Annotated in this window: 50 protein-coding genes; 29 read left to right on the top strand and 21 right to left on the bottom strand. The window is 67.5% G+C overall.

Translation table 11 applies throughout. From position 1 onward, the window contains the following. Window positions 1-382: 382 nt before the first annotated feature. The 4 genes from AB4089_RS20880 to AB4089_RS20865 all read left to right on the top strand — a co-directional run bounded on the left by AB4089_RS20880 (window position 383) and on the right by AB4089_RS20865 (window position 4130). Window positions 383-1432, top strand: a complete 1050-nt coding sequence (locus AB4089_RS20880; protein WP_441411187.1) for an FUSC family protein — start codon at window positions 383-385, stop codon at window positions 1430-1432. A 116-nt stretch (window positions 1433-1548) separates the two neighbouring features. Next, window positions 1549-2328: an IclR family transcriptional regulator gene (locus tag AB4089_RS20875; protein ID WP_441411186.1), complete on the top strand. Its 780-nt coding sequence runs from the start codon at window positions 1549-1551 to the stop codon at window positions 2326-2328. A gap of 89 nt (window positions 2329-2417) precedes the next feature. Continuing rightward, a complete protein-coding gene (locus AB4089_RS20870) occupies window positions 2418-3608 on the top strand; it encodes a 4-hydroxybenzoate 3-monooxygenase (RefSeq protein WP_441411185.1) in 1191 nt (396 codons plus the stop codon). Between the two features lie 129 nt (window positions 3609-3737). Next, window positions 3738-4130 carry a nuclear transport factor 2 family protein gene (locus AB4089_RS20865; RefSeq protein WP_441411184.1) on the top strand — a complete coding sequence of 131 codons (393 nt, stop codon included), beginning with the start codon at window positions 3738-3740 and terminating at the stop codon, window positions 4128-4130. 23 nt (window positions 4131-4153) lie between these two features. Here the strand turns inward: AB4089_RS20865 and AB4089_RS20860 are convergent, their stop codons facing one another. From AB4089_RS20860 to purB, 5 genes are all read right to left on the bottom strand, one after another. Continuing rightward, on the bottom strand, window positions 4154-4588 hold the full coding sequence (locus AB4089_RS20860) for an acyl-CoA thioesterase (protein ID WP_441411183.1): 435 nt from the start codon (window positions 4586-4588) through the stop codon (window positions 4154-4156). 97 nt (window positions 4589-4685) lie between these two features. Beyond that, window positions 4686-5189: a GNAT family N-acetyltransferase gene (locus AB4089_RS20855; protein ID WP_441411182.1), complete on the bottom strand. Its 504-nt coding sequence runs from the start codon at window positions 5187-5189 to the stop codon at window positions 4686-4688. A gap of 163 nt (window positions 5190-5352) precedes the next feature. Then, window positions 5353-10209, bottom strand: coding sequence for an NAD-glutamate dehydrogenase (locus AB4089_RS20850; protein WP_441411181.1), 4857 nt, complete (start codon window positions 10207-10209; stop codon window positions 5353-5355). A gap of 169 nt (window positions 10210-10378) precedes the next feature. Beyond that, window positions 10379-11050: a histidine phosphatase family protein gene (locus AB4089_RS20845; protein ID WP_441411180.1), complete on the bottom strand. Its 672-nt coding sequence runs from the start codon at window positions 11048-11050 to the stop codon at window positions 10379-10381. Next, a complete protein-coding gene (purB, locus tag AB4089_RS20840; RefSeq protein WP_441411179.1) occupies window positions 11047-12489 on the bottom strand; it encodes an adenylosuccinate lyase in 1443 nt (480 codons plus the stop codon). The genes AB4089_RS20845 and purB overlap by 4 nt, the downstream gene beginning before the upstream one ends. 248 nt (window positions 12490-12737) lie before the next feature. Here purB and AB4089_RS20835 point away from each other — a divergent pair, with 248 nt between their 5' ends. Together AB4089_RS20835 and AB4089_RS20830 are read left to right on the top strand one after the other, a co-directional pair. Further along, a complete protein-coding gene (locus tag AB4089_RS20835) occupies window positions 12738-13019 on the top strand; it encodes a hypothetical protein (protein ID WP_441411178.1) in 282 nt (93 codons plus the stop codon). Further along, window positions 13019-14470 (top strand): hypothetical protein, encoded by a 1452-nt coding sequence (locus tag AB4089_RS20830; RefSeq protein WP_441411177.1) that lies wholly within the window; start codon window positions 13019-13021, stop codon window positions 14468-14470. The genes AB4089_RS20835 and AB4089_RS20830 overlap by 1 nt, the downstream gene beginning before the upstream one ends. On the opposite strand, the gene AB4089_RS20825 is transcribed toward AB4089_RS20830, so the two are convergent. Beyond that, window positions 14421-14807, bottom strand: a complete 387-nt coding sequence (locus AB4089_RS20825; protein ID WP_441411176.1) for a phage holin family protein — start codon at window positions 14805-14807, stop codon at window positions 14421-14423. The two genes, AB4089_RS20830 and AB4089_RS20825, sit on opposite strands and share 50 nt — an antisense overlap. Before the next feature lie 84 nt (window positions 14808-14891). Between AB4089_RS20825 and AB4089_RS20820 the strand changes: the two genes are divergently transcribed. The 4 genes from AB4089_RS20820 (at window position 14892) to AB4089_RS20805 (ending at window position 19942) form a co-directional block, all read left to right on the top strand. After that, on the top strand, window positions 14892-16010 hold the full coding sequence (locus AB4089_RS20820; protein WP_441411175.1) for a histidinol-phosphate transaminase: 1119 nt from the start codon (window positions 14892-14894) through the stop codon (window positions 16008-16010). Between the two features lie 147 nt (window positions 16011-16157). Further along, window positions 16158-17411: a thiamine pyrophosphate-dependent dehydrogenase E1 component subunit alpha gene (locus AB4089_RS20815; protein ID WP_441411174.1), complete on the top strand. Its 1254-nt coding sequence runs from the start codon at window positions 16158-16160 to the stop codon at window positions 17409-17411. Between the two features lie 8 nt (window positions 17412-17419). Continuing rightward, window positions 17420-18391, top strand: coding sequence for an alpha-ketoacid dehydrogenase subunit beta (locus tag AB4089_RS20810; RefSeq protein WP_441411188.1), 972 nt, complete (start codon window positions 17420-17422; stop codon window positions 18389-18391). 9 nt (window positions 18392-18400) lie between these two features. Then, entirely contained in the window at window positions 18401-19942 is a 1542-nt protein-coding gene (locus tag AB4089_RS20805; protein WP_441411173.1) for a dihydrolipoamide acetyltransferase family protein, read from the top strand. A gap of 150 nt (window positions 19943-20092) precedes the next feature. Here AB4089_RS20805 and AB4089_RS20800 read toward each other — a convergent pair whose 3' ends face one another. Further along, the gene (locus tag AB4089_RS20800) at window positions 20093-20431 is read right to left on the bottom strand and encodes a hypothetical protein (RefSeq protein WP_441411172.1); all 339 of its coding nucleotides are present in this window, start codon (window positions 20429-20431) and stop codon (window positions 20093-20095) included. 246 nt (window positions 20432-20677) lie between these two features. On the opposite strand from AB4089_RS20800, the gene AB4089_RS20795 reads away from it, so the two are divergent. Continuing rightward, the gene (locus AB4089_RS20795) at window positions 20678-22306 is read left to right on the top strand and encodes an AMP-binding protein (RefSeq protein ID WP_441411171.1); all 1629 of its coding nucleotides are present in this window, start codon (window positions 20678-20680) and stop codon (window positions 22304-22306) included. A gap of 4 nt (window positions 22307-22310) precedes the next feature. Here AB4089_RS20795 and AB4089_RS20790 read toward each other — a convergent pair whose 3' ends face one another. From AB4089_RS20790 to AB4089_RS20780, 3 genes are all read right to left on the bottom strand, one after another. Continuing rightward, on the bottom strand, window positions 22311-22739 hold the full coding sequence (locus AB4089_RS20790; protein WP_441411170.1) for a universal stress protein: 429 nt from the start codon (window positions 22737-22739) through the stop codon (window positions 22311-22313). 142 nt (window positions 22740-22881) lie between these two features. Then, complete coding sequence (locus tag AB4089_RS20785; RefSeq protein WP_441411169.1) at window positions 22882-24174, bottom strand: aminotransferase-like domain-containing protein; 1293 nt, start codon at window positions 24172-24174, stop codon at window positions 22882-22884. 187 nt (window positions 24175-24361) lie between these two features. Beyond that, on the bottom strand, window positions 24362-24925 hold the full coding sequence (locus AB4089_RS20780; protein WP_441411168.1) for an NAD(P)H-dependent oxidoreductase: 564 nt from the start codon (window positions 24923-24925) through the stop codon (window positions 24362-24364). A gap of 127 nt (window positions 24926-25052) precedes the next feature. Here AB4089_RS20780 and AB4089_RS20775 point away from each other — a divergent pair, with 127 nt between their 5' ends. Together AB4089_RS20775 and AB4089_RS20770 are read left to right on the top strand one after the other, a co-directional pair. Then, a complete protein-coding gene (locus tag AB4089_RS20775; protein ID WP_441411167.1) occupies window positions 25053-25685 on the top strand; it encodes a TetR/AcrR family transcriptional regulator in 633 nt (210 codons plus the stop codon). Window positions 25686-25695: 10 nt separating this feature from the next. After that, window positions 25696-26775, top strand: a complete 1080-nt coding sequence (locus AB4089_RS20770) for a Gfo/Idh/MocA family protein (protein ID WP_441411166.1) — start codon at window positions 25696-25698, stop codon at window positions 26773-26775. A gap of 92 nt (window positions 26776-26867) precedes the next feature. Here AB4089_RS20770 and ald read toward each other — a convergent pair whose 3' ends face one another. Continuing rightward, a complete protein-coding gene (gene ald / locus AB4089_RS20765; protein WP_441411165.1) occupies window positions 26868-27986 on the bottom strand; it encodes an alanine dehydrogenase in 1119 nt (372 codons plus the stop codon). Window positions 27987-28232: 246 nt separating this feature from the next. On the opposite strand from ald, the gene AB4089_RS20760 reads away from it, so the two are divergent. Continuing rightward, entirely contained in the window at window positions 28233-29453 is a 1221-nt protein-coding gene (locus AB4089_RS20760) for a PucR family transcriptional regulator (protein ID WP_441411164.1), read from the top strand. A gap of 23 nt (window positions 29454-29476) precedes the next feature. Here the strand turns inward: AB4089_RS20760 and AB4089_RS20755 are convergent, their stop codons facing one another. The 3 genes from AB4089_RS20755 to ptsP form a co-directional block, all read right to left on the bottom strand. Then, window positions 29477-29707, bottom strand: a complete 231-nt coding sequence (locus AB4089_RS20755) for a hypothetical protein (RefSeq protein WP_441411163.1) — start codon at window positions 29705-29707, stop codon at window positions 29477-29479. 151 nt (window positions 29708-29858) lie between these two features. Beyond that, the gene (locus tag AB4089_RS20750) at window positions 29859-30278 is read right to left on the bottom strand and encodes a helix-turn-helix domain-containing protein (protein ID WP_441411162.1); all 420 of its coding nucleotides are present in this window, start codon (window positions 30276-30278) and stop codon (window positions 29859-29861) included. Between the two features lie 19 nt (window positions 30279-30297). Then, on the bottom strand, window positions 30298-31983 hold the full coding sequence (gene ptsP, locus AB4089_RS20745; RefSeq protein ID WP_441411161.1) for a phosphoenolpyruvate--protein phosphotransferase: 1686 nt from the start codon (window positions 31981-31983) through the stop codon (window positions 30298-30300). A 185-nt stretch (window positions 31984-32168) separates the two neighbouring features. Between ptsP and AB4089_RS20740 the strand changes: the two genes are divergently transcribed. The 5 genes from AB4089_RS20740 (at window position 32169) to AB4089_RS20720 (ending at window position 38025) form a co-directional block, all read left to right on the top strand. Further along, a complete protein-coding gene (locus AB4089_RS20740) occupies window positions 32169-32888 on the top strand; it encodes a TetR/AcrR family transcriptional regulator (protein ID WP_441411160.1) in 720 nt (239 codons plus the stop codon). 58 nt (window positions 32889-32946) lie between these two features. After that, on the top strand, window positions 32947-34950 hold the full coding sequence (locus tag AB4089_RS20735) for a PTS mannitol transporter subunit IICBA (RefSeq protein WP_441411159.1): 2004 nt from the start codon (window positions 32947-32949) through the stop codon (window positions 34948-34950). After that, window positions 34950-36098, top strand: a complete 1149-nt coding sequence (locus AB4089_RS20730) for a mannitol-1-phosphate 5-dehydrogenase (protein ID WP_441411158.1) — start codon at window positions 34950-34952, stop codon at window positions 36096-36098. The genes AB4089_RS20735 and AB4089_RS20730 overlap by 1 nt, the downstream gene beginning before the upstream one ends. Before the next feature lie 179 nt (window positions 36099-36277). Then, window positions 36278-36760: a MarR family winged helix-turn-helix transcriptional regulator gene (locus tag AB4089_RS20725; RefSeq protein WP_441411157.1), complete on the top strand. Its 483-nt coding sequence runs from the start codon at window positions 36278-36280 to the stop codon at window positions 36758-36760. Between the two features lie 38 nt (window positions 36761-36798). Continuing rightward, on the top strand, window positions 36799-38025 hold the full coding sequence (locus AB4089_RS20720) for an MFS transporter (RefSeq protein ID WP_441411156.1): 1227 nt from the start codon (window positions 36799-36801) through the stop codon (window positions 38023-38025). Between the two features lie 70 nt (window positions 38026-38095). Here AB4089_RS20720 and AB4089_RS20715 read toward each other — a convergent pair whose 3' ends face one another. The 3 genes from AB4089_RS20715 to rraA all read right to left on the bottom strand — a co-directional run bounded on the left by AB4089_RS20715 (window position 38096) and on the right by rraA (window position 42115). Next, the gene (locus AB4089_RS20715) at window positions 38096-39559 is read right to left on the bottom strand and encodes a sugar porter family MFS transporter (protein WP_441411155.1); all 1464 of its coding nucleotides are present in this window, start codon (window positions 39557-39559) and stop codon (window positions 38096-38098) included. A gap of 317 nt (window positions 39560-39876) precedes the next feature. Then, entirely contained in the window at window positions 39877-41535 is a 1659-nt protein-coding gene (locus AB4089_RS20710) for an MDR family MFS transporter (RefSeq protein ID WP_441411154.1), read from the bottom strand. Window positions 41536-41638: 103 nt separating this feature from the next. Further along, window positions 41639-42115: a ribonuclease E activity regulator RraA gene (gene rraA / locus AB4089_RS20705; RefSeq protein WP_441411153.1), complete on the bottom strand. Its 477-nt coding sequence runs from the start codon at window positions 42113-42115 to the stop codon at window positions 41639-41641. Window positions 42116-42247: 132 nt separating this feature from the next. Between rraA and AB4089_RS20700 the strand changes: the two genes are divergently transcribed. The 6 genes from AB4089_RS20700 (at window position 42248) to AB4089_RS20675 (ending at window position 47922) form a co-directional block, all read left to right on the top strand. Then, complete coding sequence (locus tag AB4089_RS20700) at window positions 42248-43513, top strand: MFS transporter (protein ID WP_441411152.1); 1266 nt, start codon at window positions 42248-42250, stop codon at window positions 43511-43513. Window positions 43514-43695: 182 nt separating this feature from the next. Further along, a complete protein-coding gene (locus AB4089_RS20695; RefSeq protein WP_441411151.1) occupies window positions 43696-44250 on the top strand; it encodes a helix-turn-helix domain-containing protein in 555 nt (184 codons plus the stop codon). Window positions 44251-44532: 282 nt separating this feature from the next. Next, entirely contained in the window at window positions 44533-45744 is a 1212-nt protein-coding gene (locus AB4089_RS20690) for an NAD(P)-dependent malic enzyme (RefSeq protein ID WP_441411150.1), read from the top strand. Window positions 45745-45871: 127 nt separating this feature from the next. Next, window positions 45872-46372, top strand: coding sequence for a DUF456 domain-containing protein (locus AB4089_RS20685; protein WP_441411149.1), 501 nt, complete (start codon window positions 45872-45874; stop codon window positions 46370-46372). A gap of 32 nt (window positions 46373-46404) precedes the next feature. After that, a complete protein-coding gene (locus AB4089_RS20680) occupies window positions 46405-47484 on the top strand; it encodes a hypothetical protein (RefSeq protein WP_441411148.1) in 1080 nt (359 codons plus the stop codon). An 81-nt stretch (window positions 47485-47565) separates the two neighbouring features. Then, window positions 47566-47922 (top strand): nuclear transport factor 2 family protein, encoded by a 357-nt coding sequence (locus AB4089_RS20675; RefSeq protein ID WP_390201276.1) that lies wholly within the window; start codon window positions 47566-47568, stop codon window positions 47920-47922. A 22-nt stretch (window positions 47923-47944) separates the two neighbouring features. Here the strand turns inward: AB4089_RS20675 and AB4089_RS20670 are convergent, their stop codons facing one another. Further along, the gene (locus tag AB4089_RS20670) at window positions 47945-48622 is read right to left on the bottom strand and encodes a LysE family translocator (RefSeq protein ID WP_441411147.1); all 678 of its coding nucleotides are present in this window, start codon (window positions 48620-48622) and stop codon (window positions 47945-47947) included. A 117-nt stretch (window positions 48623-48739) separates the two neighbouring features. Here AB4089_RS20670 and AB4089_RS20665 point away from each other — a divergent pair, with 117 nt between their 5' ends. Next, window positions 48740-49195, top strand: a complete 456-nt coding sequence (locus tag AB4089_RS20665; protein WP_441411146.1) for an Lrp/AsnC family transcriptional regulator — start codon at window positions 48740-48742, stop codon at window positions 49193-49195. A gap of 18 nt (window positions 49196-49213) precedes the next feature. Here the strand turns inward: AB4089_RS20665 and AB4089_RS20660 are convergent, their stop codons facing one another. Further along, window positions 49214-49672, bottom strand: coding sequence for an Lrp/AsnC family transcriptional regulator (locus tag AB4089_RS20660; protein WP_176803545.1), 459 nt, complete (start codon window positions 49670-49672; stop codon window positions 49214-49216). 337 nt (window positions 49673-50009) lie between these two features. Here AB4089_RS20660 and gluQRS point away from each other — a divergent pair, with 337 nt between their 5' ends. Genes gluQRS through AB4089_RS20645 form a run of 3 tightly spaced genes read left to right on the top strand, consistent with a single transcriptional unit; the run spans window position 50010 to window position 52579 of the window. Then, entirely contained in the window at window positions 50010-50945 is a 936-nt protein-coding gene (gene gluQRS / locus AB4089_RS20655; protein WP_441411145.1) for a tRNA glutamyl-Q(34) synthetase GluQRS, read from the top strand. 9 nt (window positions 50946-50954) lie between these two features. Beyond that, window positions 50955-51575 (top strand): HD domain-containing protein, encoded by a 621-nt coding sequence (locus AB4089_RS20650; protein WP_441411144.1) that lies wholly within the window; start codon window positions 50955-50957, stop codon window positions 51573-51575. 2 nt (window positions 51576-51577) lie between these two features. Beyond that, window positions 51578-52579 carry an NADP-dependent oxidoreductase gene (locus tag AB4089_RS20645; protein ID WP_441411143.1) on the top strand — a complete coding sequence of 334 codons (1002 nt, stop codon included), beginning with the start codon at window positions 51578-51580 and terminating at the stop codon, window positions 52577-52579. Here AB4089_RS20645 and AB4089_RS20640 read toward each other — a convergent pair. Both AB4089_RS20640 and acs read right to left on the bottom strand, forming a co-directional pair. After that, window positions 52569-53192, bottom strand: a complete 624-nt coding sequence (locus tag AB4089_RS20640; protein ID WP_441411142.1) for a transmembrane-type terpene cyclase — start codon at window positions 53190-53192, stop codon at window positions 52569-52571. The genes AB4089_RS20645 and AB4089_RS20640 overlap by 11 nt on opposite strands. A 66-nt stretch (window positions 53193-53258) precedes the next feature. Continuing rightward, a partial coding sequence (gene acs / locus AB4089_RS20635) for an acetate--CoA ligase (RefSeq protein WP_441411141.1) occupies window positions 53259-54749 on the bottom strand: 1491 nt, incomplete at its 5' end.

Below are 54749 nucleotides of genomic sequence, written 5' to 3'. Positions count from 1 at the left end.
CAGGCGTCTTCCATGAACTGTCAGTCGGGCATTAACGTGGGACACGAGGACCTCCGAGCGCAAAGTGTGTGAACTAGACAGCTCCACTAAGCCCGGAGGTCCTCCTCGTTTTCAAGCCCAAAGTGTCAACAACGTCCCGGCGCAGTACAGCTAGACGCTACCACCCCGCGGGGCGCGCGGCCGATCCCGATGAACGGGATTCGATGCGTCAGCCGCGGGCTTCCGGAGTAACATCCGTCGTGGATGCCAGTGACGCCGTCGTACCATTCCGACCGCTGCGAAAGGGACCCCCAACCCGTGATGACAAGCCCATGAATGCCTGCCAGGGACTAATCCGGCCGTGGAGCGGGCGCTGCGACACTGGCCCCGTGGGACCGGCACTGTGAAGCTGCTCGCCGGGATGCTCACCATCGCGCCGGCCAACAAGGACCACCAGGTTGCCCTCCGCTGCGCCATCGGGGTGTTCGTTCCGCTGATCACCCTGGTGCTGCTGGACCGCCTCGACCTGGCAATCTTTGCCTCCTTCGGCGCCTTCACCGGGATCTATGGCCGCAATGAGCCGCACGCCCGGCGGCTGAATCTCCAGGTGCGGGCCGGTGGCCTGATGCTCCTGGTGATGTTCCTGGCCGCCCTCACCGCGCGTGTGGACGCTCTTGCAGGGCTGTCGGCGGCGGGCACCACCTGGGTCCTGGTCGGGACCACAACCCTGGTGGCCGGCGCCTGTTCCCTGGTGGTCGCCCTGTGGCGCCTTCGTCCCTCGGGCTCGCTCTTCCATATCTTCGCGTTCGCGGCCATCGCCTCAATCCCGAACCAGCCGCCGCTGTGGCAGGCCATGCTGGTGGCGGTGCTGACGGTCGCGTTCTCCCTGCTCATCGGGCTGTCATCGCGTGTGGCCAGGAGCCGCCGGACCCCATGGGTGTGGCCGGAACCCCTAAGGCTGACGCCGGGCCAGAAGCGCGCCGCGTGGCAGGAAAGCGGGGGCTACCTCGTGGCGGCAGGCCTGGCGGGCACGCTGGGGACCCTGGCCGGCGAATGGCTCGGCGTTGGCCACAACTACTGGGCGATGGTGGCCGCCGTCGTCCCGCTCGTGGGCCACACCACGCGGCACCGGGTCAGCCGGGGCCTGCAGCGCATCGCCGGGACCGCCCTGGGGCTGGTCCTGCTTGCCGGGATCCTGCTCCTGCAGCCGAACCCCTGGCAGACAGTGCTGGTGATCGCCACGTGCCAGTTCGGTGCCGAAATGTTCATCGCGCGGCAGTACATGCTGGCGCAGGTCTTTGTCACGCCCCTGGCCCTGACCTCGACGCTGCTCGTGGCACCCATCCCGCCCGGCATCCTGCTCCGCGACAGAATCGTCGAAACGATCATCGGGGCCGCCGTCGGCATCGCCGTCGTGCTGGCGCCCGGCGCCTGGCGACGCCTGACGAGCTAGTATCTACGGGATTCCGTGTGGCCGGGCCCTGCTGGCCTGCCTCTTCCTGTTGTGAGAGTCCTATCGCCCGAGGGTGTTGGGTGGGACACTTAAACCCATTCAACGGAAGGGGTGTGATGGCCAATTCGAACTCCGGCGACTCGGTGGTGGACCGCGTCCTGCGGCTGATTGCGGCCTTTCCGGAGGGTGTCACCTCGCTGCAGCTCTCGGAGCTGGCCGCGAGGGCGCAACTTCCCGTGACCACCGCGCACCGGTTGGCCCGGCAGCTTGCCGGCCACGGCCTGCTCGACGTCGGCCCCGGCGGTTCGGTCAGCCTGGGCCTGCGGCTCTGGGAGCTCGCCAACCGCAGTTCGCCCACCCTGGAGCTCCGCCAGGCGGCCCTGCCGTTTATGGAGGACATCCAGCAGGTGCTGAACCAAAACGTGAATCTCGCCGTGCTGGACGGCGCCGAGGTGCTCTTTGTGGAGCGGCTGTCCCGCCGGGGCTCCGCAGTCAACCGTGCGCAGGTGGCGGGCCGGATGCCCGTGCACGTGTCCTCCGCCGGTCTGGTGCTGATGGCCAACCAGCCCGCCACCGTCCAGGCCGAGTATCTCGGAGCGTTCAGCGACCCGGCCGGGCGGCTGGCCCCGGCCGAGCTCCGGGCCCTCCTTGGTGAGGCCGTCCGCCAGGGCTATGCGCAGCTGGCCGGCGTCGTCGATGCGGACACATGGGGCATCGCCGTCCCCGTGCTGGACCGCCGCAAGCGGGCCGTGGCGGCCCTCGGCGTCGTGGTTCCCCTCCGTGAGATGCGCCTGCAGGCGCTGATCCCGGCCCTCCAGACCGCGGCCCGCGGAATCGGGCGGCGGCTTGGCGAGCCCCGCGAAGCTGGCGGATTCCATTCAACGGGATCCATGTAACGTGCATTACGCCTGCGGGGGCACACTGTTAGCCGGACCACGAATACGGCTCCGGGACCGCCCGGACCCCGCGACGAAGCGAGACGCACATGGCACAGCGGAAAGTCATCACCACCCAGGTAGCGATCATGGGCGCCGGCCCGGCGGGGCTCATGCTGGCCCACCTGCTGGCCAAAGCCGGCATCGAATCCATCGTCGTCGAGCTCCGCAGCCACCAGGAGATCTCCGAAACGGTCCGCGCCGGCATCCTGGAGCACGGGTCGGTCAACCTGCTTGTAGACAGCGGTGTCTCCGACCGCGTGCTGCGTGAGGGCGACCGCCATGACGGCATCGAACTGCGCTTCAACGGCGAAAGCCACCGGATCGACTTCCAGGACCTCGTCGGCGAATCGGTGTGGCTCTACCCGCAGACGGATGTGTTCCTGGATCTCTCGGCACGGCGGAAGGCCGACGGCGGGGACGTCCGGTACGCCGTCAAGGAGGCCACCATCCATGACATCGAGGACGCGCCCAAGGTCTGGTTCACGGACGAGGAGGGCGTCGACTACGAGCTCCAGGCCGACTTCATCGCCGGCGCGGACGGTTCACGCAGCCACTGCCGCGCGCAGATCCCCGAGGCACGGCGCAAACGGTACTTCCACGAATACCCCTTTGCCTGGTTCGGCATCCTGGCCGAGGCCCCGCGCAGCTCCGCCGAGCTGATCTACGCCAACTCGGCGAACGGTTTCGCCCTGATCAGCCAGCGAACCGAGACGGTGCAACGGATGTACTTCCAGTGCGACCCCAGCGAGGACGCCAATAACTGGGACGAAGAACGCATCTGGGACGCCTTCCGCAGCCGCGTCAACGGCAACGGCTTCGAGGTGAAGGAAGGGCCCGTGATCGAGAAGACCGTCCTGAAGTTCCGCAGTTTTGTCCAGGCCCCCATGCGGCACGGCAAGCTGTTCCTCGCCGGCGACGCCGCGCACACCGTGCCGCCCACCGGGGCCAAAGGGCTGAACCTGGCGCTGAACGACGTCAAAGTCCTCTTCGATGGATTCGACAGCTTCTACTCGACCGGCTCCACCGCGCTCCTGGATGCCTACAGCGACCACGCGCTTGGCAGGGTGTGGAAAGCCCAGCAGTTCTCCTATTGGATGACCTCCATGCTGCACACGGCGGCCGACGCCGACGACTTTTCCCGGGCCCGCCAGCTTGGCGAGCTCCGGTCCGTGGTGTCATCCCGCCATGGCCGGGCCTATCTGGCGGAGGCCTATACGGGCTGGACGGGCGAGCGGTAGGGCCGAGTCCGAAGTCCTCCCGGAGGGTTCTTCCGCGGTGCATATTTTCCATCGACAGCCACCGGGGCCAGGACTACCCTTGAACCGTCCCAGCATGACCCGACAAAGATGACGGAGAGGTGCACGATCATGGGAACCGCAGAGAATGTTGAACTGGTCCGACGCGGGTACACGGCCTTCAACGCAGGGGATATGGCGACCCTCAGCGAGATGTTCGCGGAGGACGCAGTCTGGCACGTTGCCGGAAGCGGCGTGCTGTCCGGAACAAAACAGGGCCGGGACGCGGTCCTGGCGTACTTCGGTGAACTGGGCGCGCGCACCCAGGGTTCCTTCCAGGCAGACCTCGAGGACATCGTCGGCGGGGAAAAGTACACCGTCGCCATCCAGAAGACCCGCGCACAAAACAACGGCAAGACCTTGGACATGGCCACCGTCATCACGTTTGTGGTCCGCGACGGAAAGATCACCGAAGGGCGGGAGTTCTTCGAGGATACGGCCAAGGCAGACGACTTCTGGACCTGACCAAACAATCCGTGCGCTCTGGCCTAGTCCTGATCCAGGGTCTCGGTCAGGTGGTGCGTCGGAATCCGGTCCCGGTCATAGGTGATTTCGGTGTATCCGTGCGGCTCCGGTTTCCCGGACGGGCTCAGGTTCACAAAGACGATCTCCTCAATCGTGAGGATGCTGCGGCGGGTGATCATGTTCCGGACCTCGGCGCGCATGCTCAGCGACGTCCGGCCGAAGCGGGTAGCGGTCAGGCCCATTTCGATCAGGTCGCCCTGGACGGCGGAGCTGACGAAGTTGATTTCCGAAATGTACTTGGTGACGGCCCGGCCGTTGCCCAGCTGCAGGATGGCGTAAATCGCAGCCTCTTCGTCGATCCACTTCAGCAGGCTCCCGCCGAACAGGGTGCCATTGGCGTTGAGGTCCTCTGGCCGCACCCATTTGCGGGTGCGGAAAGTGATGTCGGCCGATTCCATAGTGCGAGGTTAGCCCACTCCGGAACGGCCCGGCGTTCTGTGACGGCGCCGGTCCGCGCCGCCGGTCCGCGCTGCCGGTGTGCGGTGCCGCGCGGCCTCACGCCATGGCGGTGTGCGCGGCGCTGTGCGAATCGATCGGCTTCGCGTAGCAATACGAGTGCTCCACGCCGATATACGGTCCGAAGTTCGGCACCGGGACGAAGCCCGAGTTCTCGTAGAACTGCCGTCCGTCGGTCTGCACCGAGCCCGCCTCCGCAGTCAGGGTGGTGATCCCCAGCGCGTGGGCGTGGGCTTCTAGGGCCGCCAGGATGGAACTCGCCACTCCGGAGCCGCGGGTGTAGGGCAGCACGTAGAGGCGCTTGATTTCGGCGGTCCGGGCGTCCAGCATGCGAAGGCCGCCGCAGCCCACCGGCTGGCCGGAGGCCTTGTCGTGTGCCACCAGGAACACCGCCGTGTCCGCTTCCGACGGCGGCGGGCCGGGTTCGTGGTCCGGCCGGCCGAAGCGGGCCTCGAGTTCCGCCTGCTGGGCGGCCCTCAGGTCCGCACCGACGGGATTCGCCCAGGTGACCTGACGGATGTTGAGCCGCGGATTGGTCTGCATGACTGCCTCGATTCGCCGAAGTGTTATGCAGTCCAAGGCTAGGCACCAGCCGTTTCGGCCGTGTTTCCTGCCGGTAAGAGTCGGGAGAACTGTGTATGGATGGATGGCGGTGCAGTTCCATCTTTCGGCTCGACTTCCGGGTGGGCTTGGGGACGGCCGCTGCCTAGCGGCGCACGAGTGTCCGCAGGAGTTTCAGCGCCACGGAGATCGAGGCGATATCCACTTGCCCCGGTTTGGTCACTTCCGCGAAGGTGTCCTTGATCCGTCCCAGCTGCTCCTGATGCCCGCGTTCCCACACCACGATGCGCTCCACGGAATCGGACGTGCCGTTGTCTGCGGCGCCGGGGCCTCGGGCAGTCTCCATCACAGAGACAGTCATGTCCGCTACGGCGGAATACACATCATCGCGCAAGGCGGCCCGTGCGAGGGCGTCCCAGCGGCTGTGCCGCGGCAGGTCGGTGATGCTGAGCAGCAGGTTCGCGGCTCCGATTCGCTGGAACACCGCGTAGTACACGTCGGCGATGGTGGCGATCGGTTCACGGACCTGTTCAGAGATCAGGGAGATGTCCAGCAGCCCGAAGCTCTCCAGCAGGTCCGAGAAGCGCAGGCCCAGCTCACGGGGCATCCCCACGGCGTCCCAATGCGCGAGCCGCTCTTGCGCGCGGTCCAGGTCGGAGCCCCGGAGGTAGTCCAAGGTGCAGGTCCGCAGCATCTCCAGTGTGGGCATGATCCTGCCCAGGGCCTCGTCCACCGGCTGGTCGCGATGGTCGTGCGTCACGTACCACCGCGTGGCCCGGTCGAGGACCCTGCGCATGTGCAGGGTCGCTTCGGCGACGTAGTCGTTCGGATATCCGGCGGGGAGTGTGGCCAGCCGGTTGACGATCCACGGCAGGTCGTAGGCCTCCCGCGTCACCACGAAGGCCCTGGCAACGCTGGCGGCCGTCGCCGTCGTTTCCTCGACGGCGCGGAAGGCGAACGTGATTCCGCCGAGGTTGATCATGTCGTTTGCCACCACGGTGCACACGATCTGGCGGCGCAGCGGATGATCTTCCAGCTCTGCTTCAAAGCGCTCGGACAGCTGGGGCGGGAAATAGCCGCGGAGGACGCGGCGGAACCACGGGTCCTCGGCAAGGTCGCTGGCGTTGAGTTCCGCCGCCAGTTCGATCTTGGCGTATGCCGCCAGCACCGACAGCTCTGGCGCGGTCAGGCCCTCCCCTGATTTCAGCCGTGCCCGGAGTTGTTCGTTGCTTGGCAGGCCCTCCAGCCTGCGGTCAAGGTCGGTGGCGTTCTCCAGCCAATCCATGGTCCGTTCGAAGCCCGGACTCCACTCCCGCACCAAGTGCCGGTCGTTGATAAGCAGGACATTCTGGTCCGCGTTGTTGGCCAGGACAAGACGGGCCACCTCGTCCGTGAGGGACTGCAGGAAGCCGGTGCGATCCGACGGCGGCATCTTTCCCGCCGCGATCATCCGGTCCACGAAGATCTTGATGTTTACCTCATGATCCGAGCAGTCCACGCCCGCCGAGTTGTCGATCGCATCGGTATTGAGCAGGACGCCGGACAAGGCGGCCTCAATCCGCCCGAGCTGCGTGATTCCCAGGTTCCCGCCCTCGGCGATGATCTTCGCCCGCACCTCATTGCCGTTGACCCTGACAGGGTCGTTGGCCTTGTCGCTAACCTCCGCGCTGGACTCCGACGAGGCCTTGACATAAGTTCCGATGCCTCCGTTGTACAGGAGGTCCACGGGCGCCCGGAGAATGGCCTGAAGCAATCCATGGGGCGGCAGCGACACGGTGCCCGGTTCCAGGCCGAGTGAGCTCCTGACTTGTTCGGTAATGACGATGGACTTGGCACGGCGGGAGTGGACACCACCGCCGTCGCTGATCAGCGCTGGATCGTAGTCCGCCCAGGACGAGCGGGGGAGGGCAAAGAGCCGCCGCCGTTCCTCGAAGGAGGCCTCCGCATCCGGTGCCGGGTCAAGGAAGATGTGGCGGTGATCGAAAGCCGCTACCAGCCGGATGTGGCGGGAGAGAAGCAGCCCGTTCCCAAAGACGTCGCCGCCCATATCGCCGATGCCGGCTACGGTGAAGTCCTCTTCCTGGCAGTCCATCCCGAGCTCGCGGAAATGGTGTTTTACCGATTCCCAGGCCCCGCGGGCCGTGATGCCCATCTGCTTATGGTCATAACCCACGGTCCCGCCGGACGCGAAGGCATCGCCCAGCCAGAACCCATACTCCGCCGCGACACCGTTCGCAGCATCGGAAAATGACGCCGTTCCCTTGTCCGCCGCCACCACAAGGTAATAGTCGTCGACGTCGTGCCGCACCACGCGCGGCGGGGGAACCACCGATTCGCCGTGCGCGGTGGCGACCAGGTTGTCGGTGACATCCAGCAGCCCGCGGACGAATATCCGGTAGCACTCCAGGCCCTCCGTCAGCCACGCGTCGCGGTCCAAGGACGGGTCCGGCAACTGTTTGGGATAAAAACCGCCCTTGGCGCCGGTGGGTACGATCACCGAGTTCTTAACGTTCTGCGCCTTGACCAGGCCCAGAACCTCGGTGCGGAAATCCTCGCTTCGGTCGGACCAGCGCAACCCACCCCTTGCCAGTGCCCCGAAGCGCAGGTGCACGCCTTCCACGCGGGGCGAATACACCCAGACTTCGTACTTGGGACGGGGAAGCGGCGCACCCGCGATCGCGGAAGGGTTCAGCTTGAAACTCAGGTGGGGCCTGGCCTGGAAGTAGTTCGTGCGGAGCGTGGATTCCACCAGGTTCATGAAGGTGCGCAGCAGCCGGTCGGCGTCGAGGACGGGGATGTCCTCGATCGCGGCCAGCAGGTCCCTCCGGGCCGCGTCGGTGTCCCTGAACCGGCGTGGCGCCTCCAGATCGGGATCAAACTTGGCCCTGAACAGTGCCAGGAGAGCATGGGTTGCCCGGGCATTGGCCAGCAGCGTGTCGGCCATGAACCCGTAGGAGGTTGTGGTGCCCAACTGCTGCAGGTACTTGGCGTAGCTGCGCAGGATGGCCGCCTGCCGCCATTCGATGCCCTCCCGGAGGACAAGGCCGTCAAAGCGGTCCGATTCTGAGTCACCGCGCATGGCAGCTCCGAAGGCATCCCCCAGCAGCCCGCTGGTCCGGGCGGGATCCACGCCGGCCGGGTACCGGACGCCAAGGTCATAGAGGAACAGAGCCCGGTCGCCCCCGCGCACCACATCGAAGGGCCGTTGGTTCAGCACCTCCAGTCCGAGATTGTGGAAGAACGGCAGGATCCGCGTCAGGCTGTGGGCGGTGGTCAGGTAAAGCCGGATCCGTGCGTCTTCGGCCAGCGTCGGGGAGGCATCGGTGCGGACATAGACGGCCAGCTGGGGATCGTTCAGCTGCCGCCCGCCCGTGCCGTCGAGATCGAACCGCTCGAACGTCTTGATGTCCTCGACGGCGTCCTCGACTTCAAAATCAGCCCGGTAGCTGGCCGGGAAGGCGGCGGACCACAGCGCCGACAAACGGCTGGCCTCCGCCGACGGCAACCTGTCACGGAGCGCCTCGTCCAGGCCTTGGGCCCACGTCCGCGTTGCGCTAACAATGCTTCGCTCCACTGCGGCGGGGTCGACGTCGGGCATCCCACCGGCGGGCAACAGGATCCGGAAGAAGACCCGGGCCATCGGGGATTCACTTAGCCTGACTTCGAACTCGAGCGAGGAGGACCCGCAGGCCTGTTTAAGCTCGTGCTCAATCCGGAGGCGTACGGCCGTGCTATACCTGTGCCGGGGAAGGAATACCAGCGCGGTCATGAAACGCCGGTAGCTGTCAGCGCGCAGGAACACCCGGGTCTGGTGGTGGGCCTGCAGGCGCAGGATTTCACGGGCGAGCCCGGCAAGTTCATGCAGGTCCCGGTGGAACAGCTCGTCCAGGGGGAATGACTCGAGGACGGTGATGAGCTGCTTGCCAGGGTGGGAGGCCTCGGTGAAGCCAAAGCGCTCCTGGATGGCGCGCACCTTGTCCCGGATGACCGGGATGCGCCGCACGGACCGGCCCGTGGCACCCGGGGCGAAGAGGCCAACAAACCTGACCTCTCCCGTGGCCTTCCCGGCGCTGCTGAACGTCCGGACGAGGATTTCATCCAGGTAAGCCGGGCGGGGGACGGACGATCTCAGATCCGAAATGGAGATGGTGAGGACCTGCGGATGGGGCAGTCCCGTTACAGGCTGTCGGGCCTCCGGCCGCCCGTCCCTGAGCAGGCCGAGTCCCGCGCCGGGCAGCAACGACACAACATCCGGACGGTCCGCCGACGGGTATTCATATTCGCCGTATCCCAGGAACATGAAGTTGCCGCGATCCAGCCAGTCCAGGAGCTCACCGAGCTGCTCAGGAGTCGGCACCGTGCCGGCGGGCAGCCGGTCCAGGGAGTTGATGGTGCGTGCGAGACGGGCGTGGATGGCGGGAGTGTCATCGGCGACCAGCTGGACGTCCGCCAGGACACGCCGCACGTTGGCGGTGAGTTCCGCGATGGCCCGCGAGTCCGGCAGCCGGCCTATCTCTGCCGCCACCCATGTTTCGGATCTCCACCCCGGCGGATCTTGGTCGGTGCCTGTCGCCGCGTTGACGGGCATGCCGGCAATTCGGCCCGCCGGTCCGGGCTGCGGGGACCCATGCCGTACTTCCACCAACTGATCAGTCCGCGGATCACGCCGCACCAGAAAATTGGGATGCACCAGCAAACGAATGGACTCGTTTTGGCGGGCCAGCTCCGCGGTGAGCGAATGAATCAGGTGCGGTGTGGAGTCTGCAACCACCAGCAGGACGCTGGCGTCACTTTCGTTCAGGATGTCGATTGCCGCCGTGCCTGCCGGCCGGCTGTCGGCAAGTTCCGCATGGTGCCTGGAGCGCTGCTCCAGGTTTTCCGGACTGTAGCCTTGGAGGTCCTCCGGCGCAGCGTGCTCGTAGTAGGCCGCTAGGAACTGTTCATCGAAGCCGGGGAAGACGCTGGTGGGAGCGTGCCCGGGGTGTACCGATTTGCGTGACATGGGCCTGCGCCTCCACGGCGCGGGCCCAACCGCTTGCCGCGGCCGACCATCCTGTCCCCACGCCTGTTTTCATCATCGCCGCGTTCCGGTTAGCAGTCCAGTCCAGTCCAGTCCAGTTCAGTCCAGTCCCCGGCGGGCAGGCTTCGCCCGCCGGGGACTGACGGGCCCGCTACGCCAGACGGCCCGTGGGATCCTCCGCCGTCGGATCCGCCAGCGCCAAGCCGCCCACAGGGCTGTCGTCCCAGTGGATGAGCTCCCAGCCGCTGTCCGGGTCGCCGTCCAGTGCCACGATTCCGGTATTGTCCAGCGCGTGCTTGATGGCGAAGTCCGGTCCGATGTTGCCCGCCCGCATGCCGGCCCACACCCGGATGGCCGCGCCGTGGCTGACCACGGCGACGGATCCTGAGTTCCCCGAACCGTTTTCCCGCCCAGCGATCTTAGCCATCGCGGCGTCGTAGCGCTCAAAGAAATCCCGGCCGCTGGGACCGTCAGGCATCCGGCGGTCCAGGTCGCCGTCCGCCCAGGAAAAAATGGTGCCCATGTACCGCTTGTGCGATTCGTGGTCCGTCATCTTCTCCAGCGACCCGGCTTCGATCTCGTGAATGCCCTGGAGCACCTCGATTTCCAGCCCGTGCACCCGGGATAGGGGCGCGGCCGTGATCTGCGTCCGGATCAGGGTGGAGGCGTAAAGGGAGGCGATCCGCTCGTTCGCCAGGACGCGGGACAGCGCCTCGGCCTGGCGTTCGCCGAGTTCTGTCAGCCCGGGCCCCGGGTGCGCGGTGTCCAGCTGGCCAAGGACATTGCCGGGGGTCTGGCCGTGGCGGATGAGCAGGAGCCTCATTTGAGGTGGTCCACCAGCTGGTCGGCGATGCCCGTGTACTTGCCCGGGGTCAGGGCCAGCAGCCGGGCTTCGGCGTCGGCGGACAGGCCGAGGCCCTGGACGAATTCCTGCATCCGGGCAGCGTCCACGCGCTGCCCGCGGGTCAGGTCCTTGAGCCGCTCGTAGGGGTTCTCCATGCCTTCGACGCCGGCGATTGCCTCGGCGCGCATGACCATCTGGATGGCCTCGCCGAGGACTTCCCAGTTGGTGTCCAGGTCCGCGGCCAGCACGTCCTCGGCGACCTTGAGCCGGTCCAGGCCCTTGGCGACGTTCGAGATGGCGAGCAGCGAGTGGCCGAACGCCACGCCGATGTTGCGCTGCGAGGAGGAGTCGGTGAGGTCGCGCTGCCAGCGGGAGGTAACCAGGGTGGAGCCCAGCACGTCCAGCAGGCCGGAGGAGATCTCGAGGTTGGCCTCGGCGTTTTCGAAACGGATCGGGTTCACCTTGTGCGGCATGGTCGAGGAGCCGGTGGCACCCGCCACGGGGATCTGCACGAAGTAGCCGATCGAGATGTAGCTCCAGATGTCGGTGCAGACGTTGTGCAGGATGCGGTTGAAACGCGCGACGTCGGCATAGAGTTCGGCCTGCCAGTCGTGGCTTTCGATCTGGGTAGTCAGCGGGTTCCAGGTCAGGCCGAGGCCTTCGACGAAGCCCTTGGAGACGTTCTCCCAGTCGGCGCCCGGGACGGAGGCCACGTGGGCCGCGTACGTGCCGGTGGCGCCGTTGATCTTGCCGAGGTACTCGGTCCGGGCAATCCGGTCCAGCTGCCGGTTGAGGCGGTGCGCGATGACGGCCAGTTCCTTGCCCAGCGTGGTGGGAGTGGCGGGCTGGCCGTGGGTGCGGGAGAGCATCGGCACGGCGCGGTTGGCCTCGGCCATGGCGCTGATCTGGGCAACGAGGGCGCGGGCCGCAGGCAGCCATACGTCCTCCACGGCGCCCTTGACGCCGAGGGCGTAGGAGAGGTTGTTGATGTCCTCCGAGGTGCAGCCGAAGTGGACCATGGCGGTCAGGTGATCGATGCCGATGCCGGGCAGGCGGCGGCCGATGTAGTACTCCACCGCCTTGACGTCGTGCACCGTGACAGCCTCGATCTCGGCCAGCTCGGAGACGGATGCGGCGTCGAACTCGGTGACGATCGCGCGCAGCTGCTGCTGCTGTTCGGCCGTCAGCGGGCCGGCCCCCGGCAGGACGCTGTTGGCGGTCAGGTGGATCAGCCACTCAACTTCCACAGCCACACGGTCGCGGTTCAGGGCCGCCTCGGAAAGGTAGTCCACCAGCGGCGCGACGGCGGACTGGTAGCGGCCATCCAGCGGGCCGAGCGCGATCTGGTGGTCGGACGCGGCGAGGGCCAGGCGTCCGGATGGCGTGCGGGTATCAGCTGTGGCGGCAGTTTCAGGCATGTGCCGATTCTTTCACGAAGTGCCGCCGGGCCTTAAGCGCACCTTTTCTTATGACAGTGCCGTATGAATATCCCGGGCCGACGCCGGCGGCCTTCCGGGGGTTGTCCACATAGCCGGGCGGCGCCCTTCAGCCGGTCCCGGCCGCCCGTTAGCGTCGCTTCATGAGCAGTGGAATGACGCAGAACAGTTCGATATCACAGTCCAGTTGGATATCACCCGGACCGGCGGGCAGCGTTGCTGTTCTTGGCGTGACGGCCGCCGATGCCCTCGAGTGTGCTTCGCGCAGTTATGAAGTCCAGCAGCTCGCGGCACGCGTTGGGAGGTGCGCAGATGAAGTTGACGCCGTCATCGCCAGCCTCGCGCGCCTGGAACTGCAGACGTGGCAGTCGCCGGCCGGCCGCGCCTACCGGCTGACGCTGGCCCTGCACGCGGCGGCGCTGCGCCGGAGCCGGGACGCCCTGCTCGACGCCGTGGCCGCCGTGCTCCGGCATGCCCGGAACGTGACGCTCGCAGACCGGACCGGCCCCTGATGGCCGAGGTGACGCCGGCAGGCTCCGGCGGCACCCCCGGGGTTTCCGCGCCACCGGCTGACGGCAGCCTGCGCATCCGGGGCGGAATCGGAGGGGTGAGCTTCCAGTTTGAGGAGCTGCTGGCGGGCGCCGCGGCACTGGACGGGCTGGTCCGGCAATTGCAATGGGTTGAAACCGAGACCGATTCCGTCCGGCGGGCGCTGTTCCCCTACCAGTCCGACTCCTATGCCAGCGGCAGCAACGCCATCATTGCCGTGGGGGAGGCCGGCCGGAATGTCGGCCGCGTCCGCTCAGAACTCGGGCGCATCGGGGACGACGTCCGTGCCAGCCACCGCGAGTACGAATATGCCGAGGCCCGGAATGCCCTGCTGCTGCGGATGGGACTGCACGGCCCGGAGTACGGCGCAGCACCCGAGCCCTTCGCCCTGCCCGGGGTGCGCGGCACCGTTGAAGCCTGGATCGCCATGGCGCCCGGGAACCTCTCCGTGCTGCTTGGCCTGCCCCTGCCCTTGGCCGCCGTGGCCGGAGCAGTCAGCGGTCCCACTGACGTCCGCCGGATGGTTCGGGACACCTCGGATGCGCCGGGGCTCGCGTTCCTCAAGCCCCGGCCCGTCGACATCGTGGGTCGAGAGACGTTTTCGGCCAACGTCGATCTCTCTCCGGCCGGGCTGCTGCGGCGGGCCGGAGCGGTGGGGGAGCAGGAGGGGCGGATCGAGGTCATCGAGGCCGGCGGCGGGAGCCGGCCCGCGTGGGTGGTGATCATTCCCGGAACGCAGCAGGGCGGCCTGCCGGAGGGCACCAACCCCTTTGACTCCGCCGGAATCGCCGAGGCCCTGGGCTACGACTCGGCATCGACAGCTGAGGCGATCCGGCAGGCGGTGCGGAAGGCCGGAGCCCAGGCCGGTGACCAGCTCGTGGCCGTCGGCTACAGCCAGGGTGGGATCCACGCCATGAATCTGAGCAAGGACCGCGCTTTCCTGGCCGAGTACGATCTCAAGTTCGTGCTGACTGCGGGTTCTCCGGTTGGCGGAATCAACCCGGAGCCGGGGATCCGCAGCCTGCATCTGGAACACGAACAGGACTGGGTGCCCGGGGCGGACGGGCTGGCCAATCCTGATACCAGGGACCGGGTGACCGTGACCCTCACCAACCCGCTGGCCGTGCCGCCACTAAAGGACTTCGGTTTGGGGCCAGGGCACCGGCTGGAGAATTATGCCGACGGGGCTGCGCTCGTTTCAGCAAGCCGGGACAACACGCTGCGGGACTCGACGGCGGCACTGGCCGCAGTCGTCGGGACGGGAGGGGCGGCGACCGTGACCCGGTTTTCGCTCCGGCGCGAGGGCCGGCCGGCGCTGCGGGAAACGCGCGCAGGCCCGGGACCGCGGGGCGGCCCGGGAGCCCCTAGCGATCGAGGGCGGGAAGGAAGCTGGCCACAAGCGACACCACGCTGATGATGATGGCGGCGAACACCGCGGTCCAGAAGAACGAGTCGATGGTGAAGTGCACAGTGGTGTAGCTGCTGATCCAGGACGTCAGGTAGAGCATGCCGGCGTTGATGACAACCGTGAACAGGCCCAGGGTGAGGATGGTGATCGGAAGCGAGAGGATGCTCACGATGGGCTTGACGAAGGCATTGACCAGGCCGAAGATCAAGCCGATGAACAGGTAGCCCAGCACAACGTTGATGGTGCCGTCACCCTGGGTGGAAATATCCAGGCCGGTGAGGATCCAGCAGGCGATTGCCAAGGCCAGCCCGTTGATGATGACTCGAACGATGAATGAGCGCATGGCCCCATGCTGTCATACGCCCGGCCACAGCGGCAGGGATCATATCCTCCAATGGCGGCAGCGACCCGAAGTAGGCTAGTTGGCATGACTTCATCAGAGAACCCGGCCGGGGGCATCAGGCCCCGTCCGGTGGTAGACCTCCTGCCCCGCTACGCGGCCGGCAAACCGCCCGTCCCCGTGGAGGGCATGGTCAGCTACAAGCTTTCCTCCAACGAAAACCCTCTGCCCCCGATTCCTGCAGTGCAGCAGGCCATCGCGGCGCAGACTGACTTCAACCGCTATCCCGACCCGCTCAGCAGCAAGCTGCGTGAATCGCTCGCCCGCTTCCTGGACGTTCCCGCCGAGGACATCGTCACGGGCGCCGGCAGCCTTGGCGCCCTCAACCAGCTGCTGACCACCTTCGCCGGCCAGAACGACGACGGCAAAGCCGACGAGGTCATTTACGCGTGGCGCTCATTCGAGGCCTACCCGATCTGCGTCGGACTGGCGGGCGCCGAGAGCGTCCGCATCCCGCTGACGGCTGATGGGCGGCATGACCTTGAGGCCATGGCGGCCGCAGTTACCGCGCGGACCAGGATGATCCTGCTGTGCACGCCCAACAACCCGACCGGCCCCATCCTGACGTCCGAGGAAACGGAGCGCTTCATCAAGGCCGTTCCCGCCGACGTCGTGGTGGTCATCGATGAGGCCTACCAGGAATTTGTGCGCGACAACGATGCTGTGGACGGCATCGCAATGTACCGCAAGTACTCCAATGTCGTCGTCCTGCGGACGTTCTCGAAGGCCCACGGCCTCGCCGGGCTCCGGGTGGGCTACAGCGTCTCCCGGCCCGAGCTCACGCAGCACCTGCGGGTCGCCGCCACACCCTTCGCGGTGTCCCAAATCGCCGAAACTGCGGCGGTCACCTCGCTCGAGCACTTCGCTGACGTTGTAGAAAGGGTACAAAGTCTGGTTGACGAACGGGACCGGGTCGCGGCCGGACTGCGGGAACTCGGATGGTTCATTCCGGAGGCCCAGGGCAACTTCGTCTGGCTCAATCTGGGCGCAAACAGTGCGGAATTCGCCGCCCTGGCGGCGGAACGGGCGCTCTCCGTGCGTGCCTTCGGCGACGAGGGCGTGCGGGTCAGCATCGGCGAACCGGAAGCCAACACCCGGTTCCTGGAGCTCTGTGCGATCTATACAAAACCGCCACGGCGTTCCTAGTGCTTAACATGACGGGTCCTGGCCGCCCCGTGCGGATAAAGTAAGGACGAGTAAGCCAAAATATATGCCGGAGCGGGAATGTATTCCCGGTCCGGCATATATCCCAGCGATTGCGGCGCATTCGGATGCGGCAAGCAAGGAGACGGTATGGGCGCCACACATCTGCCCTCTACCGAGTTCGACGGAACCGAGATGGATGACCAGCTCGAGGCGGAAGCCGAGGCCCAAATGGGCGCTCCGGCCGAGCCGATGGTGCAGCTGCTGGGCCCTGACGGCACCCTGGGCTCCGACCCGGTTTTCTCGAAGTACGCCGAAAGGCTCGATCCCGATACGCTGCGCGGTTTCTATGCGGACATGGCCAAGATCCGCCGCTTCGACGTGGAGGCCACTGCCCTGCAGCGGCAGGGCCAGCTGGCGCTGTGGGTTCCGCTCACGGGCCAGGAGGCGGCCCAGATCGGCTCCGGCCGGGCCAGCCAGCCGCAGGACTACATCTTCCCGACCTACCGCGAGCACGGCGTTGCCCTGACACGCAATGTGGACCTGGCCGAGGTGCTGCGCCAGTTCAGGGGCGTCTCCAACGGCGGCTGGAACCCCAAGGACACAAACTTCCACCTCTACACGCTGGTCCTGGCCGCCCAGACCCCGCACGCCGTCGGCTATGCCATGGGCATCCAGCGGGATCAGAAGCTGGCGGCAGCCAACGCCATCGCCAGCGGTGAAACGGGACCGGCCGCGGAGCCGAAGGCCGCCGTCATGGTGTACTTCGGCGACGGCGCCAGTTCTGAAGGGGATGTCCATGAGTCCATGGTGTTCGCCTCGTCCTACCAGGCGCCCGTGGTCTTCTTCTGCCAGAACAACCACTGGGCCATCTCAGTGCCGACTTCGGTGCAGACGCGCATCCCGCTGGCCAACCGCGCCAAGGGCTACGGCTTCCCGGGCATCCGGGTGGACGGCAACGACGTAATCGCAGTGCACGCCGTCACGGAGTGGGCGCTGGAGCAGGCCCGCGAAGGCAACGGCCCGGTGCTGATCGAGGCGTTCACTTACCGCGTCGGGGCGCACACCACGGCCGATGACCCCACGAAGTACCGCGAATTCGCCGAGGAAACCCTGTGGCGGGCCAAGGATCCGCTGGAACGCCTGGAAAAGTACCTCCGTGCCGAGGGCCTCGCGGACGACGCCTTCTTCGAGGAGGTCAGGGCCGACGGCGACGAGCTCGCCGCCTATGTCCGCAAGACCACCCATGACCTGGAAACCCCGGACATCCGGACTGCCTTCGCCAACACGTACGTTGAGGCGCACCCGCTGGTGGCTGAGGAGCTGGCCTGGTTTGAGGAGTACAGCGCAGGGTTCGCCGACCAGGCGGAACCGGCCGAGGCAGAAACAGGGGCGGCCCAGTGACGACCACCATGACCATTGCGAAGGCTATCAACGAGGGCCTGCGGGCGACGCTGAACAACAACCCCCGCTCGCTGCTCATGGGCGAGGACATCGGGGCCCTCGGCGGCGTCTATCGCGTCACTGACGGTCTGATCGCCGAATTCGGTGCCGACCGCGTCGTCGATACCCCGCTGGCCGAATCCGGCATCATCGGCACCGCGATCGGACTCTCCCTGCGCGGCTACCAGCCGGTCTGCGAGATCCAGTTCGACGGCTTCGTGTTCCCCGGGTTCAACCAGATCACCACCCAGCTGGCCAAGATGCACTCGCGCAGCAACGGCAACCTGACCGTTCCGGTTGTCATCCGCATTCCGTACGGCGGCGGCATCGGCTCGATCGAGCACCACTCCGAATCGCCGGAGGCGCTGTTCGCCCACACGGCCGGCCTGCGCATCATCACGCCGTCCAACCCGCACGATGCCTACTGGATGATCCAGCAGGCCGTCGACTGCCAGGATCCGGTGATCGTGTTCGAGCCCAAGCGCCGCTACTGGCTCCGGGGCGAGGTGGACACCGAGACCCCGGGCGCGTCATCAGACCCCTTCAAGGCACACGTGCTCCGCGAGGGAACCGACGCCACTGTCGTCGTCTACGGTCCACTGGTGCCCGTGGCACTCGCTGCGGCCGAGGCCGCCGCCGAGGACGGCCACAGCGTCGAGGTAATCGATCTCCGTTCCATCTCGCCGATCGACTTCGACACCGTCACAGCCTCGGTCCGCAAGACCGGCCGGCTGATCGTGGCCCACGAGGCCCCCACGTTCGGCGGCATCGGCGGCGAAATTGCGGCCCGGATCAGCGAGCGGGCATTCCATTCGCTGGAGGCCCCCGTCATCCGTGTCGGCGGATTCCACATGCCCTATCCCGTGGCCAAGGTCGAAGAGGACTACCTGCCGGACATCGACCGCATCCTTGAGGCGCTGGACCGCGCCCTGGCGTACTGACGAGGACCCATGACGCTCAATAAGTTCAACCTTCCCGACGTCGGCGAAGGGCTGACGGAGGCCGAAATCGTCGCCTGGAAGGTCAAGGCCGGGGACACCGTGGCCATCAACGACGTCCTGTGCGAGATCGAGACGGCCAAGTCCCTGGTGGAACTTCCCTCACCATTCGCGGGAACCGTCACCGAACTGCTGGTTCCCGAGGGAGTCACGGTGGACGTCGGCACGCCGATCATCAGCGTGAGCGACGCCGTCGAAGCCCCGGCAGCCGAAGCTCCGGCACCGGCCGCTGCGGCCTCCGAAGCTCCGGCCACTCCTGCCCCCGTCGTCACGGCACCCATGTACGGCACCCTGCCGGCCGACCCGTCCGACGCCGGCGAGGCAGCCGGTCGCCCGGCCGCCGGTCCGCTGGTGGGATCCGGCCCCAAGGCCGACGCCGTCAAGCGCCGGCGGCGGATCTCCGCCCCGGCGGCACAGGGCCAGGAAGCCCCGTCCGCCCCGGCAAACCCCAGCGCCGGCCCTGCCGCGGCCCCAGCCATAACCGCTGCTGAGACCGTTGCCAAGACTGCGGGCGCGACTGCCGCCCCGGACGCCGGCACCGCCGACTCCTTTGACGCGCGCCCCACGTTGGGCGGTGCCATCAGCGGCCTGGTCGGCAAAGTGCTGGCCAAGCCGCCGGTCCGAAAGATCGCCCGGGATCTCGGGATCAACCTGGCCGACGTCGTACCCACCGGCGCCCGCGGGGAAGTGACCCGCGAGGACCTGGTGAGCTACCAGGCCCAGCGCGACGCCGAGGTGGACCAGGCGGACTCGTTCTGGGGCAAGTCCGGCCGGCCGCAGGACCAGCGGATCGAGCGGATCCCGGTCAAGGGAGTCCGCAAGGCCACTGCGAAAGCCATGGTGGAATCGGCGTTCTCGGCCCCGCACGTCAGCATCTTCGTGGACGTCGACGCCAGCCGCACCATGGAATTCGTCAAGCGCCTGAAGGCCTCCCGCGACTTCGAAGGCATCAGGGTCTCCCCGCTGCTGATCCTGGCCAAGGCAGTCATCTGGGCCGCGGCCCGGAACCCGAGCGTCAACGCGACCTGGGTGGACAACCCGGACGGCAGCGACTCCGCGGAGATCCACGTCAAGCACTTCATGAACCTGGGCATCGCCGCCGCCACGCCCCGCGGCCTGATGGTGCCCAACATCAAGAATGCCCAGGACCTCTCGCTCAAGCAGCTGGCCTTGGCCCTGAACGAGCTCGCCACCACGGCGCGCGCCGGCAAGACCCAGCCCGCCCAGATGCGGGGCGGCACGCTCACCGTGACCAACATCGGCGCCCTCGGGATCGACACCGGCACCCCGATCATCAACCCCGGCGAGGTCGCGATCGTGGCGTTCGGCACCATCAAGCAAAAGCCCTGGGTCCTGGACGGTGAAGTCATCCCGCGCTGGATCACCACCCTCGGCGGCTCCTTCGACCACCGCGTGGTGGACGGAGACCTCTCGGCACGCTTCATGGCCGACGTCGCCGCCATCCTGGAAGAGCCTGCACTTCTGCTGGACTAAACAGCCGGGCCACCCGGCAAGCCAGCCACGAAACGACAGAACCCCGCCGCTGAACGAGTCAGCGGCGGGGTTCTGTCTTTGCCAGGCGGAGTCTTTGTCAGGCGGTGTGTACCAGGCCGGGGCCCGATCAGGCCGAATGGCCGGCGCGGCTCAGGTTCCCGAGTAGGCGGCCAGCACCTGGGCCATCGCGGGATCGCCGCTCATGCTGGCCAGTGCCGCCGAGGCGGCAAACATCAGGCCCCCGAGCCCCAGGCTGCACGCGCTGATCCCGGTGAGGAATCTCCAGTCCTCGCGGAGCACGCTGCGCACGGTGTCGGGCATGCGCAGGCCCGGCGCAATCAGGTTGGGGGCACTGTCGGTTGAACCGTCATCCAGGAACGCCACAACGCGCCCGGCACCGCGGTCCACGCGCATGGCACTGATGTGGTTGCCATGACGGGCCAGCAGGATGTCGTGGCCAACCAGTTGGCGGCGCTGAAGAGTGAGCATTGGGCTCCCTTGATAGGTGGGGTTCTTGGATGTCCGCACCATCGCAGGGCACTTCCCATTTTACCGATCCGCCCCGGCCCGGGAGGCTGATCGGCGGTGAGGCTGCCCACGGGACCGGGTGATCCCCATCAAGTCCGGACACAGTCACGGCAGAACCGCGCCATCCTGTCCCGAAGGGACACACCGCCACTAGAGTGGCACCAGCCGCCGACAGCCCGGGCGGACGCGGATCAAAGGAGATGTTGCGTGTTTTCAAGCCCGTACCCCGACGTCGATGTTCCCAATCTCAGCATTTACGACTACCTCTTCGGCGCTCTTGCGGAGGAGGACCTGAACCGGGTCGCCGTCGTCGACGGCGCCAGCGGTGCGGAAACCACCTACCGTTCGCTCCGCGGGCAGATCGACGCCCTCGCCGGTGCCGTGGCCGCCCAGGGCCTCGGCGTGAACGGAGTGGCGGCCATCCTGTGCCCCAACATCCCCGCCTTTGCCACCGTCTTTCACGGCCTGCTGCGGGCGGGCGCCACGGTCACCACCATCAATTCGCTGTACACGGCGGACGAGATCGCCAACCAGCTGACCGACGCCGGCGCGGACTGGCTCTTCACGATCTCGGCGCTGCTGCCCGCCGCTCGGGAGGCCGTCGAAAGGACGGGGATCCCGGCGTCGCGGCTCGTGGTGCTCGACGGCGCCGCCGGCCACCCTGCGCTGGCCGACCTGCTCGCCGCAGGCGCCCCGGCGCCCAACGTCTCGTTCGATCCCGCCACGCATGTGGCCGTGCTGCCCTACTCCTCCGGCACCACGGGCCGGCCGAAGGGCGTCATGCTCAGCCACCGAAACCTGGTCGCCAACGTGGAACAGGCCAGGGGGCTGCTCGACGTCGGCCCCGAGGACCGGCTGCTGGCGCTGCTCCCGTTTTTCCACATCTACGGGCTGACCGTCCTGCTGAACCTCGCACTGCGCCAGCGGGCCAGGCTCGTCACGATGCCCAGGTTCGATCTGCCCGAGTTCCTGCGGATCATCCAGGACCACCGGTGCAGCTACCTGTTCATCGCACCCCCCGTGGCCGTGGCGCTGTCCAAGCACCCGCTGGTTGCCGAGTACGACCTTGGCTCGGTTCACACCACCCTCTCCGGCGCCGCGCCGCTGGACGGCGAGCTGGGCAGCCGACTGGCCGAACGCCTCGGCTGCCGGGTGCTGCAGGGCTATGGCATGACGGAGATGAGCCCGGTGTCGCACCTCATTCCGCGCGACAGCAGTGACGTGCCCGTCAGCTCCGTCGGGTACACCGTGCCGAACATGCAGTGCCGCCTGGTGGACCCGGCCACCGGTGAGGACATCGACGTGCCCGCGGAAGGATCCAGCGCGCCCGGGCACCTGTTGTGCCGCGGGCCGAACGTAATGCTCGGCTACCTGAACCGGCCGCAGGAAACCGCGGACACCCTGGACGCGGACGGCTTCCTGCACACCGGGGACATCGCCACGGTGCGGGCGGACGGCGTGGTGACGATCGTGGACCGGCTCAAGGAACTGATCAAGTACAACGGCTACCAGATTGCCCCGGCGGAACTTGAGGCGCTGCTCCTGACCCACCCCGGGATTGCCGACTCGGCGGTAGTCGGATTCCTCGACGCCGACGGCCAGGAAGTGCCCAAGGCGTTCGTCGTGCGCCAGCACGGCGCGGAGGGCGACGCCCTGGACCTGGAGAGTGTCATGGCCTTCGTGGCGGCCAAGGTGGCCCCGTTCAAGAAGATCCGCCGCGTGGAGTTCATCGAGGCGGTGCCCAAGTCCGCCTCAGGAAAAATCCTGCGGCGGATGCTTAAGACAGCAGAGCCGGCCGCGGTGCCAGAGAATCGAGCGGTGCCAGAGAAGCAGTAGCGCCCTAGCCGACGTCGGTCTTGGCGATGTAGACGTCGCAGGGGGCGTTGTGGGCCACGCTGTTCGCAACGCTCCCCAGGACGCGGCCGATCCCGGACATACGGCGGTTGCCGACTACGATCATCCGGGCACTGGTCCGTTCGGCTTCGCGGATCAGGGCCTCGGCCGGCTTGCCCCGCGCGGCGGCGTAGGTGACATTGGTGTCCGGGCGGCGCAGGCTGTCCGCCACCGTCCGCGCGACCTTCTCTGCGTTGCCCGCGTCAGAAACGATCCACTGGTCACTGCCGCTGCCGAAGACCTCGGTCCTGTCGCTGTCAAAGGCGCTGACCACGTGAAGTGTCGCCCCCACGGACACTGCGAGGTCGCGCGCAGTGTGCGCCGCCCGCAGGGCAGTCTCACTGCCGTCGACGCCGACAACGATAATTCCGGTCATGGACCGCTCCCTCTGTCGATGAGTAATGCCGTTCACTAAGCCCGGCCGGTCTACACGCTACCGGTCCTGGCGCGCCAAGTTTGACGTTGCTGCTTTCGCCTTGCCGCTTTAACGTTGCTGTTTTGACGTTGCTGCCTTGACGTTACAGTGCAGCCACTGCTTCCCGCAGGACCGGCGCGAGCCGGCGGACGCCCTCGCGGATCGATTCCGGCGGCACCGCGCTGAACGCCAGCCGGATCTTGTTCGACGTGTCGTCCGAGGAAGTGAAGGCCGCTCCCGGGATGAAGACGACGCCGGCGTCGATCGCCTTTTTCAGCAACGGGTACGTGTCCACGCCCTCGGGCAGGGTGACCCACACGAAGAAGCCGCCGTCCGGGTGCGTCCAGCTCAGTCCTTCCGGCATGAACTCAGCCAGGGCGGCAAGCATTGCCTCGCAGCGTTCCTTGTAGAGCCCGCGGTAGGTCTTGATCTGGCCGAGCCAGTCATAGTCGCGCAGATAGGCCGACACCAGCATCTGGTTCAGCGTCGGCGGGCACAGGGTGACGGCCTCCGACGCCAGGTAGTAGCGGCGTTGCAGGTGGGCCGGAACGAGGGCCCAGCCGATCCGCAGGCCCGGGGCGAAGATCTTCGAAAAGGACCCCATGTAGATGACGTCATCCGGATTGGCTGCCCGCAGGGGCGTCAGCGGCTTGCCGTCGAAGCGCAGCAGGCCGTACGRGTTGTCCTCCAGGACCAAAATATTCGATCGCCGGCATATATCGACCACCGACTGCCGGCGTTCCGCGGACAGGGTGATCCCGGACGGGTTGTTGAAGCTGGGGATCGTGTAGAGGAACTTGATGTTCCGCCCGGCGGTCTGCAGGGCGGCGATCTTGGCCTCGAGGAGATCCGGGATGATGCCGTCGTCGTCCATCGGCACGGCCTGGACTTCCACCTGGTAGGCCTCGAACGTGTTGAGGGCGCCCACATAGGTGGGATCCTCAACGAGGACCACGTCCCCCGGGTTGCAGAAGACCTTGGTGGCCACATCCTGTGCGGACTGCGAGCCGGCCGTGATCACGATGTTCGCGGGGTCGGCGTCCAGGATTCCTTCCGCTGCCATGACCTCGCAGATCTGGGTCCGGAGTTCCTCGGTGCCCTGGCCGCCGCCATACTGCAGGGCCGTCATGCCCTGTTCGGCGATGATCTTCGCGGCCGTCTGGCCAAGGCGATCCAGGGGCAGGGACTGCAGGTAGGGGCTTCCGCCGGCGAGGGAAACGAGGCCGGGGCGCATCGAGATGTCGAAAACGTCCCGGACTGCCGACTGCTTGATATTTGCTGCGCGCTCCGAGAACAGGATCTCGTGGCGGTGGGCGGACGTAGCCGCACGTTCGATTGCGTCAATGGCCTCTGCCGGAAGTACTGCTGCGGCGGCATCAAGTGTTTCGTGGGTCACAGTCCCAAGGATACTACCCTTGTTGTCCGGGGGAAAACGATTGTTTTCCGAGGCGCGTTCCAGCCCAAGCTGTGCGCCCGGGCCCAAGCCCAGGGGTGGCCGGAATCCGAGATGGCCCCCGGCAGCTGCATGCTGCCGGGGGCCATCTGTGGTGAAGCGGAGTGAGGTGTCGCGAAGTGCGGAGAGCTTACGCCGCTTCGGCGGTGCGGGCCTCGGCCAGCGCGTCGAACACGCCCTTGATCTGCTCGACAACTTCGGCGTCATCCTTGGGGTGGACCTCGGCGAAGCGGACCATCGAGCCGGGAACAGCCAGCTTGACGTCTTCAAGAACCTGGGCGCCGGCGATGCCGACGGCCTTGCGGGCCTCGTCCTGGGCCCACACGCCGCCGAACTGGCCAAAGGCGGTCCCGACAACTGCGGTGGGCTTGCCGGACAGGGCGCCGGCGCCGAACGGGCGGGACAGCCAGTCGATGGCGTTCTTGAGCGATGCCGGGACGGTGCCGTTGTGCTCCGGGGTGACCAGCAGGATGGTGTCGGCGTCGTTGGCGGCGGCGCGCAGGGCGGCGGCCGCTGCGGGAACCTGGCCTTCGACGTCGATGTCCTCGTTGTAGAACGGGATGTTGCCCAGGCTCTCGTGAATGACCACGTCCACCTGTTCGGGGGCGTTGAGCTGGATGGCCTCGGCCAGCTGCAGGTTGGTAGAGCCGGCGCGAAGGCTGCCGACGAGGGTGAGGATGGTCTTCTTGGACATGTGTACTCCTGTGCATCACGCCGCTGGATGATTCCGGCGGCTGGCGGATCGTGGAGGCTTGGGGGGCCTTCACCCATGCTAAACGGACTGCGGTCCGGTTATATTCCGAGGCGCTAGAATCAGCGGTGTGAGYCTCATCCCGATCCGTCCCGGCGCCCAGCCCGGTGGTGGGCGCGCCGTCCCGCCCTCCGCGGAATCCGGGCGCCGCGACGCGGTGCGCAACAGGGAGCTCCTGCTCTGCGCAGCCCGGGAAATCGTTGAGGAATCCAGCGTCGAGGCCCTCACCATGGACCGGCTGGCGCAGCGTGCCGGCGTTGGGAAGGGGACCGTTTTCCGGCGGTTCGGCAGCCGTGCGGGATTGATGGTGGCGCTCCTGAGTGACGCGGAGGCCGAATTCCAGGGCCGGTTCATGTTCGGTCCGCCTCCGGTGGGTCCCGGTGCGCCGCCCCTGGAGCGGTTGATCGCCGTCGGTGCCGCCCGCATCGCCTGGACCCTGGAGTTCGGGGAGCTGGCCCGGGCAGCCGACGCCTCGGCGTACAACCGGTTCGACGTGCCGCCGGCGGTCCTCTGGCACCGGCACCTGGAGATGCTGCTGCGCGAAGCCGGCGTGACGGCGGACCCGTGGCTCATGGCGTCCGCCCTCGGCGCTGCCCTGGAGCCGGAATTGCTGCTCCATTCCGTCGGCGTGCACGCAATTACGCCCGAGCGGCTCACGGAAAACTGGCGCGAGCTCGTCACCCGGATCGTGGGCGGAGCGTAGCCTAGGCACCATGAGCAACGATTCAGCGACCGACCAAACAAGGGGGCCCATCCGCACCGCCGTCGCCGGGTTCGGCCTCTCCGGCAGCGTCTTCCACGCACCGTTCATCGCCGCAAACCCCGCCTATTCGCTGCTTGCCATCTCCACCTCCGACGCCGGCAGGCAGGCTGCCGCCGCGCAAAGCTACCCGGCGGCCCGGATCCTCGACACCCCGGCGGACCTCCTGGAGCTCGCCGGTGAACTGGACCTGCTGGTGCTCGGCACCCCGCCCGCCACGCACTATCCGCTCGCCAAAGCGGCCCTGGAAGCCGGGCTCGACGTCGTAGTGGACAAGCCGTTCGCCGTCCGCAGCGCTGAGGGGCAGGAACTCATTGACCTCGCCGCGCGGCTGGGCCGGGTGCTCACCGTGTTCCAGAACCGGCGCTGGGACGGCGATTACCTCACGGTCCGCGGACTGCTGGACAGCGGCGTCTTCGGCACCGTGGCCCGCTTTGAGTCCCGCTTTGAGCGGTGGTCGCCGGACGTCCCCAAGGCATGGAAGGCGGCCGCCACGGCGGACGACGGCGGCGGCGTGCTGTTTGACCTGGGCACCCACCTGCTGGACCAGGCGGTGCAGCTCTTTGGCCCGGCCACGGTCACGCATGCGGAACTGGCGGCCCGGCGCCCCGGAGCCCTCGCTGACGACGACGTTTTTGTGGCCCTGCAGCACGGCTCCGGGGTTATCAGCCACCTGTGGATGAACATGCTGTGCGCCCAGCAGGGGCCGCGGTACCGGATCCTTGGCAGCGAGGGCGGCTTCACCAAGCACGGAGTGGACCCGCAGGAGCCCTACATCGTGGCCGGCGGAAGCCCGCTGGACGCCGATTACGGCGTCGAGGATCCGGAGTGGGCCGGGCTGCTGGGACGCGACGGGCACCTGGACCGGCTGCCTACCGAGCGCGGCGCCTACCCGGAGTTTTACCGGATCCTGGCCGCAAAGATCGCCGACGGCGGCGCCGGCTCGGCGCTGCCAGTCCCGGTCGACCCCGCGGGCCCGGTGGAGGTCCTGCGCCTGATCGAGCAGGCCCGGGAACTGGCCGAACGCGCCTAGCGGGGCTTAAACAACAATCGGCTGCTCCGTAACTGCCGTTCTGGGGGTCCAAAAGGGCGGTTACGGAGCAGCCGATGCTAACTCCGCAGGGGTTACGCGGAGACCAGTTCGTGCCAGTCGGAGACGAGGGGCAGGTTGTGCGCCTCGGAGACCGAGCGGTGGGCAACCTTGCCGCCGGCGATGTTCAGGCCGGAGGCCAGGGCCGCGTCACGCTCGAACGCGGCCTTGACGCCCAGGTTCGCCAGGGACACGGCGTAGYGCAGGGTGACGTTGGTCAGCGCGTACGTGGAGGTGTTCGGGACGGCGCCGGGCATGTTCGCGACGCAGTAGAAGATCGTGTTGTGGACCTTGTACGTCGGTTCCTGGTGCGTGGTGGGGTGGGTGTCCTCGAAGCAGCCGCCCTGGTCCACAGCGATGTCCACCAGCACGGAGCCGGGCTTCATCCGGGACACGAGCTCGTTGGTGACCAGCTTCGGGGCCTTGGCGCCGGGGATGAGGACCGAACCGATGACGAGGTCGGCGTCGACCACGGACTTCTCGATCTCGTACTTGTTGGACGCGACCGTCTTCAGGCGGCCCTGGTACTGGGCGTCCAGCTCGCGGAGGCGGTTGATGTTGATGTCCAGGATGGTGACGTCCGCGCCCAGGCCCAGGGCCATGGCGGCGGCGTTGGTGCCGGCGACACCGGCGCCCAGGACAACAACCTTGGCCGGGCGGACGCCCGGGACGCCGCCGAGCAGCACACCCTTGCCGCCTGCCGGGGCCATCAGTGAGGTGGCGCCCACCTGCACGGAGAGCCGGCCGGCAACCTCGGACATCGGGGCGAGCAGCGGCAGGGACCGGCCTTCCTGGACGGTCTCGTAGGCGATGGCGGTGACGCCGGAGTTGATCAGTTCCTGGGTCAGTTCCGGCTCGGCGGCCAGGTGCAGGTAGGTGAAGAGGATCAGGCCCTTGCGGAAGCGGTGGTATTCGGCCTTGACGGGCTCCTTGACCTTCATCACCATGTCGGCGCGGCCCCAGACGTCGTCGGCTTCGGCGACGATCTCGGCGCCGGCGATCGCGTACTCCTCGTCCGTGATGCCCGAGCCCAGGCCCGCGCCGCGCTCGACGAGGACCACGTGGCCGTGGGTGCGGAATTCGTGGACGCCGGCTGCTGTGATGGCGACGCGGAATTCGTTGTTCTTGATCTCTTTGGGTACACCGATGATCATTTGTTGGCTCCAGTAGTGAAGGCCTCGTGGGCCTGGATGAGCGGGGGATTTCGTACTTCCAGAATAAATCCCGCTGTGAGGCACGCGACAGGAGCCGCCGGCGGGTGCTGCGCGCCTGCCGCATGATTTCGGGGTTTTTCAAATCCGGGGGTAGACATTTGTCGATTGAGCGGGCGTCAGGTGTCGGCTGGTGTCCGTCGCCGGATGTATTCGCAGTGCGGCGGGCCGGGGCAGTAGTCTGGCAGGATGCAGCAGCAGGACGTGGAGCAGCTCGTGGAGCAGGTGGCGCAACGGCTGGGCCGCGGACTCTCCCTCGAGGACCTCGACGGCCTGCTCCTGGCCTACAGCTCCAACCAGTCGCATGCGGACCGCGTCCGGGTGAACTTCCTGCTCAGCAAGCGGGTCCCCGTGGACGTCATCGCCTGGCAGCTCTCCCACGGGATTGCGACGGCGGTCCGGCCGGTCGTCGTGCCGGCCAATGCGGATCTCGGCATGCTGGGCCGCGTGTGCGTGCCGCTGCTGGTGCGGGGCTTTAGGGTGGGGTACCTGTGGGTCCAGCTCGACGCCGAGGAGCCAAGCGCCGCGACCGTCCTCGCCCAGCTCCAGGACGTGGCCCCGGAGCTGGAGCAGCTCTCCTTCCTGCTGCTGGATTCCAATACGGCCGAGTCCGAGTTCCGCCGCCGCCGCGAACAGGAATTCCTTGCCGCCTGCGCCGGCGAGGCCAACGCTGTGGCGGCCGTGGCGGGCTGGAAAGAGGTCCAAGGCAAGGGGCCCTGGCAGCTGGTGACCGTCCTGGACGCGGACGGCTGGGCCGGAGGCTCGGACCCCATCGCCGATACCCTCATTCACCGCTCCGCCGCGCTGCAGGCCACCATCGGCGTGGATGCCGCACTCTTCAGCGCCGGCACTGAAACCCATGCGGTGGTGCTCTTCAAGGAATCCACCGGACGCGCGGACCATGCCCAGGTGCTGGTCCATTACCAGCTCGAACTGGCCAAACGCTCCGGGCGGACGGTCCGGCGGATCATCCTGGGCACCAGTGAGGGATTTGCCAGGCCACGGGAACTCGCCGAGGCCTACCGGCAGTCACGGCGGGCAGCGCAGGCCGCGGCAGTGGATCCGCAGCTGGGCGAACTGGTCGACTGCCGCTCCACCGGCGTGTACCAGCTCCTGGCCTCGGCCGGCGGCGGGGCGGGAGCCTGGGCAGACGCGGGATCCGTGTACTTCCGCATCCTCGAGGACCATGACCGCAACCACGAGCTGCTGCCCGTGCTGGAGCTGTTCTATGACAACGACGGTTCGGTCCAGGAGGTCGCCGCGAAACTGCACCTGCACCGGAGCAGCATCTACAACCGGCTCGGCCGGATCCGCCAGCTGCTGGGCGTGGACCCGCTGAAGGGAATGGTGCGGCTGGAACTGCATGCGGCGCTCAAGGCACGGCGCTGGGCGGGCCGGCCCCGGATTTAGGGGTCGGCCCTCGCGCTTGGGGTTCAGCCCTCGCGCTTGGGGGAGTCGGTGTCGAGGGACAGCCCGGCACCGGCCTCGGGGCCGGTGTCGGGGGCGGCCCGGCGGACGGCGTCGCGGTGCCGGGAAATCCGGCTGTCCACCCACAGCGACACCGCAACGAAAGCGACGCCGCTGGCCAAATAGGTGGCGGTATTGTTCAGGCCCATGGCGGTTCCGAGGATGCCGGCGAGCAGCATCGCGGCGATGCCTGCCATGATATGCCACCCTCTGAATTTACCCACAAACCAAGCTTAACCCGCGGCATATCAGTGTTTCCGCGCAAGGGAGGGATCGTTGCTTGATCCTTATCACTGCGTCATGAAGCAACTGGTCACTAGTCATTTAGGTCGCTAGTCATTTATGCCGCTAGTCATCTGGGCCGTCGCCGGCCTGGCTGCCCGGCGACCCGGCGCCCGAACCGTTCTTCTTCTGCGTTTCGAGCCAGGCCATGATGTCGGCCAGCCGGATCCGCCGGTGCGTTCCCCGGTATTCGACCGGAATCTCGCCGCGATCGGTCATATTCCGCAGGTACGTGTGCGAGATCCCCGCAAGCTCCGCGGCCCGGGACGTCGTCAGCATCTCCTCGACGCTGCTGACGGTAACCGCCTCGCCGCGGCTGAAGCGGCCCAGCAGGTCGACGACGGCGTCCCTCGCCGCCGGCGGCAGCCGGTGGACGGTGCCGTCAACGAACACCGTGATGTCATCGCCGCCGTCGAGGGCGTACTTGAGTTTCTGCGCGTCCTCGGCCGGGAGGCCGGCCGTCACCCGGGGAGCTATCAGTGCCATGAGTGCATCCTAGCGGCGGCTACAGCCCCAGATCCTCCAGGACCGGCAGCTTTGCCCGGACCCAGGCCCGGGCATCCGTAGCGCTCGGCGCCGAGAGGGCCAGCTTGGCCAGCTCCTGCGCTTCGGCCAGGGTGACGGTCTTCAGCACGGCGGCGACGGCCGCGATGGATCGCGCCGTCATGGACAGTGTGGTGACACCAAGCCCTGTGAGGACGACGGCGAGGGCCGGGTCAGCCGCAGCCTCGCCGCATACACCTACCGGCTTGTTGTGGCCCTCGGCCGCCGAACCTTCCACTGTCAGGCGCACGAGCCGCAGCACGGCCGGCTGCCAGGGGGTATTCAGGGCGGCCAGCGGGCCGAGCTGGCGGTCGGCGGCCATGGCGTACTGGGTGAGGTCGTTGGTGCCCAGGCTGGCGAAGCCGACTTCGCGGAGGATGGACTCTGCCGTCAGCGCGGCCGAGGGGACCTCCACCATGACGCCGGGGGTCTTGATCCCTGCCGCGGCGCACAGGGACGCGAACCGGGCCGCTTCCTCGGCGGTGGAAATCATCGGTGCCATCACCCAGACGTCGGCCTCGGATGCCTTCTCGGCCTGGGCGATCGCCTGCAGCTGGCGCTCCAGGACGCCGGGCGTGGTGAAGTCAGTCCGGTACCCTCGGACGCCGAGGGCCGGGTTGGGCTCGGTGGCGTCGGTCAGGAACGGCAGCGGCTTGTCCGCGCCGGCGTCGAGCGTGCGGAGCACCACCTTCTTGCCCGGGAAGGCGTCAAAAACGCCCTGGTACGCGGCGGCCTGTTCCTCCACGGTCGGCTCGGTGTCCCGCTCCAGGAAACAGAACTCGGTCCGGAACAGCCCCACGCCCTGAGCGTTCAGGCCGGCCGCCTTGACGGCGTCCTTCGCTCCGCCGACGTTGGCGAGCAGCGGAACGAGGTGGCCGTCCGCCGTCGTGCCCGTCCCGTCAAAGGCGGCCAGCAATGACGCCGTGGCGGCCCAGTGGGCCGCGGCCGCGCGCTGGGATTCGTCAGGTTCCGCGGTGATGAGGCCGGCCGCTCCGTCAACGTACACCTCGGTGCCGTCAGTGAGCTCGTCCACTCCGGCAGCGGCCACTACTGCGGGCAGGCCCAGCGAGCGGGCGATGATGGCCGTGTGGGACTGCGGGCCGCCGCCGGCGGTGACCAGGGCAAGGACCTTTTCCGGATCCAGGGTGGCGGTGTCGGCCGGGGCCAGGTCCTCGGCGATGAGGATGAACGGGGTGGCGGACACGGGAATGCCCGGCGCCGGAACCCCCCGCAGTTCCGCGACGATCCGGGCCCGGACATCCAGGACGTCCGTGGCACGTTCGGCCATGTAGCCGCCCAGGTTGTGCAGCATTTCCGAGACAGAGGCGCCGGCCTCCCAGATCGCCCGCTGCCCGGAGGTGCCGCGGCCGATCAGTTTGGCGGCGGACTTGAGCAGCATGGTGTCGGTGGCCATGAGCGCCGTGGCCTCCAGGACGGCCTTGCCGTCGCCGGTGACGGTCTCGGAACGGCCCTTGAGTTCGTCGTGGACGGACTTCGCGGCGGCCTTCAGTGCCGCCGTCGCCTCCTCCGCCGTGACGCCGGCGGGAAGCTGCTCTCCGGCGGGCGGTTCGCTGATCGGTTTGGGCATCTGCCGGATGGTGCCGATGATGCGGCCGGGGCTGACGCCTACTCCTGGGAAGTTCTGCACTGAAGGTCCTCATTCTCTGTCGTAGGCCAGTGGCCAGTAAGCCGGTAAGCCAGGCGCCGCCAATGACCGTGCTGGTCATTGCTGACCGCGTCCGACTGCTGCGTCAGCGGGCTGGTCACGGCACCTGGAAAAATTGTATGTGATGCAGTTCATATAGCGTTGCTATAGGTGCTAGGGTAGCGGTTATGAGTATCGATGGCCAGCTACCACCCAAGGCCCGGCTGCTGCGCGCAGCCGCCGAGCTGCTGGCCAACTCGGGCGGATCCGCAGTCTCGACCCGCCAGATCACACAGCTGGCCGGTGTTACCGCACCGACCCTCTACCACCACTTTGGTGACAAGGAAGGGCTGTTCGACGCCGTCGTCGCAGCAGGTTTTGACGAATATGTCGCGGGCGAACGTGACTTCGCGCCCTCTGGCCAACCGCTGGAGGACATCCGGAGGATGTGGGACAACCATGTCCAGTTCGGGCTGAAACAGCCCGAACTGTACCTCGTCATGTTTGGCAATATCCGCCCTGAGAGCCGGCCGGCGATCGTCGCCGATGCCGAGGCCCTCATGGAGGAGATGCTGAACAAGGCGGCTGTCTCCGGGCAGCTCAACGTCCCGCCCAGGGAGGCGGCCAGGTCAATCCTGGCGGCCAACGTGGGCGTGACCCTCATGCTGATCGCGGAAAAGGTGCCGGAGCGGAACCTCGAGCTCTCCACCATGACCCGCGACGCCATGATCTTTGCGGTTTCCACCGAGCAGGCCCGGGACAACGGTTCTGTCGACAACGGAAAATCCTCAGTGGTTGTGGCGGCCATCGCATTGAACGCAGCACTCCAGGCGTCCCACTCGGACCAGCTTTCCAGCTCGGAACTCAAGCTCTTCCTCGAATGGCTCCACCGGATCTCCAACAGCTAGCTCGGCGAAATTATCGGACCATCCTGCAAAGCAGCGGGAACGACGGTTAGGAATTCACATGGCAACAGAGACAGTTGCGAAACCACGCACCAGCGCGCGGGTACACGTCCAGAAGTTCGGGACGTTCCTGTCCGGCATGATCATGCCCAACATCGGCGCCTTCATCGCCTGGGGCTTCATCACGGCACTCTTCATCCCGGCGGGCTTCTTCCCCAACTCGGAGCTCGGCAAGCTGGTCGGTCCGATGATCACGTACCTGCTCCCGCTGCTGATCGGCTACACCGGCGGCCGCATGGTCTACGGCGTGCGCGGCGGCGTGGTCGGCGCGGTGGCCACCATGGGCGTGATTGTCGGTACGGACATCCCCATGTTCATCGGCGCCATGATCCTGGGCCCGCTCACGGCCTGGCTCATGATGAAGGCGGACAAGATCTGGGAAGGCCGCGTCAAGCCCGGCTTCGAGATGCTGATCGACAACTTCTCGGCCGGCATCCTGGCCGCCATCATGGCAGTTGTCGGCATGCTGATTGTCGGTCCCGTGGTGAAGGCCTTCAGCAACGGTGCCAGCGCCGTCGTCGAATTCCTGGTCGCGAACGGCCTGCTGCCCTTTACCAGCATCTTCATCGAGCCCGCCAAGGTCCTGTTCCTGAACAACGCCGTCAACCACGGCATCCTCACCCCCCTGGGCACGCAGCAAGCGCTCGAGCAGGGCAAGTCCATCCTGTTCCTGCTCGAAGCCAACCCCGGCCCGGGCTTCGGCATCCTGCTCGCCTACTCGTTCTTCGGCAAGGGCCTGGCCAAGGCGTCCGCGCCGGGCGCAGCTGTGATCCAGTTCGTCGGCGGCATCCACGAGATCTACTTCCCGTACGTCCTGATGAAGCCGATGATGATCTTCGCGGCGATCGGCGGTGGCATGACCGGCATCTTCACCCTGGTGGTCACCGGCGCCGGACTCCGGTCCCCCGCGGCCCCGGGCAGCATCATCGCGGTCTACGCCTCCACCGCACGCGACAGCTACGTCGGCGTGACCCTCTCTGTGCTGTTCGCCACCACGGTGTCCTTCCTGATTGGCTCGGTGATCCTGAAAGCCAGCAAGGCGCCCGCGGAAGATGACCTGGACCAGGCCACCCACAAGATGGAGGCCCTGAAGGGCAAGAAGAGCTCGGTTTCAGCGGCCCTGCTCGGTGAGGGCGTGGGCGCCAGCGGCGTCGCCGTCCTCGCGACCCCGATCAAGAACATCGTCTTTGCGTGCGACGCCGGTATGGGTTCCAGCGCGATGGGCGCCTCCGTGCTCCGCAACAAGATCAAGGCCGCCGGCTTCCCGGAGGTCAAGGTCACCAACTGCGCAATCGCCAACCTCAGCGACACCTACGATGTTGTCATCACCCACCAGGACCTGACCGAGCGGGCCAAGCCCGCCACGGCCAGCGCGGTGCATGTCTCGGTCGACAACTTCATGAACAGTCCGCGCTATGACGAGATCGTGGAGCTGGTCAAGACCAGCAACACGGAGGCAGGCGGCACGGACGCTGCAGCGGCCCCGGCCGCGGCGGCCGCCGCCGCCGGTGCAGCCGCCGGCGGCACCCCGGAGGCCTCTGCCGAGGCTCCCGAGGACGCCGAGGAAGGTCCGGCAGGCATCCTGGTGGCCGAAAGCGTCGTCCTCAACGGCACCGCCACCACGCGCGACGCCGCGATCGACGAGGCTGGGCAGCTCCTGCTGGACCGCGGCGCCGTCGACTCCGGCTACGTGGACGCCATGCACGAACGCGAGGAATCCGTCTCCACATACATGGGCAGCTTCCTGGCCATCCCGCACGGCACCAACGCCGCGAAGGACCACATCATGAAGTCCGCGGTGTCCGTGATCCGCTACCCCAACGGCATCGACTGGAACGGCAAGGAAGTGAAGTTCGTGGTCGGCGTGGCCGGCGTCAACAACGAACACCTCCACATCCTGTCCTCGATCGCCAAGGTCTTCACCAACAAGGCGCAGGTGGCCCAGCTCGAGGCCGCCACCACCGTCGACGAAGTGCTGGCCCTGTTCGGAAAGGTCAACTCCTAGTGAAGGCCGTGCATTTCGGAGCCGGAAACATCGGCCGCGGCTTCGTGGGGCTGCTGCTGCACGACGCCGGGTATGAGGTGGTGTTCGCCGACGTCGCGGACGCCCTCATCACCCAGCTGGCCGCGGCGGACAGCTACCAGGTCCACGAGGTGGGGGACCACCCCGCCGTCCGTACTGTCGAGAACTTCCGTGCGCTGAACTCCGGCACGCAGGAAGCCGCCGTCGTCACGGAGATCGCGACGGCGGACATCGTCACCACCGCCGTCGGGCCGCACATCCTGAAGTTCGTGGCGCCCCTGATCGCCAAGGGGATCGCCGCCCGCGCCGCCGGGCTGGCGCCGCTGCAGGTGATGGCGTGCGAGAACGCGATCAACGCGACCGACATCCTGAAGGCCGAGGTGGCCGCCCAGTGGGATCCGGCCGCCGGATCCCTGGACGCCGCCGCCGTGTTCGCCAATACGGCCGTGGACCGGATTGTGCCCAACCAGGAGGCCGGCCAGGGCCTGGACGTCACCGTGGAGACTTTCTATGAGTGGGTGATCGACCGTACCCCGTTCGCCGGGAAGGAGCCGGTGATTCCGGGCGCGACCTTCGTGGACGATCTGGGGCCGTACATCGAGCGGAAGCTGTTCACCGTCAACACCGGCCATGCTGCCGCGGCGTACTTCGGTTTCGAGGCAGGCCTCGGCAAGATTTCCGAGGCCATGGCCGACCAGGACGTCGCCGCCGACGTGCGCTCCGTCCTGGACGAAACCAAGGAACTCCTGGTGGCTAAGCACGGCTTCAACCGCGGGGATCAGGAGGCGTACGTGGAGAAGATCCTGGGCCGCTTCTCCAACCCGCACCTGCCGGACACCGTCACGCGGGTGGGCCGTGCCCCGCTGCGCAAGCTCAGCCGGAACGAGCGTTTCATCGGTCCCGCTGCCGAGCTGGCCGAACGCGGCATTGTCCCCGAGGCGCTACTCGGGGCGATTGCCGCGGCCCTGCGCTTCAATGATCCGGCGGACGCGGAGGCCGTGGAGCTGGCGAAAATCCTCTCCGCCTCCACGCCGGACCAGGCCACGGAGAAGATCACCGGCCTGGCGCCGGACCATCCGCTCTTCGCCGCCGTCGCCTCCCTCGTTGAGGAAGCCAAAACGGTGGTCTAGTCCCGGCATTCCGTCGAGGTCCGAACCAGCAAAACGGCCCTCCCGCAGACAATCTGCGGGAGGGTCGCTCCCGTTGCGCTATCAGCTAGGGCTGCCATTCGCCGGTTTTGGCAACCAAAAGTGATAGGGTAACCCGTACCCTTGACCATTAGGTAGCCTAACTGTTAGGCTACCTAACTATGAGCGCCAATGATTCGGCCGACCCCGGCCTCCTCGCCCTCGCCCAGGACTTCCGCGAGGCTCTCCGCCACAGCATCTACCTCGTCCGCCGCCTCGACGCCGACGGCGAACTCAGCGCCGCCCAGCTCAGCACGCTCAAGATGCTGATGGACACCGGGCCGGCCGCGGCCGGCAGCACTTCCCCCGGCGGCGTGCGCGTGGGCGAAATCGCCCGGAATCTCGGCGTCAAAGTCCCCAGCGCTACCGAGCAAATCATCAAGCTCGAGCGCGCCGGCCTCGCCCGCCGGGAACCGGATCCCGAGGACTCCCGCGCCGTACGGGTGACCCTGACGGAAGCCGGCCTCGCCGCCGTCGCCTCCGCCAATGAGCGCCGCAACGCCGTCATGGCCGGCGTCCTCTCCTCCCTCTCGGACGATGACCGCGCCGCCCTCGCCGCTGCCCTGCCGGTCATTGGCCGGATCAATGCGACGCTCCAGGCCTGATCTTCACACTTCATTCCCAATCCCCTAGGAGTACCCCCATGCACGGCCAGCCCGCCGACACCCTGCCGGCAGCCGAAGTTACCCTCGAGGCCGAGAAAGCCTCGCTACTCAAACAGCCCAAGGCGGTGTGGGCGACGGCACTCGCGGCCGTCTTCGCCTTCATGGGCATCGGCCTGGTGGATCCCATCCTGCCGGCGATCGCCAAGAACCTGGATGCCTCCCCGAGCCAGGTATCGCTGCTCTTTACGAGCTATTTCCTGGTGACCGCCGTCGCCATGCTGATCACCGGCTACGTCTCCTCCCGCATCGGCGGGAAGCGGACTCTGCTGATCGGACTGGCCGTGATTGTCGTGTTCGCCTCCCTGTCCGGCACCTCGGGCAGCGTGGCTGAGCTGATCGGCTTCCGCGCCGGCTGGGGACTGGGCAACGCCCTGTTCGTGGCCACCGCGCTGGCCGTAATAGTCGGCGTCGCAAGCGGCGGTGCCGGCACCGCGATCATCCTGTACGAGGCCGCCCTCGGCCTGGGCATCTCCCTCGGCCCGCTCCTGGGTGCGCTGCTTGGCGGCTGGCAGTGGCGCGCCCCGTTCTTCGGCACCGCCGTGCTGATGGCCTCCGCGTTCATCGCGCTCATTGCCCTTCTGCCCAAGACCCCGCTGCCCGAGCGGAAAGTCCGGCTCCGGGACCCGCTGCTGGCCCTGGGGCACAAGGGGCTCAGGACGACGGCGGCCAGCGGCCTGTTCTACAACTACGGCTTCTTCACTGTCCTCGCCTTCACGCCCTTCATTCTCGGCATGGACGCCTACGGGATCGGCGGGGTGTTCTTCGGCTGGGGCGTCGCCGTGGCTCTCTTCTCGGTATTTGTTGCCCCCGTGCTGCAGAACCGCTTCGGCGCCGTTCGGGTTCTCACCGGCACTCTGTTCGTGCTGATGCTGGACCTTCTGGGGCTGGGCCTGGCCGCCGGGCACTCGGTGCCCGCCGTGGTGGTCCTCGTAGTCATTTCCGGGGCGCTCCTGGGCGTCAACAACACCATCTACACCGAGCTGGCCATGGGCGTTTCCGATTCGCCGCGGCCGGTGGCTTCCGCCGGCTACAACTTCGTGCGCTGGATGGGCGGCGCCCTGGCGCCTTTTGCCGCCGCGCAGCTGGGCGAGCACTTCGGTCCGCAGGTCCCCTTCTTCGCCGGCGCACTGGCCATGGTGGTCGCGATCGCCGTGGTCTTCGGCGGACGCCGCTACCTGGCCGCGCACGAACCGCACGTGGTCTAGCAGCCGAGGCAACAGAAACGCCCATGTTCCGCAGAACATGGGCGTTTTGTTGCCACTTCCAGGTGCCGGGTCAGGCTTTGAGGGAATCCTTGGCTGGATCCTTCGCAGAGCCCTTGGGCACGAACAGTGTTTCGGCCTGTTCCAGGGACATACCGTTGGTCTCCGGCACCTTGAACATCACGAAGAAGAACGACGACGCCGCGAACAGCGCGTACATGGCGTACGTCAGGGGCAGCGAGGCGGCGGCCATGACGGGGAAGCTCAGGGTGATGGCGAAGTTGGCGATCCACTGTGCCGCCGCCGCCACGCCCAGGGCGCGGGCACGGATGCGGGACGGGAAAATCTCGCCCAGCAGCACCCACACCAGCGGGCCCCACGAGGCGCCGAAGCTGATGACAAAAACGTTGGCGGCAACCAGCGCGGCCGGACCCCACGCGCCGGGAAGGGAGATCGCGTCGCCCGACCCGGTGGCGGAGCCGAAGGCCACGGCCATGGTGCCGAGCGAGAGGGCCATGCCGATGGAGCCGGCCAGCATGATGGCACGGCGGCCGATCCGGTCCACCAGGGCGATCGCCACGAGCGTCACAAGGATGTTGGTGATGGCGGTGGCCACGGAGATGGTGAGCGAATCCTTTTCCTGGAAGCCCACGGCCTTCCACAGGGTGGTGGAGTAGTAGAAGATCACGTTGATGCCGACGAACTGCTGCAGCACGGAGAGGATGATGCCGATCCAGACCACCGGCTGCAGGCCCAGGGCCTTGCCGCGCAGGGAGCCCTTCTGGCCGGCGAGCTTGTCCTCGTCGATGGCCTTCTTGATGTCGCGCAGGTGCCGGTCCGAGTCCTCGTTCGGGGCGATCGACTTGAAGACCTTGAGGGCCTCCTCGTCCTTGCCCTGGAAGACCAGGAACCGCGGCGACTCGGGCAGGGTGAAGGCGATCCAGCCGTAGACCACCGCGGGGACGGCGGCGGCCATGAACATCCAGCGCCACGCTTCCAGGCCGAACCAGAGGGCCTGGTCCGCCCCGCCGGCCGAATTCGAAAACAGGGCATCGGAGAGGAGGGCGGCGAAGATGCCGGTGGTGATCGCCAGCTGCTGCAGCGAGGCCAGGCGGCCCCGGACGTGGCGCGGGGAGATCTCGGAGATGTAGGCCGGCGCGATCACCGAGGCCAGGCCGATGCCGAGCCCGCCCACCAGGCGCCAGAAGATCAGGTCCCAGACGCCGAACGCGAATCCGGTGCCGATGGCGCTGACCAGGAACAGCAGCGCGCCCAGCTTCATGGCCGGGATGCGACCGTAGCGGTCGGCGACCTTGCCGGCCAGATAGGCGCCGGCCGCGCAGCCCAGGAGCGCCACGGCGACGGCGAAGCCGGTCACGGCCTCGCTGAGGGCGAACTCGTCCTTGATCGCGTCGACGGCGCCGTTGACGACGGAGGAGTCAAAGCCGAAGAGGAAGCCGCCGACGGCGCCCGCCACGGCCAGCCAAATGACCCGTTTGGGGATCTTGGCGGCGGTCTGGTCTTGGGTGATGGTCATACGGCTCCCTTGGCAGTTCGCGGTCCACGGCCTCGGCCGCAACTACCCAGTCTTACACCCGGCCCGGCGTGCCGCGAATCACAGGCCTCGGAAAGTGAGACTAAACACGCATACTGCTCCGGCCATCAACCGTGCCATCAACCGTGCCTGCAACAGTGCCTGCAACACTGCCTGCCCGGCCGGGGTCCGCAGGCGTCACGCAGGGCAGTCTTTCGGCGTCGGACGCTCCCCCCAGCCCCAGGTTTTGCGGGAGACGACAACGGCAGGCAGTCCCAAAAGACTGCCTGCCGTGACGTGTTCCGGTGGTCGGGACCGCCCTAGTGGGCCGCGGCCGCAACAGCCTCTTTGGCAGCTGCCTTCGGGTCCGTGAGTTTCTTGTTCGGCAGGGCGAAGGTGATCAGGAAGGCGATGCCCGTGAGCACGGCAGCCGTGAGCATGACGGCGTCGATCGACTGCGCGAAGCCCTCAGTGATGGGGCGGGTCAGCGTCTGGTTGGCCGTGTGCAGCCAGCTGGTGTCGTTCAGGGAATCGTTGCTTGCCCCGTTCTTGAAGAACTCGTAGAGCTTGGCGTTGGCGGGGTCGGCCGCGACGGCCGGGTCCTTGAGCACCTTGAGGTAGTCCGCGTTCTGCGCGGCGTCCTTCATGCCCGTGGCGATCTTGTCCGCCGCGAGGCTGAACAGCATGGAGATGAACACGGCGGTTCCGACAGCACCGCCCATCGAGCGGAAGAACGCGGCGGAGGACGTGCCCACGCCCATGTCCTTGGACGGAACGGAGACCTGCATGGCCAGCGTCAGCGGCTGCATGCAGAAGCCCAGGCCCAGGCCGAAGAACACGGCGATGACGCCCGGCACCCACAGCGGCGTGTCGACGCCGAGGGACAGGCCCATCACGACGGCGGCGGCGGTCAGGACCGCCGTGCCGAGGATCGGGAAGATCCGGTAGGTGCCCGATGCGGAGATGGTTCGGCCCGCCGTGATGGAGCCGGTGAGGATGCCCACGGTGAAGGTGATCATCATGAGGCCGGCCTCGGTGGGGGTGAGGCCCTTGACCAGCTGCAGGTACATGGGCAGCATCGCGATGGCGCCGAACATGCCGATGCCGATGATGAAGTTCAGCAGCGAGGACAGTCCGAAGGTGATGTTCTGGAACAGCCGGAGCGGGATCAGGGCGTAGTCGCCGGCGCGCCGTTCGGCCAGCAGGAACGCGATGATGCCCACAACGCCCAGCCCGTAGCAGAGGTAGGAGTTGGTGGAGCTCCAGCCCCAGCTGCGGCCCTGTTCGGCGACGAGCAGAAGCGGCACGATCGCCAGGGTGATGGCGGCGGCACCCCAATAGTCGATCTTCTGCTTCACGTGCTTGGCCGGCAGGTGCAGGTACATGAACACCACCGCCAGGGCCGCGAGGCCGATCGGGATGTTGATGAGGAAGACCCAGCGCCAGCCGTCGATGCCGAGGATGGTCTCGGAACCTGCGAGGGCGCCGCCGACCACCGGGCCCAGGACGGAGGAGATGCCGAAGACGGACATGAAGTAGCCCTGGTACTTGGCGCGGTCCTTGAGCGCCACGATGTCGCCGATGATGGTCAGGGCGAGGGCCAGCAGGCCGCCGGCGCCCATGCCCTGGATGCCGCGGGCGATGGCGAGCTCGGTCATGGAGTGCACAGAGCCTGCGTAGAGCGAGCCGACGAGGAAGATCACGATGGCGATGAGGTACAGCGGGCGGCGTCCGAAGATGTCGCTGAGCTTGCCGTAGAGCGGCGTGGTCACCGTCGAGGTGATGAGGTAGGCGGTGGTTGCCCAGGCCTGCAGGGAAAGGCCGTCGAGGTCGTTGGCGATCGTGTAGATCGAGGTGGACACGATCGTCTGGTCCAGCGAGGACAGGAACATGCCGAGCATGAGTCCCACCATGACGGTGACGGTCTGACGGTGGGTCAGGACCTCTCCCGCAGCGCGCACGGAGGTGGTTTTGGACATGACTGCTCCAAGGTGAAGTGTGGGAATTAAGCGGATAGTTGCTTTCAGTAACTATGTTACTGGCTCAAATGTTCCCGCCACTACATCCCGGCGAAAAATGTCCTCAGCGTTCGACCAGGATTCCGTCCGGATCGCACCAGATCATCGCGCCGGGGCGGATGTCCACGCCGTCGATCTCCAGCGGCACATCGATTGCCCCGGAGCCTTCCTTGGCGCTCTTGCGCGGGTTGCTGCCCAGCGCCTTGACCCCGAGCGGGAGCCCCGCGATCGCGATCCGGTCCCGGATGGCGCCGTTGATCACGACGCCGGCCCAGCCATTCGCGACGGCACTCGCCGCGATCAGGTCCCCCATCAGCGCCGTGCGCAGGGAACCGGCGCCGTCGACCACCAGCACGGAGCCGTTGCCGGGAGTGGCCAGCACGGACTTGACCAGCGCGTTGTCCTCGAAGCACCGGATGGTCCGGACCGGCCCGCGGAAGTGGCTGTGTCCGCCCAGGGACTGGAACTGCAGGGACACGGAGTCCAGCTCCCCGCCGCGCTCATCGTAAAGGTCGGCAGTATTGACGGCGGAAGCGTTCACGGTTTCTCCTCGGATGCAGGGGTGGGCGGCGTGTTCATACCGAGACTCGCACATAGCGAACAGATCTGCCGAGTCCCGATAGTCTGGCTCCGCACTGATACATCTGCCTGATCATCAGTTCCAGGGGGGACCATGAGCATGTCCGATACCACCGCGCCGGCACTCGCCGAACCCGAACGCCGCGTCCGGCCCGTCTGGACCGCGGGGGTGGTGCTGGTCAATGTCGGCATCAACGCGGCGTTCTTCGGCCCGCTCCAGGTGCTCCTCGGCCAGCAGGCGGCGGCCTTCAGTGAACCGGACAAGGAAGCCATCCTGGCCCTCGTGACGGGCGCGGGCGCGGCCGTGTCCCTTGTCGCGAACCCCCTCTTCGGCGCCTTCAGCGACCGGACCACCTCACGCCGGGGCCGCCGGGTTCCGTGGGTGCTCTTCGGCGCCGTCCTGGGCGCCGCGGCACTCATCGCGCTGGCGGGCGCCCCGAGCATCGCCGCCATGACGCTGCTGTGGTGCCTCGTCCAGGCAGGCTGCAACGGCGCGTACGCGGCCATCACCGCGGCCATCCCGGACCGCGTTCCCGTCCCGCAGCGCGGCACTGTGGGTGGACTGGCGGCCATGGGCCAGACGGCAGGAATCCTGGCAGGGGCGGTGATCGCCGCCGCCGTCGCCGGAAACTTCGCCGCGGGGTACTTCGTCTGCGCGGCGGCGCTGCTTGCCGGCGTCGTGCTCTATTTCTTCAAGAACGACGACGTTCCGCTGCCTGCGCAGGCCCGCCCGCCGTTCAGCCTGGCCGGCTTCCTGCGGGGCTTTTGGATTTCCCCGGCCCGCTACCCGGACTTTGCCTGGGCCTGGCTGACGCGCCTGCTGGTGAACATCGGCAACCACATGGTCACCCTTTACCTGCTGTTCTTCCTCAACGACGCCGTCCGGCTCCGCGACACCGAGGGGATAGAGCCCGCGCTGGGGGTCCTGATCCTGACGGGCCTCTATGCGGTCATGGTGATTCTCACCAGCGTGATCGGCGGCCGGCTGAGCGACCGGATGGGCCGCCGGAAGCCGCTGGTCATCATCTCCTCGGCCGTGATCGCCGTGGCCTCCCTCATTCTTGCGTTCGCGCCCACCTGGCCGGGTGCGCTGGTCGGCGCCTCGGTGTTGGGCATCGGCTTTGGCTGCTACCTGGCGGTGGACTTCGCCCTCATCACCCAGGTCCTGCCCACGGCCCTGGACCGCGGCAAGGACCTAGGCGTCATCAACGTCGCCAACTCATTGCCGCAAGTGCTCGCCCCGCTGATCGCGTACCCCTTTGTAGCCTTCTGGGGCGGCTATGTTGCGCTGTATGTGGCGGCCGCCGTGATCGGGCTTCTCGGTGCCGTGTTCGTGGTGAAGATCAAGGGCGTGGACTGAGCCGGCCGCGGCCGGTTCGTGGGGCCGCTGGGGCCCTGCCCGACGGGCCGAATGCCCGGTTTCGTGGCGTATAGTGGACGGCAATTGCCGCGGCAGCGCGGTGGGCGGATGGTGCCCGGCTGCCGAGAAAAACGACTCCCGGAACGCTGCTGATGCCTGACTTTCACTCAGATCTTCCACCGATGGCCCCTCCCCCCACTCTGCCCCGACAACGGCTCCGTTACGTCCGGATCCTCGACGTCGCCGCCGGGTTTGCCCGCAAGGGCTTGGACTCCGTGGTCCTGTCCGAGGTCGCGGCCAAGGCGGATGTGCCCCTGGGGACGCTGTACCGCTACTTTCCCTCCTCCACCCAGCTGGTCCTGGCGCTGTACCGCAAGCAACTGGGCGAACTGCTCGCAGGAAGCTCGGCGGACGGGAAGGTTGCCGCCCAGGCCCTGGCGGGAGTGGTGATGGAGATCTTCCACATGCGCCTGATGCAGCCCGCCGTGGAGCAGTGCCTCAACCGGGCGGTCTACGTCAAGGACACCGACACCACCCGGCTGCTCCGCGAAATCGATGCGACCGCCGAGAAGGCCGTGACGGCCGCGTGCGGCGACGCCGCCGTGGCCCGGGTCCTGCTGTTGACGGTCACGGGGCTGGTCCAGGCCGTACGCTGCCGCAGGCTGTCCCTCTTCGAAGCGGAGGAGGACCTCAAGAAGGCCTGCTCACTGCTGCAGCGAGCCCAGCAAGCCGCGTAACCGGTCTAGACCAGCGGCCCAGAAAAACGTCTTCCTCATGTGATCCGGGTCACTTGATACGATGCGTAAACGTTTAACCACCGTGCAACAGCGCACCGGCCCGGCGTAACCGGGGGAGCGCCCTGTTTAGGATTGCTGGACCGGATCCGGCTGACGCCAGCAATTCCGGGGGCTGCCCTGCCACCACCACTGGTTGCGATGCCCCCGACAGACCAACTTGAGCACCCCTGTGCTTGAGCTTCATGAGCCGTGCGCCCACGGTGAATCCCAGGAGACAAAGACGTGTCCACTGAAACGATCATTCCCGCCGATTCCACTTCCCCGGCCGAGACGGTAACCGTGCTCAGCGACGAGGAAATCTTCGCATCCCACGAGGGCGGCAAGCTGTCGATTTCCAGCACCGTCCCGCTCGCCAGCAAGCGCGACCTCTCCATCGCCTACACGCCCGGCGTCGCCCAGGTCAGCCGCGCCATCCATGCCAACCCCGAGCTCGCCAAGACGCTCACGTGGGCCCAGCGCCTGGTGGTGGTCGTCAGCGACGGCACGGCCGTGCTGGGCCTGGGCAATATCGGCGCCAGCGCCTCGCTGCCCGTGATGGAGGGCAAGTCCGCGCTCTTCAAGGCCTTCGGCGAACTCGACTCCATCCCGTTGGTCCTCAACACCACCGACGTCGACGAAATCGTCGAGACCCTTGTCCGGCTGCGCCCGAGCTTCGGCGCCGTCAACCTCGAGGACATCGCCGCACCGCGCTGCTTCGAACTCGAGGAAAAGCTCATCGAGGCACTGGACTGCCCGGTCATGCACGATGACCAGCACGGAACCGCCGTCGTGGTCCTCGCCGCCCTGACCAACGCCGCCAAGGTGACCGGCCGGACGCTAGAGAGCCTGCGCGTGGTGGTTTCCGGCGCCGGCGCGGCCGGAATCGCCGTCGCCGAAATCCTGCTGACCGCCGGGATCGGCGACGTCGTCCTCCTGGACTCCCGCGGCGCGATCAGCGCCGACCGTGCGGACATCGCCGCCGATCCGGCGAGCAAGAAAGCCGAGCTCGCCGCCCGCAGCAACCCGCGCGGCGTAACCGGCGGCCCGGGAGAGGCGCTGCTCGGCGCCGACGTGTTCGTCGGGGTCTCCTCCGCCAAGCTGGACGAGGAACACCTGAAGCTGATGAACCACAGCTCGATCGTGTTCGCCCTGTCCAACCCGGACCCGGAAGTCCTGCCGGAGGTCGCGAGCAAGTACGCGGCCGTCGTCGCCACCGGGCGCAGCGATTTCCCGAACCAGATCAACAACGTCCTCGCCTTCCCCGGCATCTTCCGCGGAGCCCTCGACGCCGGCGCCCGCCGGATCACGCCGGCCATGAAGCTCGCCGCGGCCCGGGCCATCGCCGAACTGGCCGAGGACGACCTCACCGCCGACTACATCGTGCCCAGCCCGCTTGACCCCCGCGTGGCGCCTGCCGTCTCCGCTGCAGTCGCCGCGGCGGTGGAAGCCGAGTAGACCCGCGCGCAAACGGCGACGGCGGCCCTGCCTGCTGTGGATCTAACTGTGCAGGGCCGCCGTCGCCTGCCTGGTTGGGGAGCGCCGGGGGAGCGCCGGGCCGGGCCTCGCCGCCTAGACTGGGCCCATGAACCCCGAGATTGCCGTGACTGTGCTCTGCGGACTTGCCATCCTGGTGGGCGTGGCCGGGACCATCATCCCCGTGCTGCCCGGCGGCATCCTGATCGGGCTGAGCCTGCTCACCTGGGCGCTGTGGGGCGGCGCCGGAACCACCGGCTGGGTGGTCTTCGGGATTGGGCTGGTGTTCGTCCTGGCCGGCATGGCCGCCGGTGCCGTCCTGACCGGCCGGAAACTCAAGGAACACAGCATCCCGAGCCGTTCCGTGCTGGTGGGCCTGGTGCTGGGCGTGGCCGGCATGTTCGTCATCCCCGTGGTGGGGCTCTTCGTGGGGTTCGCGGCCGGGCTCCTGCTCAGCGAGCTGCTGCGCACGCGGGCGTTCGGCACGGCAGTGGCCTCGAGCTGGGCGGCGCTGAAGGCCACCGGCCTGGGCATGATCGTGGAATTCGGCCTCGCTTGCCTCGCCGCGAGCACCTGGGTGATCGGGCTCTGGGTGGCTTCGGCAGCCTAGCAGCGGCCTGCGGAGCCTATTACCATGAGGGAATGAGCGCCGGACTTGGCGAATCTGCCACCCACATCCCCATCGGCCAAATCCCTGCCGACCTGCTTGCCGCCGGACTGCTTCCCGCCGGGCAGATTGCCGCGGGCCAGACGCCCGCGGGCAGGCGCCGGCCGTACACCGACACCCGCGACCTGACGCCCTACCGCAAGCCCGTGATCCGGACGCCCGTCCGCGGCCTGGCCGGCAACGTGGGCGGCGTGGTGACCGGACTCATGGCGGGCCGGAAGCCCGGGACGCTGGCCGCCGAGGGCGGGGTGCCCCGGCTGGGCAAGGTGGGCGGCCGGACCTCGGCCAGGACCGCGAAGGCCGTGCACGCCGCCATCTTTGGCAGCACCGAGCCGGACCGGCTGATCACCCTGGCCCGCACGTACCCCGGCTGGGCCGGACTCTGCTACCTCATGGCCGGGCTGCTGGCCTACGCCCACGGCGGGCACTTGCGCGCGTCCGAGCTCCTGCAGCATGGCCTCTGCCTCCGGAACGACGCCGACGCCAACCGCTACGCGGCCGTCTACCTGGCCGGCGTGGTCACCAGGGTGGAGGTGGCCGAGCGGATCGAGGTCCCGGTGCTGTTCAGCGAGGAGGCCGTATTCCTTGCCCTGTCCCATTCCTTGCGCGAGACCGGCCAGACGGAGGCGGCGCTTGCCGCGCTGGCCGGCCTCCCGCCGTCGCTGCCGCTGGCCCTGGCCCGCTGTTCGCTCGCCGCCGAGCTGGGACGCGACGTAGAAGTGGTAGCGGACACCGAGGGGCTGCTCAACGCGGACGATCTGTCCGCCGCGCTGCTGCTGGTCCGTGCCCGGTCCCTGCGCCGGCTGCGGTCCTACAGCGCCTCCCGCTCCGCTCTGCAGGAGGTCCTGCGGCGCAGGAAGACGGACTTCACCCTCCGCGGCGACGCGCTGACGGACCGTGCCCTGCTCCTGCTGGACGCTGGCAGAAAGACCTTCGGAGCCCGGGATTGGCAGCGCCGGAAACCGGCCCAGCTTGAGGCCGTGAAGGCCATCCGCAAGGACGCGGAAATGCACGAACTCTGGGACCGCGAATACGGAAAACCTGACGAGAACTGACAGGATTACGTGCCGGATCAGCGCCAAATACACGTAACCACTACTCTTGCGGGCCCCCATGCCGGGGAGTACAAACGAGGCATGAGAGATGCGGTGGAGCGCTGGATGCAGCACTACATCACGGCGTGGACAACGAATGATCCGCAGGACATTCGGGCCCTGTTTACCGAGGACGCCGTCTATGCGACCAGCCCCCAGGAAGCCGAACCGTGGCAGGGCCGGGATGACATCGTGGAGCACTGGATTGCCGGGCGCGATGAGCCGGATGACTGGACGTTTGAGTGGAAACTGCTGGGGGTCGACGGCGGCAGGGCATTCGTGCAGGGCCTGACGACCTACCGCGGCAACAGCCGAAGCTATGACAACCTGTGGATCATCCAGTTGACCGCAGACGGCCGCGCGTCGTCCTTCACCGAGTGGTACATGCAGCGCAAGTAGCGCCAGCGCAGGATTCCCGGGCTTACCCGCGGGACAGCGCTGCGCCGACGGCGGGCACGATCTGTTCTGCGAGCAGCAGGGCACCCAGGACCAACATGATGATCCCGCTGGCCAGTGTCACCTGGCGCGCTGCGCCCGGCCGGGCGTGCAGCAGTTTCCGGGCCAGGAGCGCCACGCAGCTGTAGATGACCGCCACGAGTAGGACGAAGGTCAGTCCGAGCAGCCCTGACTGGACCGGAACCGGCAACGCGGCCTCGGGACTGACGAACTGCGGCACCAGGGCCACGAAGAACAGCAGGCCCTTCGGATTGATCCCGCTGATACCCACGCCCTGGAGGAAGATCCGGAGCTGGCCCGGGGGCGCGGCTGCCGGGGGAGCCGAGGTGCCGGTGCTGAAGCTGGGGCCGTTGAAGCTGGCGCCCCGCCAGGACCGCAGGGTGCTGAATCCCAGCCAGAGCAGGTAAAGGGCGCCCGCAGCCGTCAGCCAGCCGAGCACGCCGGGCAACCCGGCCAGAAGCGCCGCAAGGCCCAGCACCAGGAGCGCCGTGTGGAGGGCGTAGCCGCCGCACAGCCCGGCGACGGCGGGCGCGAAGCTGCGCTGCCTGAGCCCGGCCGCAATCGAGTACGCCCAGTCGACGCCGGGCGTGCACGCCAAGGCGACGGCGACAACCAGGAAGGCGAGGAAAAGCTGGGGGTTCATGGCGGCTCCAGGGGTGCGGCACCCTCGTTGCGGGTACAGAGAAAACTCTAGGCAAAATCGGCCCTGAAGTGTTCGCCTATTTACTGAAGAATCGCGGGCTTTGGGTAAGATAATTGCGTGATCGACAACATTGACAGAAGTATTTTGCGCCACCTCCAGTCGGACGGGCGAATGACTGCCACGGCCCTGGCGGCCAAGGTGGGGCTGACCGTTGCCCCGTGCCACCGCCGGCTGCGCGATCTCGAGGCCGCCGGGATCATCCGGGGCTACCGGGCGGACGTCGATCCCGCCGCCGTGGGACTCGGCTTCGAAGCCATCGTCTTCGTGACGCTGCGCCAGGTGGACCGCTCCACCATGGAGATCTTCGAGAACCGGGTGGCCGACAATCCCAACATCGTGGAGGCCCAGCGGCTCTTCGGCTCACCGGACTATCTGCTCAAGGTCATCGCCGAGGACCTTCCGTCCTACCAGCGTTTCTACGACAGCGAACTGACCTCGCTGCCCGGCGTCGAGCGCCTGACCTCCACCCTGGTCATGAAGAACCTCAAGACCAACGTGGGTCCGCCCGTCTAGGAGGAGGCGTCAGGGATCTTAGGCGCCGAGCAGTCCCGTGGTCCGGTAAGGGATGACCTCGCGCAGGAACATGCTGGTTGAGGTCCGGACGATGCCGGGGCACAGCCGGATTTCCTCGGACACGCGGTAGAGGTCATCCGGGCTTTTGGCCACCACCCGGATCAGGAGATCGGTGTCGCCGGCCGGCGCATGGCATTCGAGCACTTCCGGAATGTTGCGCAGGGCCGCGATCGCCTCGTTGAGGTGGCTCTGGTCCAGTTCCGCGCTCACGGCCGCCGCCACGCCCCGGCCCAGGGCGGACGGCAGGACCCGGCTGCTGTTCGGGCGGAGCGCGCCCGACGCCGACATCCGCTCCAGCCGGGACTGGACCGTTCCGCGGGCCAAGCCCAGCTTCTGCGCCAGCACCATGACCGGCACGCGGGGATCCTCGTCCAGTGCGGCGAGGATCCGCCGGTCCGTCGCGTCGAGCTCCTGCAAAATGACCACTTCCTGTTCACTGCCCCGGCAGGAGTTGATCAGATTGACCACTCCGGCGCGGGTCCGTTGCACCAACTGTAGGGCTTCTGCTCAAATGGTGACAACAAGGGGACGCGGCCACCGCCACGGTCCCGAAGGCTACGGACACCCCGGCACACCACCCGGACCCCGGATGAGGCTCCCGCAAGGAACCCGCCGCTGATTGACTCTTGTTCACGCATCGTCATTCCGCACAACGCACCACCACGCGGCAAGAGCCCCTGAGCTACCGACGTCGGATTCCCGAAGTCATCGGTAGCTGAGGGGCTCTTGTGCTGCCCACGCATAGGCTTATCCCATGACCTCAGCCGGCCGCTTCGCCCCCAGTCCCTCCGGCGAACTGCATGTGGGCAACCTCCGGACCGCCATCCTGGCCTGGCTCTTCGCCCGGTCCACGGCGCGGAAGTTCCTGATGCGGGTGGAGGACCTGGACCGGGCCCGGGCCGGTGCCGAGGCCGGGCAGCTCCGCGACCTCGCCGCGATCGGCGTGGGCTGGGACGGCGGCGTGGTGCGCCAGACGGACCGGGAGCACCTGTACGCCGGGTCGATCGCGCAGCTGGCGGCGGCCGGCCTGACCTACGAGTGCTATTGCACCCGCCGCGAAATCCAGGAAGCCCCGTCCGCGCCGCACGCCCCGCAGGGCGCCTACCCGGGGACCTGCCGGAACCTCACCGACGCCGAGCGCGCCGCCAAGCGGGCTACCCGGCCGCCTGCTGTCCGGCTCCGTTCCACAGTGGCCGAGGTGACGGTCCAGGACGTGCTCCACGGCGGCTACACGGGGGTGGTGGACGACTTCGTGCTCCGGCGCAACGACGGCGTGACCGCCTACAACCTGGCCGTGGTGGTGGACGATGCGGAGCAGGGCATCGACCAGGTGGTCCGCGGCGACGACCTGCTGCCCTCCACGCCCCGGCAGGCGTACCTGGCATCCCTCCTGAATATGCCTGTTCCGGAATATGCGCATGTGCCGCTGGTACTCAACGCCGACGGCGCCCGGCTGGCCAAGCGCGACGGCGCCGTCACCCTCGCCGACCTGGCGCTGGCCAGCGTGACCGCGGACCAGGTCCGGGACATTCTGCTGGCCTCTCTCGGCCTTCCTCCAGGCCGCCTGGAACAGGCGCTTGCCACCTTCGACCCCGTAGCGCTGCCCCGCGATCCCTGGGTGTGGCCCGGGGTGCCCGTAGCCCTCCCGGCAGCCGGCGTCCCGCCCCGAACGGACAGCCGCGGCGCGTAGGCTGGATTCATGACCGAGCCCGCACACCCCCAGCCCCGCTTCACCGTTGAGACAGCCAAGGTCCTGGCCGAGGTGGCCCACAACCGCCAGAAGGACAAGCTCAAGCGGCCCTACCGGGAGCATGTGCTCGCCGTCGGCGATGCCCTGGCGGACTTCGACGACGATATCCGGATCGCCGGGTACCTGCACGACATCGCCGAGGACACCCCGATGACACGGCAGGCGCTGCTGGACATGGGCGTCTCCGAGCGGGCCGTGGACATCATCGAACGGGTCACGAAGCGCCTGCACGAGAACCCGGACGACTACCAGGCCGGCATCCGCTACATCGCCGAGGACCACGACGCCACCCTGGTCAAGATTGCCGACAATGCGCACAATTCATTGCCGGAACGGGTCAAGGCGCTGGCCGAAAAGTGGCCGGACAAGCCCCCGGTCACCCGCTACGACGAGGCCCGCCCGGTGCTCTATGCCGCCGTCCCGGTCGAGGAAACCCGGCAGATCCTGGCCCGGATCAACCCGTGGCTGCTGGCCGAGCTGGACGACATGCTCGACGAGGCGGACGACACCGACTACGAGAACCTCTCCTACGAGGCTGCCTCCGCCGAACCAGAGCCCACCCGGGACTAAGCGTGCGTGCCTACGTCCTCACCCGCTATGGCGGCCCGGACGCCATGGAGCTCCGCGACGTTCCGGCGCCCCAGCCCGGCCCGGGCGATGTCCGGATCAAAGTCTCCGCGGCCGGGCTGAACCCGGTGGACTTCAAATTCCGCCAGGGTGCGCTCCGTCCCATCAGCCGTGTCCGCCTGCCGATCGTCGCAGGCTGTGAAGTCGCCGGGACGGTGGAAGCCGTCGGACCCGGGCCCAGCCGCTTCGCCATTGGGGACCGCGTCTACGCCCGGGTGGATAAGACGCGGCTCGGAGCGTTTGCCGAGCTGGTGTGCGTACAGCAGGAATTCGTGGCCGCCATGCCGGCCTCGCTCGGATTCGCCGACGCCGCCGGGCTGCCGCTGGCCGGACTCACGGCGCTGCAGGCCCTCCGGGATGAACTCGGCGTGGGTCACGGCACCCGGCTCTTCATCTCCGGCGGCGCAGGCGGCGTGGGAACCCTGGCCATCCAGCTCGCCAAGTATTTTGGGGTCGAGGTCACCACCACGGCATCGGTCCGCGGCGAGGCACTGGTCCGGCGGCTGGGGGCGGACCGCGTCGTCGACTACACCCGGGAGAATTTCGCCGAGGTGCTGCACGATTTCGACGCGGTGTTGGACCTGGTCGGCGGGACGACCCTCAGGGATTCCTTCCGCATCCTCAGGCCCGGCGGCCGGGTGGTATCCATCGCCGGCGTTCCGGAGCCCCGCACGGCGACGAAGGACCTGGGTTCGCCGCCGTTGATCACCGCCGCGTTCTGGCTGATGAGCATGGGTATCCGCCGCCGTGCCCGCAGGGCGAAGGCCGGCTACCGCTACCTGTTCATGCACCCCAGCGGGGATGATCTGCGCACGCTGGCGGCGCTGGTCGACGGCGGTCACGTGCAGTCGGTTGTGGACAGGACCTACCCGTTCGAGGAGATCGCGGAGGCCTTTGCTGCGCTCGAACAGGGCCACGCCAAGGGCAAGATCGTCGTCACGCTCTAGGCCGAAGCCGGCGCCGGGACCGCCACAACAGGCCGATGTACACCAGATCAAAGACGCTGCAGAGCAGGCCCACGCCCAGGATCAGGGGTGAGCCGCGGTACCAGCCGAAGACAATCGTGGGCGCGAGGGTGCCGATCCACTTGGCCACGGCGATCAGCAGGGTCTGGCCCCGGGGCCCGCCGCGGGCAACGAACATGGCGATGAACAGCCCGGACATCAGCAGGTTCTGCAGGAAGGCCGCATAGCGGGAAGCGTCGTCCCAGCCGAACTCTGCGACGAAGAGCAGCTGCACGGCGAAGGACGTGACGCCCAGCAGGAGCGCCCAGCCGACGAAGAGCCGCCGCGTCACCCACGCCGGAAGTTCGGAGCGGCCGAACTTCAGGAAGGTGTACACAATCACGACGTCGGCGAGTCCCCACGCGATGTTGAAGACCCCCTGGACGTCAATTCCGGTCGCGACGGACCGGGCGGCGTAGAGGGTCTCCCACGCGAAGTTGAGCCCGAGCGCGGCGGCCGGGATCGCGTAGCTCCTGTCCTTGAAACCGATCCGGATGGCATCGACATAGACCACGCTCCAGGCCAGGCCGCTGACAATCGTGAGAAACAGGATCATGGTCCCTACTCTCGTGCTTGCTGTGTCCACGCATGCGGACACAGCGAGCATATCGAGCGCCGCCGGCTATTTTTTCAGCGATTGCGCAATCTGGGCCATGACGGTGGTGTCCGCCAGGGTGGTGGCGTCGCCGGGCTCGCGGCCTTCGGCGACGTCTTTGAGGAGGCGGCGCATGATTTTTCCGGACCGGGTTTTGGGCAGTTCGGGGACGATGAGGATGGTTTTGGGTTTGGCGATCGGACCGATTTCCTTGCCGACGTGGTTGCGGAGTTCGGTGACGGTGTCCTCGCCGGTGTCGGTGGCGTCCCCGCGGAGGATCACGAAGGCGACGACGGCCTGGCCGGTGGTTTCGTCCGCGGCGCCGACGACGGCGGCTTCGGCGACGGCGGGGTGGGACACCAGCGCGGACTCGATTTCGGCGGTGGAGAGCCGGTGCCCGGAGATGTTCATCACGTCATCGACCCGGCCCAGCAGCCAGATATCGCCGTCCTCGTCCTTCTTGGCGCCGTCGCCGGCGAAGTACATGGTCTCGAAGCGGGACCAGTAGGTCTCCTTGAACCGTTCCGGGTCGCCCCAGATCCCGCGGAGCATGGCCGGCCAGGGTTCGCGGATGACCAGGAAGCCGCCGTGGCCGTTGGGCACGGACGCGCCGGTCTCGTCCACGACGTCCACGGCGATGCCGGGCAGCGGGACCTGGGCGGAGCCGGGCTTGGTCGCGGTGACCCCCGGCAGCGGGGCGATCATCTGCGCCCCGGTTTCGGTCTGCCACCAGGTGTCCACGATCGGGGCGGGGTGTTCTTTGCGTTCGCCGTTGTTGCCGTTGTTGGCCCCGATGGTCTCGCGGTACCACATCCAGGCCTCGGGGTTGATGGGTTCCCCGACCGAGCCCAGGACCCGGATCGAGGACAGGTCGTATTTCGCGGGGATGTCGGTGCCCCACTTCATGAAGGTCCGGATCGCGGTCGGGGCGGTGTAGAGGATGGAGACCCGGTATTTTTCGATGATTTCCCACCAGCGGCCCTGGTGCGGGGAGTCCGGGGTGCCCTCATACATGACCTGGGTGGCGCCGTTGATCAGCGGGGCGTAGGCGACGTAGGAGTGCCCGGTGACCCAGCCGACGTCCGCGGTGCACCAGTACACGTCGGTCTCCGGGTGCAGGTCGAAGACCGCCCTGTGGGTGTAGGCGGTCTGGGTGAGGTAGCCGCCGGTGGTGTGCAGGATGCCCTTGGGCTTTCCGGTCGTCCCGGAGGTGTAGAGGATGAACAAAGGGTGCTCGGCGTCGTGCCCGGCCGCGGTGTGCTCGGCGGAGGCGGCGCCGACGGTGTCGGCCCACCAGTGGTCCCGGCCCTCGTGCCAGTCCACGTCGGCCCCGTTGCGCTTGACCACCACGACGTTCCGCACCGTGTGCCCGGCACCGGCGAGGGCTTCGTCGACGGCGGGTTTGAGCGGGCTGGGCTTGCCGCGGCGGTAGGTGCCGTCGGCGGTGACGACGAGTTTGGCCTCGGCGTCATCGATCCGGGACCGCAGCGCCTCGGCGGAGAAGCCGCCGAAGACCAC

It is taken from the genome of Arthrobacter sp. 2MCAF15 (assembly GCF_052115605.1).
Taxonomy (GTDB): Bacteria; Actinomycetota; Actinomycetes; order Actinomycetales; family Micrococcaceae; genus Arthrobacter.
The sequence above is the reverse complement of the archived record's forward strand: the minus strand, read 5'-3'. Positions and strand labels throughout refer to the sequence as shown.

Excerpts from the sequence above, each read along its gene's own strand:
- AB4089_RS20845 (WP_441411180.1), bottom strand. The coding sequence starts at position 11,050 with ATGAGGCTCCTGCTCATCCGCCACGGCCAGACCCCCGGCAATGTCCTT.
- AB4089_RS20830 (WP_441411177.1), top strand. The coding sequence starts at position 13,019 with ATGGCCGAGGTGACGCCGGCAGGCTCCGGCGGCACCCCCGGGGTTTCC.
- AB4089_RS20850 (WP_441411181.1), bottom strand. The coding sequence starts at position 10,209 with ATGTCACGCAAATCGGTACACCCCGGGCACGCTCCCACCAGCGTCTTC.
- AB4089_RS20695 (WP_441411151.1), top strand. The coding sequence starts at position 43,696 with ATGGCCCCTCCCCCCACTCTGCCCCGACAACGGCTCCGTTACGTCCGG.
- AB4089_RS20685 (WP_441411149.1), top strand. The coding sequence starts at position 45,872 with ATGAACCCCGAGATTGCCGTGACTGTGCTCTGCGGACTTGCCATCCTG.
- AB4089_RS20725 (WP_441411157.1), top strand. The coding sequence starts at position 36,278 with ATGAGCGCCAATGATTCGGCCGACCCCGGCCTCCTCGCCCTCGCCCAG.
- AB4089_RS20700 (WP_441411152.1), top strand. The coding sequence starts at position 42,248 with ATGAGCATGTCCGATACCACCGCGCCGGCACTCGCCGAACCCGAACGC.
- AB4089_RS20770 (WP_441411166.1), top strand. The coding sequence starts at position 25,696 with ATGAGCAACGATTCAGCGACCGACCAAACAAGGGGGCCCATCCGCACC.
- purB (WP_441411179.1), bottom strand. The coding sequence starts at position 12,489 with ATGCCTGAAACTGCCGCCACAGCTGATACCCGCACGCCATCCGGACGC.
- AB4089_RS20780 (WP_441411168.1), bottom strand. The coding sequence starts at position 24,925 with ATGTCCAAGAAGACCATCCTCACCCTCGTCGGCAGCCTTCGCGCCGGC.
- gluQRS (WP_441411145.1), top strand. The coding sequence starts at position 50,010 with ATGACCTCAGCCGGCCGCTTCGCCCCCAGTCCCTCCGGCGAACTGCAT.
- AB4089_RS20790 (WP_441411170.1), bottom strand. The coding sequence starts at position 22,739 with ATGACCGGAATTATCGTTGTCGGCGTCGACGGCAGTGAGACTGCCCTG.
- AB4089_RS20760 (WP_441411164.1), top strand. The coding sequence starts at position 28,233 with ATGCAGCAGCAGGACGTGGAGCAGCTCGTGGAGCAGGTGGCGCAACGG.
- AB4089_RS20820 (WP_441411175.1), top strand. The coding sequence starts at position 14,892 with ATGACTTCATCAGAGAACCCGGCCGGGGGCATCAGGCCCCGTCCGGTG.
- AB4089_RS20735 (WP_441411159.1), top strand. The coding sequence starts at position 32,947 with ATGGCAACAGAGACAGTTGCGAAACCACGCACCAGCGCGCGGGTACAC.
- AB4089_RS20825 (WP_441411176.1), bottom strand. The coding sequence starts at position 14,807 with ATGCGCTCATTCATCGTTCGAGTCATCATCAACGGGCTGGCCTTGGCA.
- AB4089_RS20865 (WP_441411184.1), top strand. The coding sequence starts at position 3,738 with ATGGGAACCGCAGAGAATGTTGAACTGGTCCGACGCGGGTACACGGCC.
- AB4089_RS20640 (WP_441411142.1), bottom strand. The coding sequence starts at position 53,192 with ATGATCCTGTTTCTCACGATTGTCAGCGGCCTGGCCTGGAGCGTGGTC.
- AB4089_RS20875 (WP_441411186.1), top strand. The coding sequence starts at position 1,549 with ATGGCCAATTCGAACTCCGGCGACTCGGTGGTGGACCGCGTCCTGCGG.
- AB4089_RS20750 (WP_441411162.1), bottom strand. The coding sequence starts at position 30,278 with ATGGCACTGATAGCTCCCCGGGTGACGGCCGGCCTCCCGGCCGAGGAC.
- AB4089_RS20715 (WP_441411155.1), bottom strand. The coding sequence starts at position 39,559 with ATGACCATCACCCAAGACCAGACCGCCGCCAAGATCCCCAAACGGGTC.
- AB4089_RS20675 (WP_390201276.1), top strand. The coding sequence starts at position 47,566 with ATGAGAGATGCGGTGGAGCGCTGGATGCAGCACTACATCACGGCGTGG.
- AB4089_RS20800 (WP_441411172.1), bottom strand. The coding sequence starts at position 20,431 with ATGCTCACTCTTCAGCGCCGCCAACTGGTTGGCCACGACATCCTGCTG.
- AB4089_RS20815 (WP_441411174.1), top strand. The coding sequence starts at position 16,158 with ATGGGCGCCACACATCTGCCCTCTACCGAGTTCGACGGAACCGAGATG.
- AB4089_RS20740 (WP_441411160.1), top strand. The coding sequence starts at position 32,169 with ATGAGTATCGATGGCCAGCTACCACCCAAGGCCCGGCTGCTGCGCGCA.
- AB4089_RS20870 (WP_441411185.1), top strand. The coding sequence starts at position 2,418 with ATGGCACAGCGGAAAGTCATCACCACCCAGGTAGCGATCATGGGCGCC.
- AB4089_RS20720 (WP_441411156.1), top strand. The coding sequence starts at position 36,799 with ATGCACGGCCAGCCCGCCGACACCCTGCCGGCAGCCGAAGTTACCCTC.
- AB4089_RS20650 (WP_441411144.1), top strand. The coding sequence starts at position 50,955 with ATGACCGAGCCCGCACACCCCCAGCCCCGCTTCACCGTTGAGACAGCC.
- AB4089_RS20755 (WP_441411163.1), bottom strand. The coding sequence starts at position 29,707 with ATGGCAGGCATCGCCGCGATGCTGCTCGCCGGCATCCTCGGAACCGCC.
- AB4089_RS20810 (WP_441411188.1), top strand. The coding sequence starts at position 17,420 with ATGACCATTGCGAAGGCTATCAACGAGGGCCTGCGGGCGACGCTGAAC.
- AB4089_RS20670 (WP_441411147.1), bottom strand. The coding sequence starts at position 48,622 with ATGAACCCCCAGCTTTTCCTCGCCTTCCTGGTTGTCGCCGTCGCCTTG.
- AB4089_RS20860 (WP_441411183.1), bottom strand. The coding sequence starts at position 4,588 with ATGGAATCGGCCGACATCACTTTCCGCACCCGCAAATGGGTGCGGCCA.
- AB4089_RS20855 (WP_441411182.1), bottom strand. The coding sequence starts at position 5,189 with ATGCAGACCAATCCGCGGCTCAACATCCGTCAGGTCACCTGGGCGAAT.
- AB4089_RS20710 (WP_441411154.1), bottom strand. The coding sequence starts at position 41,535 with ATGTCCAAAACCACCTCCGTGCGCGCTGCGGGAGAGGTCCTGACCCAC.
- AB4089_RS20680 (WP_441411148.1), top strand. The coding sequence starts at position 46,405 with ATGAGCGCCGGACTTGGCGAATCTGCCACCCACATCCCCATCGGCCAA.
- AB4089_RS20805 (WP_441411173.1), top strand. The coding sequence starts at position 18,401 with ATGACGCTCAATAAGTTCAACCTTCCCGACGTCGGCGAAGGGCTGACG.